Genomic DNA, 55,953 nt, shown 5'->3' with positions numbered 1-55,953 from the left:
GATGGCCTCGGCCCATGCCTTTATCACCTTGAACAAACTGGCCTGGGACACTGAACTGTTCGGCCCGTTGCTGCTGACCGAAGACATTCTCAGCGAGCCGCTGGTGTATCGCGATTTCGAACTGCATGTCCCGCAAACACCGGGCCTGGGCCTGAGCCTGGATGAAGAGCGCCTGGCGTTTTTCCGTCGCGACAAAACATCCACTTCCGTTCATCAAGCCTGAGGAGAGATCATGCTATTCCACGTAAAAATGACCGTGAATCTACCGGTCGACATGAACCCCGAAGCCGCCACCAAGCTGAAGGCTGACGAGAAAGCCCTGGCCCAGCGCCTGCAAGAGCAGGGCAAGTGGCGCCACCTGTGGCGCATCGCCGGGCACTATGCCAACTACAGCGTTTTCGATGTCGACAGCGTCCAGGAACTGCATGACCTGCTGATGCAACTGCCGCTGTTTCCCTACATGGCGATCGAGATCGACGCGATGTGCCGGCATCCGTCTTCCATCCGCGCGGATGACCGCTGAACCCAGCCTGTTCAGTTCGCTACGCTAATAATTACAAGATGAGGAACCACCATGAACGTCAAGATTTCCCACACTGCCAGCGCACAAAAGTTTCTCGAAGACGCCAGCGGTCTGCTCAATGATGCCGGCAACCCGCGCGTCAAAGCTTTGATCTACCGCATTCTGCGTGATTCGGTGAACATCATCGAAGACCTGGCCGTGACCCCGGAAGAATTCTGGAAAGCCGTCAACTACCTCAACGTGCTGGGCGCGCGTCAGGAAGCCGGATTGCTGGTGGCCGGGTTGGGTCTGGAGCATTACCTCGACTTGCTGATGGACGCTGAAGACGAGCAGTCCGGCAAATCCGGCGGCACGCCACGTACCATCGAAGGCCCGCTGTACGTAGCCGGCGCACCGCTGTCCGAAGGCGAAGCACGACTCGATGATGGGCTCGATCCGGGTGTGACGCTGTTCATGCAAGGGCGCGTGTTCAACACTGCCGGCGAACCGCTGGCCGGCGCCGTGGTCGACGTCTGGCACGCCAACACCGGCGGCACTTACTCGTACTTCGATGCCACGCAGTCGGAGTTCAACCTGCGTCGCCGCATCGTCACCGATGCCGAAGGTCGCTACCGTTTCCGCAGCATCGTGCCGTCGGGTTACGGCTGCCCGCCGGACGGTCCGACCCAGCAATTGCTCGATCAACTGGGGCGTCACGGCCAGCGTCCGGCGCACGTGCACTTCTTTATCTCGGCACCGGATCATCGTCACCTGACCACCCAGATCAACCTCGACGGCGATCAGTACCTGCACGACGATTTCGCCTACGCCACCCGCGACGAATTGATCGCCCACATCAGCTTCAGCGACGACCAACAACGCGCCGCGGCGCACGGTGTGAGCGGGCGGTTTGCCGAAATTGAATTTGATTTCACGCTGCAGTCAACTGCCCAGCCCGAAGAGCAACAACGCCACGAGCGGGTTCGCGCACTCGAGGACTGATAGCGCGATCAACCCTGTGGGAGCGAGCCTGCTCGCGAAAGCGGAGTGTCAGTCAACGTTGAAGTTGAAGCTGACGCCGCCTTCGCGAGCAGACTCGCTCCCACAGGGGTTTTCAGTCAATGTTCTAGACTTGACCTGACACCGCCAATAACAACAACGAGAGTGACCCGATGATGCACGCGCAACTGTTGAGTCAGCGCAGCAGAGTATTCGACCATGCCGACCCTTACGCGGTATCGGGTTACGTCAATCAGCATGTCGGCAACCATTGCATCCTGATGCCCAATGTCGGCCGGCCGCTGGCCAGCCTCGATCACCGCAAATTCGCCAGCCTGGACCTGTGCCGCATCAGCTACGGCGCCAGTGTGCGGGTGACCTCCGGCGCACTCGACAGCATCTATCACCTGCAAGTGCTGCTGCGGGGCAACTGCCTGTCGCGTGGGCGGGGTCAGGAACATTACTTCGCGCCCGGTGAGTTGCTGCTGATCAACCCCGATGAACCGGTCGACCTGACCTATTCCGACGATTGCGAAAAATTCATCCTCAAGGTGCCTACCCGGTTGTTCGAGTCGGTGTGCGATGAACAGCGCTGGCGGTATCCGGGGCAGGGCGTGCGGTTCCTGGAGAACCGTTATCAGCTCGATGAACTGGAGGGGTTTGTCAGTTTGCTCGCGATGATTTGCCAGGAAGCCGAGGCCACCGAGCAGATCCCGCGTGTGCAGGAGCACTACGCGCAGATCATCGTCAGCAAGATGCTCAGCCTGATGAAAACCAACGTGATCCGTGGCAGCCTGGGTTCGCCTGCTTTCGAGGTGATTACCGATTACATCGCACGCAACCTCAAGCACGATATCGACAGTGAAGAACTGGCACGCCAGGCGCGGATGAGCCTGCGTTCGCTGTACGGGTTGTTCGAGCGCAACGCGGGAACGTCGCCACAACACTACATCCGGCAGAAGAAACTCGAACGCATCAACCAGTGCCTCAGCGACCCGACGTGCAACGTGCGCAACGTCACGGAAGTGGCCATGGATTACGGCTTCCTGCACCTTGGACGGTTCTCCGACAACTACCGCAAACAGTTCGGCGAACTGCCCTCCGACACCCTCAAGCGCCGGCACTGAGCGCGGGCGATTCCTCCTGTGGCGAGGGAGCAAGCTCCCTCGCCACAAAGTCGTCGTCGCATTTTCGGTTGCAGTAAACGGATACACATCTGCACCCAGCGGATAGTTCGCCCCGTCCCCCCGTCCTAGCATGGCCCTGCCTGAATAAAAACAATGGAGGCGGCGGCCATGTCCCTGCGACCCGAATACCTTCACTCCCTGCTTGAAGATGACAAGGAAACCGGCATCTACCGCTGCAAGCGCGAGATGTTCACCGATCCACGGTTGTTCGATCTGGAGATGCAACACATCTTCGAAGGCAACTGGCTGTACCTGGCCCACGAAAGCCAGATCCCCAACGTCAACGATTTCTACACCACCACCATGGGGCGCCAGTCGATCTTCATCGCGCGCAACAAGGACGGTGTGCTCAACGCCTTCATCAACGCCTGCAGCCATCGCGGCGCGACGCTGTGCCGGCACAAGACCGGCAACAAAAGCTCCTACACCTGTCCCTTCCACGGCTGGACGTTCAACAACTCCGGCAAGCTGCTCAAGGTCAAGGATCCGGCCGCGGCCGGTTACCCGGCGAGCTTCAACTGCGAAGGCTCCCATGACCTGACCAAAGTCGCGCGATTCGAGTCCTATCGCGGCTTCCTGTTCGGCAGCCTCAAGGCCGACGTGGTGCCTTTGGTTGAACACCTCGGCGAGTCGGCAAAGATCATCGACATGATCGTCGACCAGTCCGCCGATGGCCTGGAAGTGTTGCGCGGTTCTTCGAGTTATATCTACGAAGGCAACTGGAAACTCACTGCCGAAAACGGCGCCGACGGTTACCACGTCAGCTCGGTGCACTGGAACTACGCCGCCACCCAGAACCAGCGCAAGCAACGCGACGCCGGTGACAGCAACCCGACCATGAGTGCCGGCACCTGGGCCAAGCAGGGCGGTGGTTTTTACTCCTTCGACAAGGGCCACATGCTGCTCTGGACGCGCTGGTCCAATCCCGAAGATCGCCCGTTGTATGAACGTCGCGACGAGTTGGCCCGGGATTTCGGCAAGGCCCGCGCCGACTGGATGATCGAGAACTCGCGCAACCTGTGCCTGTACCCGAACGTGTACCTGATGGATCAGTTCAGCTCGCAAATCCGTATCGCCCGGCCGATCTCGGTCAATCGCACGGAAATCACCATTTACTGCATCGCCCCCAAAGGCGAAAGCGACCACGCCCGTTCCAGCCGGATTCGCCAGTACGAGGATTTCTTCAACGTCAGCGGCATGGCCACCCCGGATGATCTGGAAGAGTTTCGCTCGTGCCAGACCAGCTATCAGGGCAGCGTCACCACCTGGAATGACATGTCCCGGGGCGCCGAGCACTGGATCGAAGGCGCGGACGAGGCGGCCAAGGAGATCGACCTGCACCCGCTGCTCAGTGGCGTGCGCACCGAGGACGAAGGCCTGTTCGTGCTGCAACACAAATATTGGCAACAGACGATGCTCAAGGCGCTGGCCGCCGAGCAGTCCGAATTGATTGCCGTGGAGGCCGTGCAATGACCATCACCTACGATGCCGTGCGTGATTTTCTGTACCGCGAAGCACGCTACCTCGACGACAAGCAGTGGGACGACTGGCTGGAGCTGTACGCCGCCGATGCGTCTTTCTGGATGCCGTCCTGGGACGACAACGACGAATTGACCGAGGACCCGCAGCGGGAAATCTCGCTGATCTGGTACGGCAACCGCACGGGGCTGGAAGACCGCATCTTCCGCATCAAGACCGAGCGTTCCAGCGCGAGCATTCCGGACACGCGAACCTCGCACAACCTCAGCAACATCGAGCTGCTCGAACAGGCGGACGGTCTGTGCAAGGTGCGCTTCAACTGGCACACGCTGAGCTTTCGCTACAAGACCGTCGACAGCTATTTCGGCAGCAGTTTCTACACCCTGGATGTGCGCGGCGAAAACCCGCTGATCAAGGCCAAGAAAGTGATCCTGAAGAACGATTACGTTCGTCAGGTCATCGATGTCTACCACTTGTAAGGCGGCCGTCATGACCCATTCCATTGCATTTAATTTTGAAGATGGCGTTACCCGGTTCATCGATGCGAATGTCGGTGAGACTGTGGCCGATGCCGCGTATCGCCAGGGCATCAACATCCCGCTGGACTGCCGCGACGGCGCATGCGGCACCTGCAAATGCTTCGCCGAGGCCGGTCGTTATGATTTGGGCGAGGAGTACATCGAAGACGCGCTCAGCGCACAAGAAGCCGAGCAGGGTTTTGTCCTGACGTGCCAGATGCGCGCCCAGAGCGATTGCGTCGTGCGGGTGCCGGTGTCTTCTGATGTTTGCCGCACGCGGCAGGCCAGTTACGACGCCACGATCAGCGCGGTGCAGCAGTTGTCCGACAGCACCATTGCGCTGTCGATCAAGGGTGAAGCGTTGAGCTCGCTGGCGTTTTTGCCGGGGCAATATGTGAACCTCGGAGTTCCGGGTAGCGAGCAGACCCGCGCGTATTCGTTCAGCTCGTTGCAGCGCGATGGCGAGGTCAGTTTCCTGATTCGCAATGTGCCTGGCGGCTTGATGAGCAGCTTTTTGACCGGCATGGCGAAGGCGGGTGATCGCATGAATCTGGCCGGTCCGTTGGGCAGTTTCTATCTGCGCGATATTCGCCGTCCGTTGTTGCTGCTGGCCGGTGGCACGGGGCTGGCGCCGTTCACCGCGATGCTGGAAAAAATCGCCGAGCAGGGCAGCGAACATCCGCTGCATTTGATCTACGGCGTGACCAACGATTTCGACCTGGTGGAACTCGATCGCCTCGAAATCCTCGCCGCGCGCATCCCCAATTTCAGCTTCAGCGCCTGCGTGGCCAACCCCGACAGTCAACATCCGCTCAAGGGCTACGTGACCCAGCACATCGAGCCCCGGCATCTGAACGAGGGCGACGTCGACGTCTACCTGTGCGGCCCGCCGCCGATGGTCGAGGCGGTCAGCCAGTTCATTCGCGAGCAAGGCGTCCAGCCTGCGAATTTCTACTACGAGAAATTCGCCGCCAGCGCGGCCTGAGTCGGATACGCAATCCCTGTGGGAGCGAGCCTGCTCGCGAAGAGGGCGAGACATTCAACGCTGATGCCGCCTGTGAGATCGCTTTCGCGAGCAGGCTCGCTCCCACAGGTAATCGGGTGCGTACGCAAAATGTGTGCTCGGCAACGATCCAGTGTGGGAGCGAGCCTGCTCGCGAAGAGGGCGGAACATTCAACGGAGATGTTGCTTGTGAGATCGCTATCGCGAGCAGGCTCACTCCTACAGGTCAGTGTTTTTTCACGAGGTGGGTATGAACAGATTCCAGGAAAAAGTGGTGCTGATTACCGGGGCCGCGCAAGGCATCGGGCGGCGGGTGGCTGAGCGTATGGCCGCTGAGGGCGCGCGGTTGATTCTGGTGGACCGTTCCGAGCATGTGTTCGAGGTGCAGCAGCAGTTGGGTCAACGTAATCAAGTACTGGCCCTGACCGCCGACCTTGAGCAATACAGCGAATGCAGTCGCGTGATGCGTACCGCCATTGAACGCTTCGGGCGTCTCGACGTGTTGGTCAACAACGTCGGCGGCACGATCTGGACCATGCCGTTCGAGCACTATGCCGAGGAGCAGATCGAAGCTGAAGTCCGCCGCTCGCTGTTCCCGACGTTGTGGTGCTGTCATGCGGCGCTGCCGTTCATGCTGGAGCAGGGCAGTGGCGCCATCGTCAATGTCTCGTCCATCGCCACACGCAGTATCAATCGCGTGCCGTATGGCGCGGCGAAGGGCGGGGTGAACGCACTGACCGCCTGCTTGGCCTTCGAAACTGCCGGCCGCGGGGTGCGGGTCAATGCCACCGCGCCCGGTGGCACCGAAGCGCCGCCCCGGGTCATTGCGCGCAACAGTGCCGAGCAAAGTCCTGAGGAAAAAGTCTGGTATCAGCAGATCGTCGACCAGACACTCGACAGCAGTTTGATGAAGCGCTACGGCACGCTGGATGAGCAGGCAGGCGCGATACTGTTTCTGGCCAGCGACGAAGCGTCTTACATCACCGGCATGATCATGCCGGTGGGCGGCGGCGACCAGGGCTGACGCTTACAGGCGCCGCCGAAACGCCTTGACGATCTGGCGCGTGGCGTCGCTGGTACTCAGGTTGTCGACCGTCTCCAGTGGATGCCAGATGCAGTCGATGATTTCGTTTTGTGGCCGGGCCTGCTCAAGGTTCGGCACCGACGCTTCGTACACATGGTGGCGGGTGCCGCCCGATTCCAGCTCCATGAGGTACAGCAGGCTGTCGGCGCCCAGACCGGTTTCTTCTTGAAGCTCACGCAACGCAGCGCCCGCCGTGGTTTCACCGGGCTCGACTTTTCCGCCGGGCAAGCTCCAGCGACACCTGGGCTTGCGCACCAGGAGAACATGTCGGTCCAGTTCACAAATGACCGTTGCACGTACTTTCATTGGTTACCTGACAATCGCTTGTTACAAAAACGAAATAAAAATGCAACATTCGGGCCGTGACCTCTATTTCAGGGGTTAGAGCGATGCGCTCAGCGAAAAGTGCAATTGAACGCTGGATTACTGACGCGACGTCTGGTCGGCACCTGGGCAAAGGTCGGGTGTAAGGTATTGAAGTCAATCGTCGGTCCCACTACCGAGCAGGAGGTGACCATGAGTGTTCCGATGCTGAATAAAATGCACATGAACGGTTATGACGTACTGAGCGTAAACAACGGCCCCTGGCGGGTTTGCACCCAAGGTGACCGGTTGGGGTCTTTCAGCAGCAGAGAGGAAGCACTGGCCTATGCCGCATCGCTTCCTGCCTATAGAGCGAGGACGGTTCGCCCGTCCGCGCAGAAGTCAGAATGACAGTACGCTTGAAGCCCCGGTATGCCGGGGTTTTTTTTGTTGCAGAAGCGGGGGGCGGAGGATTTTAAACGTGACATTGGAGTGATAGGGTGGCCGTTTTTAATTCAAGGAAGAACCCATGTTGAAAGGGCGCTGGATGTCACTGGCCGTGGTGTCTGCAATAAGCTGGGCTTGCGCAAGCCCGGCTCAAGCTCAGGTGTTGGGCGAAATTCAAACCAACCCGCAGGTCTGCGAAGCGTTCCGTGTACTGGCCGGGTCGATCATGCAGTCTCGTCAAAATGGTGAATCGAAAGCCAGTTTGCTAGCCATAAAGTCGGGCAATCCCGACCACGACAAGTTGGGGGCAATGCTGATCAACGAAGCGTACAACCAGCCCGTACGCGATTCCCAGGAGCAGAAAAGCCAGGCGATCAATACGTTCGCCGATAAATGGCGGGATACCTGCAATACGCCTGTTTCCGGCTAGCCCGCTCAGTAGCCTCCACCACCGCTTGTACGTGAGGGTTCCCGGGCTTTCTCTTGTACATGGCTCCATTCGGCGCAGGTCATGAAGCTTTTATGGTCGACCTTGCCGTTGCCATCGAAGCTGATGTTGTACGACTGATGCTGGTCCGCCTGCGTCAATTTGTAGTCAAAACAACTGCCAGGCTGCACCGTACGGTCGGTGATCGACACCGGTTGACCGCCGATCTGCTGCACTTGATCCTTGTTCATCCCGGTCTGGACTTTGGCGACCAGGGGCTGGGTACCGTAAATGTGTTCCTCGGTGCTGCAGCCACCCACCGCCAGCACGATAGCCAGCGTGAACAGCGACTTGTTCATGACAGTGCTCCCGTTAGTGAGCTTTCGTCCGAGTGATCACCTTGGCTTTCACTTCCTCTGAATAACCCGCCAGTCTCGCTTCATCGCCTTGGAACAACTCGCACAACCTGCGCACGGCCTGTGCATCCGCCTCATTACCCGCCTGACGTAGCTGTTGCTCAATGCGCAGCAACTCGACCGCCGACCATCTCAAATCTGACGCAACGCTTTGCAGGTCACGGCGAAGTTCGTTTTCATCTTCGTTAAGCCACATGTCGACCTCCGGCAATGTCTCGATTAGAAAGAGTAGTTCCATTTAGAACGGCGGAACGTTTGTTCGTCAGATCCCTGGGGGATAGAAGGTGCTTCCGTTGGTCGGGAAGTTGAGGGCGAGTGGCCTTCGTGGATGTCGTACGAAGGTCAATCAATTTCGTCAGGGCGAGGCCACCCCCATGAGCAATACCGATGACTTCAGATTTCATGCCCATGAGTTGATTGTTGACCTGGATGCCGCCACCACAGAGATGATGAAGCTGATTTCAGCGCATCAACTGAGCGGCCCGGAGTGGGAGCGGGTCACGCAATGGCAGCATGAAGCCTATGAACGGTGGATGGCTTATCTCAACGAAAGAACTTATCCAGAGCCTCCTGGAAACAATGCTCCACATTGAGTTGTATTCAATAGATGGATGTCCGGCCGGCGAAGCGTTACATTTCGCGTTTTTACGGGATAAGGATGCATCATGCGGATGTGGATTGGGGGAGTAACGCTGGCGATGCTGGCGGGTTGTTCGTTGCCGGCGTCTGTGGTGCCGGGTGAACCCAACGTCAGTAAATACAGCAACAAACCACCCAAAGAGCTGGCTGCGTGCATTTTGCCGGCATGGCAGAAAGAGATTCCGAAAACCACTCAGGTCGGCATTTCAAACGGCTACCGGCTGAATGCGCCGAGCATCATCACGGCGGATGAAATTCTCGATATCGTCAAATACAAGGACGGCAGCCGGGTTTCGTTGTATCAGGGGCCGCCGTGGGCCAAGTCCGGCGCCATGCGCAAAGCCGTGAAGGATTGTCTGTAAAGAAGCGGGCCGGCCATTTCAACTGGGTAATTCTTCCCAGCTGACGTCGTTCAGGCCGCCAGCTTGCGCGTGACTTCGAAGTGCCTCGTCGTTTTGTTGATCGTGATCGTGTCCATATGAAAGGCCCAACCCTGAATGCAGGCAGGCGTAATACCATGCGTCCGCGTGATTCATGTGCGTGTCTGGCTGTACAAAAACGTGTCGTTGGTCATTAAAACGATAGGTGATTTGAAAATAGCGAGTGCGAGTCATCCGATTCTCCAGGTGCTACCGCTACGACATTAATGGCGTAGTGCCAGTTCCTTTGGATTTCGGACTTCTGTATGCATGAGCAAAAGGCAGATCTTTACCCCGGTCATGGGCATGCGGGTTACCGATGTTTGTCTTGCCCGGCGTTGCGCCGCTCACTGCCTGAAGGATTGCCGAGATTGATCAGACGTCTTTCTACCAGGATGTTTTCGAGCGCCTGGCGCGCGACGGGGTCCAGTTGGTGTTCTCGCTCCTTGAGCTCCAGCAGGATCGGGCTCGACCAGGCGCGATAGGTTTTTTCGACAGTGCGAACGGACGGCATTTATCTCTCCTTGATCAGGCGCCCCCCACCCATGAGCGAGGGCATTTGATTGCGTAGAGACCCTAGTTGAGGAATTCGGTTTTCGCCAACGGATTGCACTGCAATGGTGCGCCAGTTTCAGCGCATCATATTTTTTGCTCGGCGTGTTGCCGCGTCGACAGGTCAGTCAGCAGCTTTTTCGAAGTGTTTTTATGGTTTGGCAACTGGTCGCTGATGTCCCAGATTTCCAGCATTTTTGCGTATTCAAAGGCGTGGCGAGGATCCATCTGAATCCACTCCTTGAAGGCCAGCTTTTCCGCCTGAGTGCAGGTGTTTTCCTGTAGACGCATACACCAATGAGCGGCTTGGCTGAGGATTGCTTCGTCCATGTCGCAAGAACTGGGTGGATTCATTGACTGCTACCTGTTTGGCCGGATAACGCACCTTACGAGGCCGTTTGGGAAAAAAACGTCAAAAAGAAGCAGTGGGCCGCAACTCCTGCACCAGTTCAATCAGCGCGCGCAATCGCGCTGGCACGAAGCGATGGCCCGAGTAATAAAGCCTCAACCCGCCAAACGACGGACACCACGGGATCAGCACCGGCACCAGGGCGCCGCTGGCCAGTTCTTCCTGGATGAACCACTCGGAAATGAAACCGATGCCAAGGCCCGACAACACGGCCTGTTTGATGGCCAGCAACTCGTTGGAGGCGAAGCGCACCGGCAGGTCCATCTGTAGTTTCTGGCCGTCGCGCTCCAGTTCCCAATGATAGAGGCCACCATGGGCCATGCGCATGCCGATGCTCTGGTGGGTGAGCAGGTCTCGCGGGTGCTCGGGCACGCCGTGGCGCTCGAGGTACTCGGGCGTTGCCACCACGAGCATCCGGATATCACCTGACAGTGCCACGGCAATCATGTCTTGCGGCACGGACTCTGCCAGGCGAATCCCGGCGTCAAAGCCCCCCGCGACGATGTCGACCATGCTTGATTCGCTGAGGATGTCGATGCGCACTTCGGGATAGCGCTCAGCGTACTGCTTGAGCAGCGGATCCAGCAGCAGGTAAGCCGCGCCGTGTGGGGCATTGATGCGCAGTGTGCCGCTGGGTTCATCGGGGCCGACGCTGACCTCTTCATCGGCACTCTTGATCTGCGCCAACGCGGGGGCGATGCGTTCCACATAGCGTTGCCCGATGTCGGTAAGGGCAACGCTGCGCGTGGAGCGATTGAACAGGCGTACTTTCAGACGCGCTTCCAGGCCAGCCACCGCGCTGCTCACGGCGGTGGTGGACATGCCCAACTCCTGTGCAGCGCCTCGAAAACTGCAGCGGCGCGCAACGGCCAGAACCACTTCCAGTTCGGTCATTCCTGTTCTGTGCATGGATTGTCCTGAAAATGCGGATGCTTCATAAGCCAAAGCATAGCTTATCGGAACAATGAACCCCTCTTAGACTTCGCTTCACAGAGGCTCGATTCAGGCGAGTCATTTTGAGCGAGGAGTCGCCATGCACCGCATTGAACACATCTATATCAACGGCGAGTTCGTCGTTACGCACGGTCAGGAATGGTTCGACCTCCATAACCCGAGCACCGAGGAAGTCATCGGTCAGGTTCGGCTGGGCGATGCGCTGGACGCACAACGTGCCATCGCCGCCGCCAAGGCTGCGTTCCCGGCCTGGTCTCGTACCAGCCGGGAGGAGCGCATTGCGGCACTGCAACGCATGCACCGGGCCGTGGCGGCCCGGGAGGACGAGTTGCTGGAAGCGATCCTCGTGGAATATGGCGCACCTGCGGTCCGTGGGCGCTGGATGGCGACTTATCCGGCTGACGTAATTGCGCAAGCAATCGATGCACTGGAGGCGTTCGATTTCGAGGAGCAGGTCGGCGTGGCCAAGGTGATTCTGACGCCCGTGGGCGTTACCGGTCTGATCACACCCTGGAACAGCAATGCGGGCTTCATCTGCAACAAACTGGCCACCGCGCTGGCGGCAGGCTGCACCGCCGTCATCAAGCCCAGCGAGATGAGCGCGTTGCAGACGCAGGTCGTGGTCAGTGCGTTGCACGAAGCGGGGCTGCCACCGGGTGTATTCAATATCGTCAACGGACGGGGCGATGTGGTGGGCGAGGAAATCGTCCGTCATCCCGACGTTGCCAAGATCTCGTTCACGGGTTCATCCGCTGTCGGCCAACATCTGGTAAGAACCGGTGCCGACACCATGAAGCGCGTAACGCTCGAACTCGGCGGCAAGTCGCCCACCGTGGTGCTTGACGATGCGGATTTCCAGGCGGTCATGCCGTTGGTGCTGCAAGCCGGATTTCTCAACAGCGGCCAGGCTTGCATCGCGGGCACTCGCATCCTTGTGCCGCGCAGTCGGTTGGCAGAGTTCGAGCAGATTGCGAAGGAGGGCGTCTCACAGATTCAATCGGGCGATCCGCGCAATGCCAACACCGACATCGGCCCGATGGTGAGCCAGAAACAATGGGAGCGGGTGCAGCGCTATATCCGTATCGGCCAGGAAGAAGGCGCGAGGTTGCTGGCGGGTGGGGAAGGTCGGCCGGAAGGCTTGCAAGCCGGATGGTTCGTGAAGCCCACGCTCTTCACGGATGCCAATAACCGGATGCGCATCGCGCGTGAGGAAATCTTCGGCCCCGTGCTGACGATTATCCCCTACGAGGATGATGCCGATGCGATCAGCATTGCCAACGATACGGACTATGGGCTAAGCGCCCTGGTGCTGGGAAAGAGTGCCGAACGCTGTATGAACATCGCTCGTCAGATCGATTCGGGACGCGTGCTCATCAACACCCTGGCCCACGAACCGCGTGCGCCCTTTGGTGGGTTCAAGCATTCAGGCCTTGGGCGCGAAATGGGCAAGTGGGGAATGAGCGCGTTTCTGGAGCCGAAGACGTTGGTCATAGGTGGCCCGTTGAAATGACTGGTTGATGCCAAACGGCGAAGAATCCGCCAAACCCCAGAAACGACAAAGCCCTGAATAATCAGGGCTTTGTCGTACATAAGATGGCGGAGACGATGGGGTTTCTAATTCTTGGACCTGTTGAGCTTATTATATGAGGGGCTGCCATTTATTCCCTCGCGTTGTTTAGAGACTCCACTGATTCTGACGATTGAAACGCTGTATTAACCTAGCTGGTTTGTCGGACTTATTATTAATTGTCCAATGGTTGAATAATCATTTTTTGTATTTTATGAGATCTAATGCGGAAAAAAAGCTAGCAGATATCGCATATTGACAGGTAATCAAGCCCAAATTACCATCCGGCGCCATTGGTCTTTAAGGTGTTCGATTACCGGTGCTCAGAGTTTGCATCGACAGTATGGAAGCATATATTTATGTATGTTTTGTGTTTGCAGTATTGCTGAATCCGAACATGTCAGGCTGAAACTAAATGTGCGTTAAAGGCGAGCCAAAGTGAAAAAGTTATTCATCCTGCTGGCCCTGTTTGCACCCGTTATGGCGAGCGCTGGCGAACCTGATCACCTTGTCATTTGCAATGGGCTAAAGCCAGATATCACCCGTAGTCACGGCGTTTACAACTTGGAACTGGTGAATGACGGTAGTTCATATGTATCGGGTGAAGGGGCTGTGCTCTGTGTCTATGACGGCGTTATTCAGAAGTTTTTCGGTGATAACCCTGTAAGGGTTATGGCAACACTGAATGTCGCCAGCAATAAATACAACGTGCGGTTTTAATAATAGGGCCATGGCCTGCCTCCCGGTCCCAGATTGCAAGTTCAATCATTTTCCTGTGCGCCCAGGGTCAACTAACAGTAGCGGTAGCAATTCAAGGAGAAGGAGATGGCGAAGTACCTCATTGCACATGTGCGTCAGGGTGGGCAAAACATGATCATTTTCCCGCTGGACGCTTCATTCGGCGGTCAGTCAAACCATGCGCAAGAAGCACTTATGAGGACGTTTCATTTAGCGGCTGCCGGCGCAGGTCTCGCGGGGCATGTCGTCGTTATCTGGCGCTCGGAGGATCGCACTTACTTCAGAGCACCCTATGCGTGGCACTCTTTTTTCACATCACCAGACGCTTATACATTTGTGATGGGCAACCTGAACAAAGAGCTAACAATCTAGCTCTTTTCCTTCCCATGGTTGGCAAAAATCCCGGCGTTATTTCCGCACGTTCTGGTACAGCATCAACCGTGAGGTTTCATGCATGGCGCGGGTCAACTCTGACAGTCGCTTGAACTCTTCGGGGTGTTGCTCGGCGACGTTATCCAGCGGCGTCGGTGAGGCGAGGTCATGGAGACTTGGCGAGCTGCCGTCGTGTTCCATCTGTAACAAGTAATGCTGAGTCACGCCGGCAATCAGCGGGAACGTGCCTTCACGCAACACCAATGGCACCACGCGTTCGCCTTCGGGCGCGGGCTGCTGGATATCACGGCCCATGCCGCTGTTACGAAACTCAAGGCCGGCCATGCCCACCACGGTCGGCAGCAAGTCCACCAGGCCGACGGCTTCCTCGACCTTGCGCGTGCCGATCAGGGCTGGCGCGTGGATGATCATCGGTACCGCGTTGCTTTCCAGACCCAGTTGCTCATAGGCCGGTGCCAGGAAAGGGATCTGGGCGATACGGGTGTTGTGGTCGCCAAACAGCACGAAAATAGTGTTTTCGTACCAGCCGCCGGCCTTGGCAATTTCCATCAAGCGGCCGATGTTGAAGTCCAGCAAACGCACGGCGTTGTATTGTTCGACACTGCGCGAACCTGCGGCCTGGACTTGCTCCAGGGTAGGGTGCTTGACCTCGAAACCGTCGTTGCTCTTTGGAATTGTGAAGGGGCGATGGTTGCCGGCCGTTTGTATATAGGCGAAGAACGGTTTGTCCTTGGGCAGCGTTTGCAGGATCTGGTCGGTCTCCTTGAACAGGTCCAGATCCGAAATGCCCCAGACATCCACCACCGGGGATTTCCAGTCGCGCTCGTCGAACAGGCGAATGCCGTCGATACTTTGCTTGATCAAGGCATTCATATTGGCCCAACCGGAGTTGCCACCAATGGTGTAGATCTTCTCGTAGCCGGTGAAGGCATTGACCAGCGTGTTTTGGTTGGTGATCAGTGGATTACGCGTCGCGGTATCCTGGCGAGTAACGTCAGGTACCCCGCTAATGCTGGCCCAGACGGTTTTTGCGGTCCCCGTCACCGGCACATAGAAGTGCTTGAAGAACCAGCTCTGCGTGGCCAGGCGATCGATATTGGGTGTTGGATTAATCGGGTTGCCATAGGCCCCGACGGCGCTGGTGCCCAGCGACTCAAGCATCACGAACACCACGTTCGGTGGCCGCGAGCCCGGCACTTTGTAGGGTTGTGGCGATTGGTGGCGGACGAAATCAAGGGCCTGCGGGTCGGGTTGGTCGACGCCCAGGTAGTTGGCCATGACCGCGTAAAGTTCGCGCACTTTCGCTTCGTCATAACGCGACTGGCCGACCTTGAGTGTGTCGTAGAGGAAAATCACCGGGTTCAGGCCCAAGGCGGCGATCTGGTTATTGCCCGAGAAGAACGCATCACTCCAGCGCAACGGCACCGGGTTTTCAAGGTTCAAGTGTTCGACACGACCCAAAATACCCAGCAGCACCAGCACGACCATCAACGCGCTGCCCCATGTTGTGGAGAGCCGATGAATGACTTTGCGGGGGCGGTCCAGCGTGACGCGCTCCAGGCGCACCAACGCCAATGTCACGAACGCGACGGTTGCCAGCCAACCCAATGAAATCCAGATAACCGGGTAGGTTTGCCAGACCATATCCCGGGATATTTGCGCATCCTCGATGAAGCGCAACACCGTGGCGTTGATCCTCACGCCAAGGTACGCGTAATGGCCAAAATCGATGATGTAGATCAGCAGAATGGCGCTGAGGATAAGGACCAGATACACGCGGGCGATGCGGCGAACGAGGCGGCTACTGATCAGGTTCCAGCGAGGAATCCAAGCCAATAACGCCAACGGCAGCATGACCAGAATGGCCAGGCGCAAGTCGAAACGAAAGCCGATGCCCAGGGTTTCCAGGACGGCATTGTCGTCGCTCAGGGCTTTTGCGTCGAAACCGGAAAAGCCGAAAAAGAACACCACCCGCAGCAGTGCAAACAGCACAAACGCGATCGCTGTTGCGCCCAGCCAGTAATGCAAACGTCTCGATTTCAGCCAGCCCATCGATGTTTCCCTATTAAAAATTTCGTTGAATTTCAAACGGATCTGTTTCGTATTGGGCCGCGCAGCGTGATGAACCGGCGATACGTCCAGCGCGTCCCCAGCACCAGCAGCGTCAGGCAGCAATACAGTCCCAACAGCGGATCAATCAGGTAGTCCCAATAGTTGTGGGAAGGTTTGATCCCGGCGATAAAGGCCAGGGTCGCGCTGGTCAAGAGCACGACGGCCAGGTAATTGCGCAGGTAAAACAGGCCTAAGGTCAGCAGTGCAACGACAAACAACAGGGGGCGTGGGCTGAAACCCCGACGGTAAGGATCCAGATCACTCAAGCCCAGAGTGGCCGGGTATAACACCAGCGCCATTACGGCGAAGAGGATCAGTACGCCGGTTTGATCACGCTGCGCGGGTGGCAACACATTCAGTCGACGCAGACAGCCCCAGCCCATGAACACCAATGAGGTGATCGCGAGGTCATCCATGTGGCTGCGCAAGTAAGCGGCCAGCGAAATCCCGTCCAGTGGTATGAAGCTGCCGGCCAGCAATGCAAACAACAGCGCGATGCGCCAGACCCTGTTCAGGCCAAAAGACGGCATTACCAGGAAGATGATCATCGCGAAGCTGAGATGGGCTTGCCACAGGCTAATCATTTGAGACGCTCGGACAGCCAGGCATCGTTGAAGGACACGTGTTTGATGAACGTGTTGTTCCAGGTATAAACCAAGTGATACATCCCGTCGGGGCTGCGGATGAAGTACGGGTATTCGTATTCAAACTCACACCCTTCGCTTTTACAGACGCGTTTGTCGAGGTTGTCGAGGAATTGCGCCTCCAGCGGTTGGCGGAGCTTGCCACTGGAATCTCGAAACTCTTTCCCGATGATTGCCTTGTAGGCGAGGGGCGAATACGGATCGCCCTCGGGATCCGGTGATTTATCCAGATCGCGCACCAGGCGCCAGTCGTCCATTTTCGCATCGGTGAGATAAAGGCTCAGCTTGAAGCGCCCCTCTTGCAGGTCATTGAGCGCTACCAGCAATCCGTGCTCGGGCGTCGCAACGGCCGCCAACGAGGAATTGGGGTTCGATGGATCGAGCGGATAAGGTTCGCTCCAGGTTTGGCCGGCATCCTCGGTGCGGCTAGCCAGGACCCGGTGGTGCGTGTCGCCGGCATAGCGCAACAAGGCGATGCCACGCTGACCGTCCAGCGGAACGACCGCGGGTTGCAATGAGTTATTGCCGTGGCTGATGCGGTATTTATCGATCACTTCACCGTCTGCGCTCAAGTACAGGTACTCGGCAAACTTGCCCAGGAATTCGTGGTAGACCGGCAAGCCGATGGAGCCGTCGGCATGGAACACCGGTGCCGAGCGGACCAGGGTGCTGATGTTCAGAAAGGGGGAAGTGATCAATTGGCGCGGTGCCGACCAATTCATACCCAAGTCGTCTGAAACCATCACATTGACCGCGCTGCCGGCCCAGCCGCCCATGGACACGGAGACGAAGAACAGCCACAGGCGATTGTCCGGCGCCAGTGCAATGACCGGGTTGCCCAGTTTTCGAATGTATTTTCGAGTGCTTTGCTGGGTCGATTCCCGGGTCGCCATGACCTGTTCTTCACCCCACTCGCCAGTGCTCACGTTGAAACGAGCGGAGCGCACCTGCACATCGGCGGCGCCTTCGCGGGTGCCGGCGAACCAGACCGCCATCAAGCTACCGTCAGGCAGGGCTGTTACTGCCGAAGAATGCACGAAGTCCACCAGCCCGGAGGAGGCGAAACGGCTGGTATAAACGGGCTTGGCCACGTCGTCCGCCACAGGTAAAGCCGGACTTGTGCGGGCAAAGGGAGAATGCGTGGGGGCAGGGTGGGTGAGCCATGCGCCCGTAAAGAGAACAGTGAGGGCGAGGTAAACACCTAAGGCAGGAATGCTGGGGAGCTTTATGTGCATGATGAAGGCGTTGGCATCTCATGGCCCGAAAGGCGCACAAGCTAACACTCGGTAGTACAAGATCGGACTTTATGTATTTCTATTGTGTAAGCAGTTGTTTTAAGCGCGCGGCCCTGTCGGCGAACAAGGACAGTTTTATGAGTGGCTACATTCCCAATCAGGGGCTTAGACCTGATAGCTCCAATACCGATGTAGCGCGCCATTAACGCCAAGTACTGGGTCTAGATTGGGAAACGGCAAAGTCGCAATGCTCACCAGTTGCTGCGGACTCGGCGCTTCGCGACAAATGTTGCCGTTCTGCCCTGGAGGGTAAGCACCTACAACCATAAAGTCGTCACTGGAGCCTATATTGCAGTGGCCGGTGCCGGCGGGTAAGAGCAAGACGTCGCCAGCGCTAACTTCCAGCACCCGACTGTCCGGGCCGCCAAGCATCAAACGAGCAAAGCCGCTGGCAACGCCAAGCACCTCATGGCCTTCGGTATGGTAGTGGTGAAAGTCATAAACCCCATACCGCCATTGAGGCGGCCAACCATTGGCGCTGAAGGTTTGCTCGAATAAAACTGCAGGATCGCTGCCTTTAATTGCTATTGCTTTGATGTAAATGAGCACTGGCAGGCGAGCGTTGTTCGGCACCCAACCGTTGCGTTCGAGCAGGAGGGGTTGTATTGGAGAATGCACAGTTTCTGACTTGACCATTAGCGCGTCTCCGGAAGTAGCCAGGCCCAACGTCATGAAGAGCGCCGCTAGAACATAGCCGGGGGCAATGAGCCAAACCAAGCGTGGCAAATTGCATGGAATGTAAGGTTAAACGCCCTGAGACAGCTAGGGCGTAAAGCCCTAGCAAATCGCAGATGTCACTTTTTCTTTTTCGCTGGCTTGTCTGACTTCTCTGATTTCTTGGCCGTTACTGGCTTGCTATCAGCTTTTTTTGCAGATTTCTTTGGCTCGGCGTCTTTTTTCTTGCCTTTCTTTTCGGAAGGTTTCGAAAGAGCCGAGGCCGTCGCTGATTTCTTCGCCGGTGATGACTTTTTGCCTTTCAATTCCTTGCTGGCGTTAGAAGCTTCACCTTTGCTTTTTTTCTCGTCTTTAGCCACGTTGATCACCTCTCGGGTATGCCGGTATTGGCACTGCCTGCGCGATTATTCACAAGCTGATCATTAGGCGAGCGCGCCCAAAAGCGGTTCAAATTATTTTGATGTTCGCGATGTCTTTAGCGGGAAGGCTCGAGTAAATAGCATGAAGCGGCGATGCATTTGCTACAGCTTCATTTTGGGGACGCAGAGAACGGCTTGATCATGCCCCCTGCGGATGCGACGCCAGAGAAGATTTTAGAGCAGGCGGAGCGGGTAGGGCTGACGCAGATCAAGGTCGTCGACCCATCCAGCTGATAGAACGTGCAACGAGCAGCAACTCGTTTGAAGCGCATGTCGACTAGTGGCAAATCCCACCATGAGGCTTTGACCAAAATCCCCACTGGTCAGCGCGATCGTCCTGCCACCCGTTTGATCAGGTTATTCAATAAACCTGGTTGCGGTGCGTCAGCATCAGTTTCACTCTGGTTTTGTAAGCAATCTTGCCCCCGGTATCCGAAAAAACGTGGTCGATGTCTACGACTCGATATTCCTCTTCTTCGGAGGCCGTTTCTCCCCATGCAGCGTCAAGGCCTTGATGATTGAAACGGTCACCTATCGACACAGCCGGGAAGGGCGTGATTGCTTCAATGCTCCAAACGGGGGCATTCGTGAAAGACTCTTTGTAGACTTCGAAATAGTACTCAATCTGCTGAGCGCTCATAAAACCTCCTGACACTGGTTTTGCTCACGAAAAACAAGCTGTTCGTCAGTATCAGATGGTTGCCTGAATCGGATCGTTCAGTTCGAAGCCAAATATGCAGACTTTATTCCTGGATTTTTGTGTACACCAACGCGCTCGCTCGCGTAGCTACTTTTTCCAAGGAATGGGCTGAAGTATGGGAGTATGGGCTGCGACGTTTTGTCAAAAGCCAGAAACGACAAAGCCCTGAATAATCAGGGCTTTGTCATATAAAGATGGCGGAGGCGATGGGATTCGAACTCATGGACCTGTTACAGTCGACGGTTTTCAAGACCGTTGCCTTAAACCACTCGGCCACACCTCCGTTTGCGTTGCGGGCGCCATAATACCTGAATGAAACACACTGTCAAACTCTCTGCATAGCTTGTTACAGAGCGTCTGTTATGATCTTTGCGACTGAACGTTTCATACCAACAGGAGTGTCGCCATGCGCGAACAGGATTACGCAGTTAATAACAGCGTGCAGGCTGAGCAGCTAGAGGTTAGCCGCGTCCTGCGCAACACTTACGGCTTACTCGCTCTCACCCTCGCATTCAGCGGCGTGATGGCGTTTGTCGCTCAGCAGATGCGTGTCGGGTACCCGAACGTGTTCGTGGTGCTGATCGGCTTCTATGGCCTTTTCTTCCTCACCAACAAACTTCGTGATTCGGCCTGGGGCCTGGTGTCTGCTTTTGCCCTGACCGGTTTCATGGGTTTCCTGCTCGGCCCGATCCTCAACCGTTACCTGGGAATGCAGGGCGGTGCTGAAGTGGTCAGTTCGGCGTTCGCGATGACGGCGCTGGTGTTTGGTGGTCTGTCGGCCTACGTGCTGATTACCCGCAAGGACATGAGCTTCCTCGGCGGTTTCATCACTGCAGGCTTCTTCGTGCTGCTGGGTGCGACGCTGGCGAGCTTCTTCTTCCAGATCAGCGGCCTGCAACTGGCGATCAGCGCAGGTTTCGTGCTGTTTTCCTCGGTCTGCATTCTGTTCCAGACCAGCGCCATTATTCACGGCGGCGAGCGCAACTACATCATGGCGACCATCAGCCTGTATGTATCGATCTACAACCTGTTCATCAGCTTGTTGCAGCTGTTTGGCATCATGAGCCGCGATGATTGATCGAAGGCCTTGAGTAAAAAACCCGCTTAGGCGGGTTTTTTATTGTCTGAAATTCAGGATTACTCAGAGATGACGATGTTGCCGTCGGCCTGCTGGCGGTAAATGGTGTAGGGCAGCAGCAAGGTGTCGAGCGCGCCGGACATCACCACATCAATCAGCACAATGGCTGGTGCATCTGTGTGGGTTTGTGCATCCAGTCCATTTTGCAGCGGTGCATTCAAACTGCAAAAATCATAGGTCACCCCGCTGTAGATGCGCGGAATGGCGCCGCAATAGGATTTCTGATCCTTGAGACTTTTGGACGCTACTTGGTCACCGCGCACGGCCGTTTGTATCGTGCCGCAGCCCGCCAGCATCAGCGTCGCCAGTAGCATTGCCTGAGTTTTCATACCGCCAATCCTTCGCCGGAAAACCTCAATCTACGCCAGTCGGTTGCAAACATCACTCACGCCATGGGTGGCAAGCGGCGTTTGACCGGGGTCTTCTTGACGATTGCCGTGTTGGTTTCGGCGTGGGTATTGAGGCGGTCGAGCAGGGTGTCCAGTTGTTCCATGGAGCGCACGTGCAGACGCGCGATGAAGCAGTCGTCGCCCGTGACTTTGTCGCACTCGGTGAATTCGGGGATCGCCTGAATCTGCCGCTCCACTTCCTGCAACTGACCCGGCAACGGACGAATCCGCACGATGGCCTGGAGTTGATAGCCAAAGCACTTCGGGTCGATTTCCACCGTGTAGCCCTTGAGCACACCGCGTTCTTCAAGGCGACGCAGGCGCTCGGCAACACTGGGCGAGGACAGGCCGCTGAGGTGCGCCAGCGCCTTGAGCGAGCGTCGTGAGTCTTCCATCAAGGCGCTGATCAGCACTTGGTCGATGTCGTCAGTCATGGCGAAACCCCTGTAAGGCAATAAATTGAAACTGCCTTGATAAAAAAGGCAGAAACCGAGTTTAGCCTGCTTTTTGCGCTGGAGAAGCCCCCGGGTGGATTGGCATACTTTGCGCTCAAACACAGGAGTCTGAAGATGGACACATCAATACGTCGCGGCTCATTCGAGATGAGCGCCGCCATGCTGATCTCCGGGACCATCGGCTGGTTTGTGCTGGTGTCCGGGCAACCGGTGCTGGACGTGGTGTTCTGGCGCTGCTTGTTCGGGGCCGGCACCTTGCTGCTGATTTGCGCGGCGTTCGGCTTCCTCCGTCCCGGCATTCTGACCCGTACCACCTTCCTGCTGGCGGTGCTCAGCGGCATGGCGATTGTCGGCAACTGGGTGCTGTTGTTTGCGTCCTATTCGCGCGCCTCGATTGCCATTGGCACGGCGGTCTATAACGTGCAGCCGTTCATGCTGGTGGGCCTGGCCGCGTTGTTCCTCAATGAAAAGATCACCCTGCAGAAACTGTTCTGGCTGGGCATTTCCTTTCTCGGGATGCTCGCCATTGTCAGTGCCCATGGCGGGCAGGGCGAGAGCGGCAATGATTACTTGATGGGGATCGGTCTGGCGCTGGGTGCGGCCTTTCTATACGCGATTGCCGCGCTGATCATCAAGCGCCTGACCGGTACGCCGCCGCATCTGATCGCCTTGATCCAGGTCTGCACGGGGGTGCTGTTGCTCGCGCCGTTCGCGCATTTTTCGGCGCTGCCACAAGCGCCGAGTGCCTGGGCCAGCCTGGTGACGCTCGGCATTGTCCACACTGGCGTGATGTACGTGTTGTTGTACGGCGCGATTCAGAAACTGCCGACGGCACTGACCGGGGCGTTGTCGTTTATTTACCCGATTGCGGCGATTTTTGTCGACTGGTTTGCCTTCGGCCATCGCCTGGAGCCGCTGCAATGGCTTGGTGTCGCGGCGATTCTGCTGGCCGCCGCCGGTATGCAGCAGGGTTGGGGCTTCAAGACGCGCAAGTTGGCGGCACAGTAAATGTCAGATGTTCCAGCGCGGCGCAGTCTTGGCCAGTCGCTGGCGCATCTCGCCGATGTTGGCGGCGAATTGGCGGGTCAACAAACGATAGCCATCCAGCGGGCTGTAGACCGGTGTTTCAAGACTTGAGGCGGGTGGCAGGTCGACAGGCCGACTCAGCCGTTGCGAAGCGCCGGTTTTCAGCGCCCGCGCCATCCCGATCAGTTGCACGCGGATCAGCCGATGCTCTGCGGTCATTGCGGACTGAAGTTGCGCCATGGCCTTCGGATCGCTGGCATCCGGGCGAGTGTTGGCGAGGATTTCCAGGGTGCTGATACACATGCGCAAATTGCGTTGAATGGCATCCAGTTCGGTCATGGAGATTTTCACTTCCTTGGACACCGACGGCATCAGTGAACGCAATTGCACCATCACGGTGTTCAGGCGCCCCATGAGCTTGAGGTGTTCGTCATCGCTGACCGGCTGGCCATTGATGATGCGCCCGTAGATTGTCGCGCAATCGCGCAGCGCATCGGCCAGGTTGTAGCGCCAGGAAAACACCGCGTACAGCGGCAGTGCGAAGGAAAACGCCAGCGCCAGGGCGATGCCGATCAGAATGTCTACCCCGCGCCACAAGCCGTCCGTGACCGGATTGTCACCGTGCCCCGCGACAATAAACACGGTGATCGCCGCGAGCAGCGCCGTATAGCCACCCTTGCCAATGGCGTGATACGAGAAAAACCCGCACACCACCGACATGGCGAAATAGGTCAGCCAAGGCATCCCCAGCCAGGCCTGTTGCGCGACCAGCAGCAGACCGACGCCGGCCCCGATCAACGTGCCAATGGCCCGTTCGGCAGCCTTTTTGCCGATGTTGCCGTGGTGCTGCAAGCCACCAATCACCACCAGCATCGTCACCGACGCCCATTCGCCGTGCGGTAAATGGATGCCGGTAGTCAGCAGGATCGTCGCCAGCAACCCAAGCGAGACCCGCACCGCGTGGATCAGCTTGGCGTGACGATAGCGCCGGTACGGGTCCAGCAACGGACGCAGTAGCCGGCGCAGCAAGGGTGGCAGTCGATGGCTGAAGGTACTCAGGCTCGGTGTCCTCAGAAAATGTAATCGGTGGTCAGGAAGCTCGAACTGCGCCCACTGATGATCTCGCTGATGAGGTCCTTGTTGGTTTCCTGGAACTTGGTGGCGACCAACGTGCGGATCGAAAACACCCGCAACGCATCATGCACCGACAACGTGCCCTCGGCCGAGTTCTTGCGCCCGTTGAACGGGAAGGTGTCCGGGCCGCGCTGGCATTGGGCGTTGAGGTTGATGCGCCCCACCTGGTTGGCAAACGTATCCACCAGCCGGCCGACCGCCACCGGGTTGGTGCCGAAAATACTCAATTGCTGACCGAAGTCCGATTCCAGGACGTAATCGATCACCGTGTCCAGATGGCGGTACGGCACGATCGGGATGACCGGGCCGAACTGTTCTTCCTGATAGACACGCATTTGCGTGGTCACCGGGTACAGCACCGCCGGGTAGAAGAACGAGGCGCGGGCCACGCCGCCGTTGGGGTTGACCACCTTGGCGCCTTTGCTTTCGGCATCGGCCACCAGCGAATGCAGGTAATCGACCTTGCCCGACTCCGGCAGCGGCGTCAGTGCCACGCCGCTGTCCCACGGCATGCCGGGTTTGAGGCTGGCGAGTTTGGCGTTGAATTTCTCGATGAACGCTTCGACCACGTCTTCATGCACGAAGAGGATCTTCAGCGCAGTGCAGCGCTGGCCGTTGAACGACAGCGAGCCGGTCACCGCTTCGCTCACCGCATTGTCCAGATCAACCTCCGGCAAGACGATGCCGGGGTTCTTCGCATCAAGGCCCAGCGCCGCGCGCAAGCGGTGAGGTTTTGGGTGGAGTTTCTTCAGGTCGCTGGCGGCTTTGTTGGTGCCGATAAACGCGAAGATGTCGATCTTGCCGCTGGCCATTAATGCGCTGACGGTCTCGCGGCCGCTGCCGTAGATCACGTTGATGACACCAGCCGGGAAGCTGTCGCGGAACGCTTCGAGCAGCGGGCGAATCAACAGCACGCCGAGCTTGGCCGGTTTGAACACCACGGTGTTGCCCATGATCAGCGCCGGAATCAGCGTGGTGAAGGTTTCGTTCAACGGGTAGTTGTAGGGACCCATGCACAGGGCCACACCAAGCGGAACGCGGCGGATCTGGCCGAGAGTGTCCTGTTCCAGCTCGAAGCGGCTGGAGCGGCGGTCGAGTTCCTTCAAGGCATTGATGGTGTCGACGATGTAATCGCAGGTGCGGTCGAACTCTTTTTCCGAGTCCTTGAGGTTCTTGCCGATCTCCCACATCAGCAGCTTGACCACGGCCTCACGCTGTTGACGCATGCGCCCCAGAAAGGCTTCGACGTGCTGGATGCGTTCGGCCACGCGCATGGTCGGCCACAAGCCTTGACCACGGTCGTAAGCGCGGACGGCGGCGTCCAGCGCGGTCAAAGCCGTCTCGGCATCGAGCAGCGGTGTGCTGCCGAGGATCACTTGCTCGTCGCCATTGGCGCCGGTCAGGTACACCGGGCTGCGGACCTGGGCGAGCGGCCCGGACCAGGTTTTCAGTTCGCCATCGACCAGGTATTCGCGCTGCTCGGTCTGGCCGTCGAGGCGGTACTTTTCCGGGATGTCGGCGAGGCTCGGAAACAGGTTGTCGAGAATGTTGGCTGTGGTCATGTCGCTACCCCCTCTGGATTGGGTCATGCACTGATGAATCGTTTTAGCAGACCTCGGCCTCGCTTGTCATGACTCATCTCAGCGTTTTGTGCCGGTGGGTGATGGCACGCGGATTTCACGGCGCATCGGTCATGGCCTCAGAAGCCCCCCTTGTTGGCCCCCAATGCCCTCAACCCGCCCACGGCGCGTGCCTTAGTGTGGAGTTCTCCTTGATCACAACAATAAACGGTGCACCCGGCTGACCGGGCACCCCATGAGAGGAACGCCATGCGGGCACGCCGATTCAGTGAAAAGCCTAGCCTTTGTTTTGCCCTGGTGGGATTAGCGGTGTTACTCGCAGGGTGTGGCGAAGAGCCGAAAAGCCCGGCGACGCACATTGATGCGGCCACCGCCAGGCCCGCCGACACCGAGCTGGCGCAGGTCTACGACAACAGTTGCAAGCTCTGCCACGCCAATCCGGCGGCCGGGGCACCGCTGACCGGCGACAGCAAAGCCTGGGAGCCTCGGGTGATGCAGGGCGCCGACACGCTGCTCGATCACGCGATCAACGGCTACAACGGCATGCCGCCGATGGGCCAGTGCGTGCAGTGTTCAGAGGAGCAGTTCCTGGCGCTGATCAGCTTCATGTCCGGCCAGCACATCCCACAATAAGAACGACAGGGTGCGATTCATGACGATGGACTTAACACGGCGTCAGTTGTTGCAACGGGCGAGTGTCATTGGCGCCTTTACCGCGCTCGGCTCCACACCGGCGCTGGCGGAACTGCTGCGCGCGCCACGGCTGATCCCTTGGCGCAATTGGTCGGGGGGCCAGAGTTGCCTGCCGGCGGCGCGGCTGGCACCGAAGAATCTGGATGAATTGACCCAGGTTGTGCGCCAGGCCCCGGGCAAGATTCGCCCGGTGGGTTCGGCGCATTCCTTCAGCGCGCTGGTGCCCACCGACGGCACGTTGCTGTCGCTGAGCTATTTCACCGGATTACTCGATCACGACGGGAAAACCCTGCAAGCCGAGTTCGCCGCCGGCACGCCGATGTCGCGCATGGGCACATCGCTCAAGGACGTCGGCCAGGCCCTGCAAAACATGGCCGACATCGATTACCAGACCCTCGCCGGCGCGATCTCCACCTCGACCCACGGCACCGGCAAGAACTTCCAGTCCTATTCGGCCCACGTCTGCGGCCTGCAATTAGTGACCGCCACGGGCGAGGTGCTGGACTGCGACAGCACACTTCATCCTGAAGTGTTCAGCGCGGCGCGAGTGTCCCTCGGCGCGCTTGGGGTGGCGACGAAAATCCGTCTGCAAAACCGCCCGGCGTATCGCTTGAGGGAACGGCAGTGGATCGCCAAGACCGAAGAATTGCTGGAAGACCTCGACAAGAACACCCGGGAAAACCAGCACTGGGAAATGCTCGTGGTGACCCATTCCGACTACGCCCTGTCGATCGCCCTCAACGAAACCAGCGACCCGGCGACACCGCCGATTCCGGCGGATGAGGAGGGCGGCAACGAATTCGTCACCTTGATCGAGAAGATCGACAAGTACGGCAGCGACTTCCCGGACCTGCGCCGCACGATGCTCAACAGTCTGCGCCACCTCGCCAGTTTCGATGACCGGGTGGGTGACTCGTTCGACATCTATGCCAACGTGCGCACGGTGCGTTTCAACGAAATGGAATATTCAGTGCCGGCCGAGCACGGCCCGGCGTGCCTGCGCGAAATCCTCAAGCTGATTCAGGACAAAGACCTGCGTACCTGGTTTCCGATTGAATACCGCTACGTCAAAGCCGACGACATCCCCCTGAGCATGTTCGAAGGCCGCGACAGTTGCTCGATCTCGGTCCACCAGCATTATCAGATGGACCATCACAACTTCTTCGCCGCCGTCGAGCCGATTTTCTGGAAGTACAACGGCCGGCCGCACTGGGGCAAGTTGCACACACTCAACGCGAAAAACCTGCAGCCGCTGTACCCGCGCTGGCAGGAGTTCATTGAGGTGCGGCAAGCACTGGACCCCAGCGGCAAGTTCCTCAATGCGCATTTGTCATCGATTCTGGGGGTGAGCTGATGGCGGTCAATCGACGTAATTTCCTGATGGGCGCCGCCGGCGTCGGCGTGTTGATGGCGGGGGGCGGGGCGTGGTTGCGGCCGGGTGATCGAGGTGCGCCGTACAGCGATTATTTCCAGACGCTGAACCGCGAACTCAAGGAACACGGGCCGATGCGGCCGGTGATGCTGATTGATCTTGATCGACTGGATCACAACATCGATGTGGTCATGCTGTCGGTAAAGCGCGGCGGCAAGCATCTGCGCCTGGTGGAGAAATCGCTGCCGGCGCCGGGGCTGCTGGCCTACATCGCCAAGCGCGCCGGCACGCAGCGCTTGATGTCGTTTCATCAGCCGTTTCTCAATCATGATGCCGTGCAGTTTCCCGAATCCGACATCCTGTTGGGCAAGCCGCTGCCGGTGCGTTCGGCCGAGTTGTTTTATCAGTCGCATAAAGGGCCTTTTGACCCTTCGAAGCAATTGCAATGGCTGCTGGATACGCCTGAGCGACTTCAACAATACCTCGCGCTGGCGCAGGGATTGGGCACGCGATTGCGGGTGAATATCGAACTGGATGTCGGGTTGCATCGCGGCGGTGTCAGCGATGCAGCTGCGCTCGGGCCGATGCTGGCGCTGATCAGCAAAAACCCTCAGCACCTGGAGTTCGCCGGGTTCATGGGCTACGACCCGTTCGTGGGCATGGGCGTGCCGGGGATACTGGGTTCGCCCGAAGAACTGTTCGCCAAGGTGATGGTGATTTACAACCGTTGCGTCGACTTCACCCGTCAGCAATATCCCGGCCTGTGGCATGAAGGGCTGACCCTCAACACCGCTGGCAGCCCGAGTTATCGCATGCATGAGCATGAACAGCTCAGCAGTGAAGTCTCTGTGGGAACCGCGATGCTCAAGCCGACGCACTATGATTTGCCGTCGCTGGTGGACCATGTGCCGGCGGCTTACATCGCCACGCCGGTGTTGAAAAGTACCGGGGCGGTGAACATTCCGGCGCTGGATGACAAGTCCCGGTTGTTTTCGTGGTGGGACACCAATCAGCGCGAGACGTTTTTCATCTATGGCGGTAACTGGATGGCGGAGTTTGAGTCGCCATCGGGGTTGCAGAGTAACGGGGTGTATGGCCGCAGCTCGAATCAGGAAATGGTCAATGGTTCGGCGGCGGTGGGGCTGGGGGTCGAGGACCAGGTGTTTTTGCGGCCGACCCAGACGGAGTCGGTGTTGTTGCAGTTTGGGGATTTGCTGGCGGTTCGAGGGGGGAGGATTGTTGAGACCTGGCCGGTGTACTCCTGAAGGTTTCTGGTGTCTGGTATATCGCCTTCGCGAGCAGGCTCGCTCCCACAGGGGAATGCATTCCAAATGTGGGAGCGGGCTTGCTCCGGGCGGCGTTCCGACGAAGGCGTCTGTTCAGTCAAAACGCATACGGGATACTGACCTTGGCCCACAGCATTTCCCCTTCAGGCCGGTTTTCCACATCAAACTCCTTGGCCCAGCGAATCTCCGCCGTGGCGTACTGCAAAAAGGTCAGGTGCAACGCCGGACCAATCGCAAACACCTGGCCGCGCACCCCGTCGTTCACGTCCTGACCATTGAACTGCACGGTATGGCCGAACTGTTTGTCGTCGGTGGTTTGCTTGAGGTAGTAGCCGTTCAACCCGAGCATCAGGTTGTCGGTGATTTTGTAACTGGCCGAATAGTCGAAGTGGAAAATCTGCCCCGACTTGTAATCGGTGTCTTTGTTCTTCTCGTTGAAGCTGTACGTGGTCTTCATCGACACCTCGGTTTTATCCGTCGGCAGCCAGGTGAAGGAGAACAGCGGTTTGTAGGTGTAGAAGTTGTTGCTGGTGTTGGCCAGGCGATCAACGCTGTATTCGCCGGTGGGAACGGTGACTTCAATGGCGGCACCGAGGGTCAGGTTGGGGCCCATGTCCCAGAGAATGATCGGCGCGAACGTTGTGTCACCCATGCCTTCGCGGGTGTCCTGTGGCAGGCCGAACACCGAGACTTCCTGCTTGAGCCACGGCTGCGCGATGTAGCCCGCCAACCGGCCACCGAAAACCCGCAGGGGGCTGAGGTAATCCAGGCGTGGAATCACGGCCGTGGATTCGATCTCGACATTCGGCACCTTGCCGCCGAGTGAGCTGATGTTCAGCTCCGTGGCCTTGTAGTGGTTGTAGTAGAGGTTGAACGCAACCATGTTGTCCGGAAGGCTGTCGGGTGACAGCGGCAACATGAAAAAGCCGTCGGTGCCGGTGCCGATGTTGTCCACGCCAGCCTCGGTGGCCAGCGCCGAATGAGTGGCGCAGACGCCGGCCAGGCTGATGACCAGTAGGGGGAATCTCGTGCGGGTCGGGATCATGGGTGTACTCATTATTATTGTTAGCGGGCTTTCCAGCGTCCATACGAGGGCCGCCACATAGAAATAAGCTGTCTGCGCCGTGCAAGGCAGGGTATTGGCGGCCATTTAGGGGGACTTCTGCGGACAGCCTTTGAACCCTGTGCTAACTTCTTTCGACATAACCGGTAACAAAAATAAGAATGCAGTTCGCCCCGGAATGTATAGCCCCATGCAAATGAAAGTGATTGATCCCACCTTTGAACTGGCGCTGGTGTCGCCGTTTCTCCTGCAAACCCTCGCCGAAGTCGCCGAGCAAAAAGGCGTCAACCCTGACAGCCTGTGCCGAGGGCTGGGCTTCACCTTTGAAGATCTTCAGGACCCGGCGCAGCGTATTTCCTATCGGCAGGCCGTGGCGATGATTCAGCGCGCGCTTAAAGCCTTGCCCAATCAGGGCCTGGGCTTGTGGGTCGGGGCGCAGAATGTGCTCGGCACGCTGGGGTTGCTGGGGCATGTGTTGTCGCTGTGCAAGACCCTGCGTGATGCTTTCGAGCTGGGCATTCGGCATCAGCACACCTCCGGCGGGATCGTGGTGTCGAGCGTGGAGGAGGTGGGGGATCGGGTGTTCGTCGACGTCGAATGCCGCTTGCCGTTCGCCGATGTGCAACTGTTTGCGGTCGAGGAGTTTTTCGCCAGTCTGCTGGTGTATGGCCGGGCGTTGGTCGGGGCGGATTTCAAGCCGATGGCGGTGGAGTTCATGCACGCGGCGCCGGATTATCTCGGCGAATATTCGCGGGTGCTGGGGCCGGACGTACGCTTTGGATGCTTGCAGAATCGCATGGTGATCGCGGCGCATTGGCTGGATGTTCATTTGCCCAATCACCATTCCCTGGCCTTGCGTCAGGCAGTGAAACTGCTGGAGCTGGAAGCCGCGCAAGTGCACCAGAAAATGGACTTGATCCAGGCGGTGGAACGGGCGATTGCCCGGGACCTGACCGAGGGCAGCCACATCGAGAAAATTGCCGGCGACCTGAACATGAGCAGCCGCACCTTGCGCCGCCGCCTCACCGAACATGCGCTGACCTTCGAAACCCTGCTGGAACAAGTGCGCCAGGCCCGCACCATGAGCCTGCTGGCCAACCCGGACATGTCTATCGAGCGCATCACCGAAGAAGTCGGCTACAGCGACGTACGCAGCTTCCGCCGCGCCTTCAAACGCTGGACCGGCATGAGCCCGAGCGCATTCCGCAATGAAACCCCGGCCTGACCTGGTTGCTTATGGTGAGCAGGCCTTTGAAGCCACACAAAACATCATCCTCCGGTTAAACTCGGTGCTCTTTTTCAAGGAGTTCATATGAGTTATTACCAGCCGGGCATTCTCGCCACCCCTGTTCCGCCTCAAGCCCGCCATATGTTCTTCGCCCTCGAATCCGCCGAAGCCTTGCCGGTTGCGCTCGATAACTTGATGCAGCTGGTGGACGGGAAGTCGGCTGTCGTCGGTTTCGGGGAGTCGCTGGTCAAGGCGTTGCACGCCCAGATCGATGGCCTGCGTGCCTTTCCGGCACTGACCGGTGTGGGCGTCGACAACCCGTCGACGCAACACGCACTCTGGTGTTGGTTGCACGGCGTCGACCGCGGTGAATTGCTCAACCGCAGCCAGGCCATCGAAGCCGCACTGGCACCGGCCCTGCGCCTGGTGCAGATGAACGAAACCTTCCGCCACATGACCGGCCACGACCTGACCGGCTACGAAGACGGCACCGAAAACCCGCACGATGACGCTGCTGTCGCCGCCGCACTGTTGAGCGAAGGCTCGGACGGCCTGGTCGGTGGCAGCTTTGCCGCGATCCAGCAGTGGCAGCACGACCTCAAGGGCTTCCACGCGATGCCGCCCCATGAGAAGGACAACATCATGGGCCGTCGTTTGAGCGACAACGAAGAACTCGACGACGCGCCGGTCTCGGCCCACGTCAAGCGCACCGCCCAGGAAAGCTTCGCCCCCGAGGCGTTCGTGGTCCGTCGTTCGATGCCGTGGATCGAAGGTGATCGCGCCGGCCTGATGTTCCTTGCGTTCGGTTTTTCCCTCGACGCTTTCGAAGCGCAACTGCGGCGCATGAGCGGTCTGGAAGACGGCATCACCGACGGTTTGTACCGCATCAGCCGTCCGATCACCGGTGGCTACTACTGGTGCCCGCCGCTCAAGGACGGTCATCTGGACCTGCGCGCCTTGCGCATCGGCTGACCAACAGGAGTTGAACATGGGCGTTGTGCGGTGGGGCATGATCGGTTGTGGCAGCGTCGCCGAGCGCAAGAGCGGGCCAGCCTTTTACAAGGCCCCCGGTTCGGCATTGGTGGCGGTGATGGGACGGCGTCTGGAGGCGGTGACGGATTACGCCACGCGCCATGGCATCGCCCGGGTCTACACCGACGCGCAAGCCCTGATCAATGACCCAGAAGTGGACGCGGTGTACATCGCCACGCCGCCCGACAGTCACCACGCCTACAGCCTGATGGTGGCCGCCGCCGGCAAACATTGCTGCGTCGAAAAACCGATGTCGCTGAATGCCGGGCAAAGCCGCGAGATGCAACAGGTCTTTGCCGACGCCGGATTGCACCTGTTCGTTTCCTACTACCGACGCTCGCTGCCGCGCTTCCAGCAAGTGCGACAGTGGCTGGAAGCGGGGCGGATCGGCGAGGTTCGGCACCTGACCTGGACCCTCACCAAAGCCCCATCGCCCGTCGATCTGGGCGGCGCGCACAACTGGCGCACGGACCCTGGCATTGCCGGTGGCGGCTACTTCGCCGACCTTGCCAGCCACGGGTTTGACCTGTTCCAGTACCTGCTCGGCGACATCACTGAAGTCGCCGGTTTTACCGCGCGACAGGCCGGGCTGTATGCCGCCGAAGATGCGGTCAGTGCCACCTGGCGCTTTGCTTCGGGGGCGACGGGCATGGGCTGTTGGAACTTCGTGGCGGATCGCCGCGAGGATCGGGTCGAGGTGATTGGCAGCCAAGGACGAATCAGTTTTTCGGTGTTCGATGAGCACCCGCTGCAGCTTCAAGCGGATGAACAGCTCAGCCTGCACATCGACCATCACGAGCACATCCAGTGGCATCACGTGCTGGGCATGAACGCGCACATTCGCGGTCAAGCGCAGCACCCGGCGGTGGCCGGGGAGGCGATGAAAACCGACTGGGTGATGGACCAGATCCTCAAGCGCACCTGAGTTCACAGCTCCCTCGCCACAAAAGCTGTCGCAGCCTCTCAGCAATGTGTGCATCCTCACTCAGCTCTAACCTTATGCTCAAACAGTATTTCTCAATCATCACACTGTCTCTCTAAGATCACGTCATAACTCGTTATAACAAGTGATCTCCAATGACTGATAACGTTCTATCCCTCAGCCCGCTTTCCAACAGCAGTATCCCGCTGCACACCCAATTGCGCGACGTACTACGCGCCCGCATCCTCGACGGTGAATACCCGCAAGACAGCCAGATGCCTTCCGAAAGCGAACTCGGCGCGCTGTTCAAAGTCAGCCGCATCACCGTGCGCCAAGCCCTGGGCGATCTGCAGAAAGAAGGGCTGATCTTCAAGATTCACGGCAAGGGCACCTTCGTTGCCAAGCCGAAAACCTTCCAGAACGTCAGCACCCTGCAAGGCCTGGCCGAGTCCATGACCGGTCGCGGCTACGAGGTGATCAACCGCTTGCGCAGCTTCAAATTCATCGCCGCCGACAAACTCGTCGCCGAACGCTTGCAGGTTGCTGAAGGTGAAACCGTGGCCCAGATCAAACGGGTGCGGCTGATCAATCGCGAGCCGATTTCGCTGGAAATCACCTACCTGCCCAAAGCCATCGGCGAACGGCTGGAGAAGGCTGATCTGGTCACTCGCGACATCTTCCTGATCCTCGAAAACGACTGCGGCATCGCCCTCGGCCACGCCGACCTGGCCATCGACGCGGTGCTGGCTGACAGCGACCTGACCCAGGCACTCAATGTCGAACCGGGCTCGCCGATCATGCGCATCGAACGCCTGACCCACGACGCCAACGGCCAGCCGGTGGACTTCGAACACCTTTACTACCGTGGCGATGCCTTCCAGTACCGCCTGCGGATCGACCGGCAAAAAGGGGCGCAGGCATGAGCCGAAACACTATTGAGCAGGAATACGACATCGTCGTGATCGGCGGCGGCACCGCAGGACCGATGGCTGCGATCAAGGCCAAGGAGCGCAACCGCGATCTGCGCGTGTTGTTGATCGACAAGGCCAACGTCAAGCGCAGCGGCGCGATCAGCATGGGCATGGATGGCCTGAACAACGCGATCATCCCCGGCCACTCGACGCCGGAGCAGTACACCAAGGAAATCACCATCGCCAACGACGGCATCGTCAATCAGGCCGCGGTGTATGCCTACGCCACTCATAGCTTCGAAACCATCGAGCAACTGGACCGCTGGGGCGTGAAGTTCGAGAAGGACGAAACCGGCGACTACGCGGTGAAAAAGGTCCACCACATGGGCGCCTACGTGCTGCCGATGCCGGAAGGGCACGACATCAAAAAAGTCCTGTATCGCCAGTTGAAACGGGCGCGGGTGAGCATCACCAATCGGCTGGTGTGCACACGCTTGCTGACGGACGAAGAGGGCGCGGTCAACGGTGTGATGGGCTTCGATTGCCGCACCGCCGACTTCCATGTGATCAAGGCCAAAGCGGTCATCCTGTGCTGCGGCGCCGCCGGGCGCCTGGGATTGCCGTCTTCGGGTTACCTGATGGGCACCTACGAAAACCCGACCAATGCCGGCGACGGTTACGCCATGGCGTATCACGCCGGGGCCGAACTGGCGAACCTGGAATGCTTCCAGATCAACCCGTTGATCAAGGATTACAACGGCCCGGCCTGCGCCTACGTCACCGGCCCCTTGGGCGGCTACACCGCCAATAACAAGGGCGAACGCTTCATCGAGTGCGACTACTGGAGCGGCCAGATGATGTGGGAGTTCCACCAGGAACTCGAAAGCGGCAACGGCCCGGTGTTCCTCAAGCTCGATCACCTGGCCGAGGAAACCATCCAGAACATCGAAGAGATCCTGCACAGCAACGAACGCCCCAGTCGCGGACAGTTCCATGCCAATCGCGGCACCGATTACCGCACGCAGATGGTCGAGATGCACATTTCCGAGATCGGCTTTTGCAGCGGGCATTCGGCGTCGGGGGTGTGGGTCAACGAGCGGGCGGAAACCTCGGTCAAGGGCTTGTATTCGGCCGGTGACATGGCGGCGGTGCCGCACAACTACATGCTCGGCGCGTTTACTTATGGCTGGTTTGCCGGCACCAACGCGGCGGATTTCGTCGCCGGGCGCGAGTTCTCGGCGGTCGATACCAAACAGATCGAAACGGAAAAGGCCCGGGTTTACGCACCGCTGGACCGCGAACACGGCCTGCCACCTGCGCAAGTCGAGTACAAGCTGCGGCGTTTTGTGAACGACTACCTGCAACCGCCGAAAGTGACCAAGAAGATGCAAATCGGCCTGCAGCGCTTCAGCGACATCCAGCGTGATCTCGATCAGATCAAGGCCCACAACGCCCACGAACTGATGCGCGCCATGGAAGTCAGCATGATCCGCGACTGCGCCGAAATGGCCGCCCGCGCCTCACTGTTCCGCGCCGAAAGCCGCTGGGGGCTTTACCACTATCGGGTCGATCACCCGCAACGCAACGACAGCGACTGGTTCTGCCATTGCCACCTGAAGAAGGGGGACGACGGGCAGATGACCAGTTTCAAGAAAGCCGTCGAGCCTTACATCATCCCGCTCGATGCCGAAGAAATGCAGGCCTACGACCGGTTGCGGGTCGGTGCCTTTGCCGCCTGAGCATCACTAACAGAGAGACTGCCCGATGGCTTATCAACCCCAGGAAATCTTCTTCCGCTCCAACGCGCCGGTCACGGTCGACGAGGATCTTTGCATCGCCCATAAAGGCTGCACCGTATGCGTCGACGTCTGCCCGATGGACCTGCTGGCGATCAACCCGGCCACGCAAAAAGCCTACATGGCGTTCGACGAATGCTGGTACTGCATGCCCTGTGAAAAGGACTGCCCGACCGGGGCGGTGAAAGTAGAAATCCCTTACCTGTTGCGCTGACTCACAGGACGCCTTCGCGAGCAGGCTCGCTCCCACAGGGAAATGCATTCCAACAGGGAAATGAAATCTAAATGTGGGAGCGAGCCTGCTCGCGAAGAGGCCAGCCCAGACAACACAAAAGCCATCCGGCAACACCGGACGCAAGCTTCAAACCACCCCTCGTTTCCCACCACGCCCTGATCGTGGCGGAGACGAACATCCAATAAACGATTCGAGGGGATACACCCATGTTGCGTGCAGCATTCGCCGGTCTGGTACTGGCCTCATTCACCCTGTCGGCCTCCGCCGAAACCATCCGCATTGCCATCGGCACCCAGGACACCACCATCAATTGCGCTGCCGGCGGATTGCTGATTCGTGAACTCGGCCTGCTCGACAAATACCTGCCCCACGACGGCCAATACAAAGACGCCAAATATGACGTGGAGTGGAAAAACTTCACCAGCGGCGCACCGCTGACCAACGAAATGGTCGCCGGCAAACTCGACTTTGGCGCCATGGCCGATTTCCCCGGCGCGTTCAACGGCGTGGCGTTCGAAACCGCCGGCAAGCACAGCCTGTTCATCAGCGTGCTCTCGGGCAGCATCAAGGGCAGCGGCAACGGCATTGTGGTACCGAGTGCTTCGGGTGTGCAGTCGTTGTCGGAGTTGAAGGGCAAGACCATTTCCGTACCGTTCGCCTCGACCGCCCATGGCATGTTGCTGCGCGCCGTGGCGGCCCAGGGTTGGGACCCGCTCAAAGACGTCAACATCATCGCCCAGCCGCCAGAAGTCGCAGGCTCGGCGTTGCAGGCCGGGAAAATCGACGCGCACGCCGACTTCGTGCCGTTCGCCGAACTGTTCCCGAGCCGTGGTTTCGCGCGCAAGATTTACGACGGCGCCCAGGCCGGCGCGCCGACCTTCCACGGGGCATTGGTGGATCAGGCGTACGCGAAGAAGTACCCGGAAATCGTCGTCGCTTATCTTCGAGCGAGCATCGAGGCCAATCAGTTGCTCGCGGCTGAGCCGGAGAAGTACAGCGAGTTGATCGCCAAAGTCACCGGGGTCGATGCCGAGGTCAATTACCTGTTCCACGGTCCGCTGGGCGTGCAGACCCGCGACCTGAGCTGGAAACCTGAATACCGTCAGGCGGTCGGCACCGCCATCGATACGCTCAAGCTGTTGAAGAAGGCGGATCGTGGTCTCGATCTCAATACCTTTATCGACGATCAGTACATCCGCGCCGCGTTCAAGGCATCGAATCTGGACTACACGGCGCAACTGGCCAACTACGGGCAAACGCCGTTGAAAGCGGTGGATGCGTCGAGTGGCCAGGCCATCACCGACTTCAGCCATGTCGCGGAAATCTGGGTGCGCGGCGAACCGAAAGTTCGCCAGTACGCCTCGGCACAAGCAGCGTTCACCGCGTTGGCCGGTTTGAAGTCGGAAGGCAAAAACATCCGCGCGGTGTACGCCCAGGCCAGCGACAGCGGGATCAAGCTGCTAGCGGATCAGGCGTGGTTTGCCAGTGATGCAAAAGGACAGCTCAGCGCGTTCCTGCTCAAAGGCCAGGCCCAACAATTCGCCACGGCCCAGGGCGGAAAAGTCTTCGACTTCAGCGAAGCCACCACCCAGGCCGTCGCTATCCGCTAACCCCAAACACACCGCGTTTCCCCTGTGGGAGCGAGCCTGCTCGCGAATGCGATCTGACATTCAACACAGTTGTCGACTGACCCACCGCTTTCGCGAGCAGGCTCGCTCCCACAGGATTTTGAGTTGAGAGGATAATTGTGTACCGATCCTACGCACGCTGGGTTCCAAGGGCCGCTTCACTGCTGCTCTGCCTGCTGTTCTGGCAACTCGCCGCCAGTGCTCACTGGAACCTCGGCCTGGTCACCTTCGCCAACGTCCCGACGCCAGTGGCCGTCATCCACGCCGCATTGGGCCTCGGCGATTCCGGCAAACTTGCCCAGCACCTGAGCAGCAGCCTCAGCCGGGTCTTCGCCGGTTACCTCGCCGCGCTGTTCATTGGCATCGCCCTCGGTCTGGCCATCGGCCGTTCAAAATGGGCCGAAGACTTGCTGTTGCCGCCCTTGGAAGTCCTGCGTCCAATTCCCGCCGTGGCCTGGATTCCCTTGGCGATCCTGATGTTCCCGTCCTCGGAATTGTCGATGGTCTTCATCACCTTCACCGGCGCGTTGTTCCCGATCCTGCTGAACACCGTGCACGGTGTCGAAGGCGTCGACCCACGGCTGATCGCCTCGGCCAAGAGCCTCGGGGCAGGCCGCCGGGCGATTCTGCTGGAGGTGATCCTGCCGGGCGCCGCGCCGAGCATCATCACTGGCCTTGCCATCGGCATGGGCACTTCGTGGTTCTGCCTGGTGACGGCGGAGATGATCTCCGGCCAGTACGGCATCGGCTATTACACCTGGGAGTCCTACACCATCCAGAACTACGCCGACATCGTGGTCGGCATGTTGCTGATCGGTGTGCTCGGGATGGGCAGCAGCCTGCTGATCAAACGTCTCGGCGGGCTGTTCACGCCGTGGCACCGACCACGAGGAAAAGCCTGATGAGCGTGATGCAAACCCCGGAAGGGCGGATCGATATTCGCCACTTGTCCATCGTCCTCGGCGAAGGCCCGCAAGCCTTCGAAGCTGTGCAAGGTCTGGATTGTCAGATTGAAGCGGGGCAGTTCGTGTGCATTCTCGGGCCATCCGGTTGCGGTAAATCGACCTTGCTCGGTGCGCTGGCGGGGCACCTGCAACCGCGCTCCGGCAGCCTGAAAGTCGATGGTGCGAATGTCTCGGGGCCGTCGCCGCAGCGCGGCATGGTGTTCCAGCATCACACGCTGTTTCCGTGGCGAACCGTGCGCGACAACGTTGCCTTTGGCCTGAAGATGCGCGGCATCGGCAAGGCTGAACGCCACAAAGCCGCCGATGAAATCCTTGCCCTGGTCGGCCTCGAAGGTTTTGCCGAGCGTTGGCCGGACCAGCTCTCCGGCGGCATGCAACAACGGGTGGAAATCGCCCGGGTGCTGATCAACCGTCCACGCCTGTTGCTGATGGACGAACCCTTCGGCGCCCTCGACGCGCTGACCCGGTTGAACATGCAGGAACTGTTGCTGGACATCTGGACACGGATTCGCACCACCGTGGTGTTTGTCACCCATGACATCGACGAAGCGTTGTTCCTCGCGGATCGCCTGCTGGTGATGAGTTCGCGCCCCGGCCGGATCATCGAAGACCTGCGTCTCGACTTCCCGAGGCCACGCACCACCGAGCTGGTGACGAGCCATGAGTTTTCCCGCCTGAAGCGCCATTGCCTCGAATTACTGCGTCACGAAGACGGTCGGCAGCTACCGCGCCTGAACCCTCTCGGACTGCCCCCTGAAAACAAACTGCCGCGATTTGCCCTATGACCTCTCTATTTGATGTAACCGACAACGACGACATTCTTGCCCTGCAACCACGCCTGATCGATGACGATCCCGGCGTGCGCCGCATCGCGCTGATTGAACTGGCCGACCTTGAGGAGCCGGACGGCTTGCTGTGGCTGGTCAATCGACTGGCCGAAGACCCCACCGAAGAAGTCCGCGCCGAAGCTGCCCGCTTGCTCGAAGCCTGGGAGGACGAACCCGTGGTCGAAGCGCTGTGCCAGGCGCTGACCGATCCCTCGTCGGCCGTGCAATCGGCTGCCGCACAAAGTCTCAGTTTGCTCAAAAGCGAAGCCGCGGGGCGAGTGATTCTGCCGTGGACCGGGCATGTCGAAGCCAGCGTGCGCATTGCCGCGTTCAGGGCGTTGCGTGAGTTGCGTTACCCCGATGCCGCTGCTGCCGCTTTAGCCGCGTTGACGGATGCCGACGCCAGCGTCCGTCGCGAGGCGGTGGGCGTACTCGGCTGGCTCAAACAGCTCGATGCGTTGCCGGCGTTGGCGAGATTGGCCAGCGCCGATCCCGACACGGAAGTCCGCCGTGCCGCCACTGGCGCCCTCGGTCTGGCCTCCGATGCTCACGTGCTGCCGGCGCTGCGCCAGGCCCTGCAAGATGACGCCTGGCAAGTGCGCGAAGAAGCCGCGACCACGTTGGGCAAAGTCGGCCACAGTGATGCCGGCAGCGCACTGATCGAAGCCTTGAGCGACGATTACTGGCAAGTGCGCCTGCGCGCTACCCGCAGCCTCGGTCGCTTGCGTTACGTGCCGGCCCTCAACGCGTTGATCGAAACCCTCGGCCACCGCATCAGCAACCTGCGCAAGGAAGCTGCGCTGGCCCTCGGCGAATTGAACGACAAAGGCGCGATTGCCCCCTTGCAGGCCGCGCAAGACGACGGCGACCCGGAAGTGCGCAAAGCCGTACGCATTGCCTTGAGTCAGCTGCAATGAACCCGGTGGCCGTGGGTAATTCCCAGGGTAAACAGCAGCTGCGATTGAACTGGCCGGATGGGCGTGAGCAGCGGCTGGATCATGCTGAACTGCGGCGTCAGTGCCCGTGCTCGCAATGCCGGGCGTTTCGCCTGCAAGGGCTGACGGTGAAGGTTGACCCGCGCATCCGCGTGGTGGAGTTGAATTCCCAGGGTTATGGCCTGCAACTGATCTTCAGCGACGGCCACGAACGCGGCATCTACCCGTGGCCCTACCTGGCACAGCTCACTTCTGAATCTACACATATCTAATGTAGGAGCGAGCCTGCTCGCGAAAGCGGCGGGTCAGTCGACATCGATGTTGAAAGTCAGCCCGCCATCGCGAGCAAGCTCGCTCCCACAGGGGCTCGGTGTGGTTCAGAGAGATTTCTGACACCCCGAAAATCAATGTGGGAGTGAGCTTGCTCGCGATAGCGGTGGTTCAGTCGACATCGATGTTGAATGTCAGCCCGCCATCGCGAGCAGGCTCACTCCCACAGGATCGGTGTGGTTCAGAGAGATTTCTGACACCCCGAAAATCAATGTGGGAGCGAGCTTGCTCGCGATAGCGGTGGTTCAGTCGACATCGATGTTGAAAGTCAGTCCGCCATCGCGAGCAGGCTCGCTCCCACAGGATCGGTGTGGTTCAGAGAGATTGCTGACACCCCGAAAATCAATGTGGGAGCGAGCCTGCTCGCGAAAGCGGCGGGTCAGTCGACATCGATGTTGAATGTCAGTCCGCTATCGCGAGCAGGCTCACTCCTACAGGGGGATGTGGGTGAGTCAGAAGGACTTGCTGACGCTCGCCACCACGGTGGCGCTGCACAGGTCGTCGTAGCCCCAGTTGCTGGTGCATTGGCTTTTCGACAGGTCGGTGTCGATGTAACTCAGGCCCAGCATCACGCCGGCCAGTTCGTGGGTCAGTTTGACTTCCCATTCGCGGTACGACTCTTCGCCATGACCGGAGCTTGTGAACATGCGCGGGTCCTTGAAGTCCATGTTGCCGTAGCGCAGTTTCAGGCCGGTGTCATAAGGCAATTGGGTTTCGTACCCGACATAGCTGTACAGCGAGTTCTGCTTGCTGTCGATGCCCGGCGCATCGTCGGAGTAATAGGCGCCGAACTTCACCCCGTAGACGCTGAGAATGCCGTAGACCTCACTCTGGTTGAACTCGCTATCTTTCGGGTACGTGTACCTGAGGTAACCGATGTCCAGATTGACCGCGTCGGTGGCTTCCCAGAACCAACCGGCGTAGTAATCGAGTTCCTGTCGGGTGTTCAAGCCGCCACCGAAATCGACGTTCGAGGTCCAGGCACCCACGTACAAACCCGAGCTGTGGTTCAGGGTGGCACTGGCCTGCACGGCGGGGTCATTGAGTGTCTGCGAAATGCCACGGGTGCGGTAATCGCTCGCCAGGGTCAGGTCCACCAGTACGGAGAAGTCGTCATTCAAGACGATGGCCTGGCTGCTCAACGGCAGCAGACTCAAGGAACCAAGGGCGAACAGGGTGAAAGCTTTCATGAATGCAGTCCCGATATTGTGATTGTTATGGGCAGTTTTTTGTGGCAAGGCTGCGCCGACCCCCGGCGTTGAACGCGGGGACGGGCAGCGGGTTACAGCGGGTTTTTATTAGAGGGTCGGTGCGTAGACTTCGCGCCCGGCGAACCAGGTTTGCAGCACTTGGGTGTCGCTCAGGGCCTTGTTGTCGACGGTGAAGACGTCGCGGTCCAGCACGATGAAGTCAGCTTGCTTGCCTGGGGTCAGCGAACCGATCTGCTTTTCCAGCCCAATGGTGCGCGCGGCGTTCAGGGTGTAGGCGTAGAACATCGTTTCGCGATCCACGGCTTCCTTGATGTTCAGCACGCCCAGCGGGCCGACGCGGGTGATGGCCTGGGCCATGGCGTTCCATGGATTGGGCGACGACACCGGCCAGTCACTGGCGCCCGCGATGGTCGCGCCTTGCTTGAGCAGCGAATGCGCCGGGTATTGATAGCGGAAGGCGAGGGCGCTGACGTAAGGCTTGATCATGTCCGTGGTGTAGTCGTCAGCCGAGGCCCACAGCAGTTGCATCGAGGCGATGACGTTTAGCGGTTTGAACCGCGCAAACTCTTTCGGGTTGACGATTTGCAGGTGGGTGATCGAGTGCGTCACGCCGCTCTGGCGATCCTTGCGCGCCTGTTCGATGCCGTTCAGCGACTCCCGCACCGCGCGATCGCCGATGGCATGGATATGCACCAGCCAGCCGCGCTGGTCGATGGCGCTGACCAGTTCGCCGAAATGCTTCGGATCGATCAGCAATTCGCCCTGTTTGTGCGAGTTGTTGTAAGGGTCGATCATCGCCGCGCTCTGGGCCGGGAATTCGATCACGCCGTCAGCGAAGATCTTGACGCCGGGCAGGGTCAGGTTGGGGATGCCCTGGAACTGCTGGCGAACCTTGTCCAGCGTATCGAGATCGGCCGGTACGCTTTTCGGGTTGGCCACCAGCAAGGCGGCTACGTGGACGCTCATGCCGCCGGTTTCGGCCAGGGCCTTATAGGCCGGCAGCACGCCGACGGTTTTTTCCGTGGGCTTGAGCGCAAACAGTGGTTCCCCGGGTGCGGCGTTGGCGGCGGGGTCCATCCATGCCGTGATACCGAAGCTGTTGTTGTAGCGCACGGCCGATTGGGCGGCCTTGAGCATGTCGGCGGTGCTCGGCACGGGTATTTTCGAGGACACCCGGTCCCAACCGGCGTCCACCAGGAAACCATTGGGGGTGCCGTCGGCGCGTTTGCCGATGGTGTCCGCTTCGGCGGCGGGCAAGGTCTTGAGCAACGCGGCATCAATACCGGCGCGCTTGAGCATGAAGTCGTTGGCCCAGGCCGTGTGGTGGTCGCTGCCGGTGAACACCACGGGCACGTTGGCCCATTCACCGTGGTTGAATTTCTTGCCCAGTGCTTCGGCCTTGGCCCAATACACCGAACTCATGCCGGCGATGGTCAACACATCGCCGTGTTTGGCCTTGCCGTCGTCACGCCAGCCGCGCAGGCGTTTTTCCAATTCGTCGAGCTCGACCACCTCGTCTTCCATGTTGGCCGAGACCATTTCCAGGCCGCCGAAAATCGCGTGGGAATGGGTGTCGATCAGGCCCGGCATCAAGGTTTTGCCGCCGAGGTCGACCACTTTAGTGTCGGGCGTGATCAAGGCTTTGATCTGCGCATCGCTGCCCACTTGCAGCACCTTGCCATCCTGTACCGCCAGCGCCTGTGCCTTCGGTTGGGCACGGTCGGCGGTGAAAATCTTGCCATTGATCAGCACCAGATCGGTGCCTGCCATGGCTTCCATCGAGGCAAAACTCACTGCGGCCATCAATAGATTCGGGATGAATCTTTTCATTGAATGTTTCCTTGTTATTGCGTCTGATGGCCAGATTAGTGGCTGCTGGTGCGCAGCAGAACGCCTTCCTCACGAAAAACGTTTTTGCCGGAATGGAAAAAGTATGGACAAGTTGGGTGCGTTGAAAATGTTCGTGGTCACGGCGCAACTGGGCAGCTTCAGCCGCGCCGCCGAGCAACTGGGCAAGACCCCGTCGGCCCTGACCAAAGCGGTCAACCACCTGGAAGCCGAGCTGGGTGCGCGCTTGTTCGAGCGCAGCACCCGACGGATTCTGCTGACCGAATCCGGGCGGCTCTATCTGGAAACCGCGCGCCAGGTGTTGCAGCGGCTGGAGGAGGCCGGTGAGGAAATTGAACAGCTGCAGCATGGCCTGCGTGGCAATCTGAAAATCACCGCGCCACTGGCTTATGGGCAGGCGTTTCTCGATCAGGTGTGTGGCGGTTTTCTCGAGCAATACCCGCAGATCAATCTGCAGGTGGACCTGTGCGATGAATTCGTCAACCTGCTGGAAAGCGGTTACGACCTGGCCCTGCGCGAAGGCCATGATGATTTGCCGGGGTTGATCGCCCGCGTGGTCGGCAGTAATCGCCTGGCGCTGTGCGGCAGCCCGGCCTATCTGGCGCGCAAGACTTTGCCGGTAACGCCGCAGACCCTCGATGACCACGAATGGCTGCTGTATCGCCATCCGCTGCTCAGCCGAGAATTCTGGTGGGTCGAGCGCGACGGGCAACGCCTGAGCCTGCCGCAGCCGCCCAATCCGCGGTTGCGCAGCGACAATTACGACCTGTTGCTGGCCAACGCATTGGCCGGGCGCGGCTTGTTGCACACCCCGTTGTGGAGCGCCGCGCCGTACATCGCCGATGGCCGGTTGGTGCAGCTGATGGCCGACTACGACATCGACCCGGACAGCTTTGGCCCGCACATTCTGGCGGTGTACCCGAGCCATCGACGGGCGACGGCGAAGGTGTTGGCGTTTATTGATTACATCGCAGGGTTTCTGGCGTCCCGTGGTTTGAGCTGATTGACGGTCCTTGCCAGGAAAAAGCCAAAAGAGTACAAATGTACTCCATGACGACTTTAACTCCCCGCCGTACCGCCATCCTGACCTTTATCCGCGACCGAATCGCGGAGCACGGCCAGTCTCCGAGCCTCGCTGAAATCAGCGAGGCCTTTGGTTTTGCCTCCCGCAGCGTGGCGCGCAAGCACGTGATGGCGCTGACCGAAGCCGGTTTCATCGAGGTCAACCCGCATCAGGCCCGTGGCATTCGTCTGCTCGGGCAACCGGCGCGTCCCGAGTTGCTGGACATCCCGGTACTCGGCCGGGTCGCGGCGGGTGCGCCGATCGGCGCCGATGCCGAAGTGCACAGCCGTTTGCTGCTGGACCCGTCGATCTTCTCGCGGGTGCCGGATTACATGCTGCGGGTTCAGGGCGACTCGATGATCGGGGACGGCATTCTCGACGGCGACCTGGTGGGCGTGCGGCGCAACCCGGAAGCGGTCAATGGCCAGATCGTGGTGGCGCGGCTGGACGGCGAAGTCACCATCAAGCGTTTCGAGCGGGCCGGTGACACGGTTCGCCTGTTGCCGCGCAACCCGGCGTATCAGCCAATCATCGTGCAGCCCGGGCAGGACCTCGCCATCGAAGGGGTGTTCTGCGGCCTGGTGAGGCAAGGGTGATGGGCGCCGTCGTTGCGCTGGATACGCTGTTCAATGGCGGCCAGGTCTGGAAGGGCCGGCCTGCGCCACCGGCCGTCAGCCCACAACCCACCGGGCATGCCGCGCTGGATGCGGCATTGCCCATCGGGGGCTGGCCGGAAGCGGCGCTGACCGAAATCCTCCTGGCCGGGCAGGGCGTCGGCGAGTTGCAACTGGTGTGGCCGGCACTGGCGCGGTTGTCGGCGGCGGGCGAGCGCATCGTGCTGGTGGCGCCGCCTTACGTGCCGTACCCCCAGGCGTGGCAGAACGCCGGGGTCGATCTGCGCCAATTGTCGATCATCCAGGCCAGCGAGCGCGATGCCTTGTGGGCCGCGGAACAATGCCTGCGCTCGGGCAGTTGCGGCGCCGTGCTGTGCTGGCCGCACAAGGTCGATGACCGGGCGTTGCGCCGCTTGCAGGTGGCGGCGGAAACCGGCTCGACCCTGGCGTTCGCCTACCGCTCGATCCATGAAGCCGTCAACCCTTCGCCCGCCGCGCTGCGCATTGCCATCGATGCCAGACCTGCGCAATTGCGTGTGCTCAAGTGCCGGGGCGGGCTCGCGCGTTCGGCGCCGATTGCCTTCCCCGTGGGGCATTGAGGTTGCCATGCGCTGGGTCTGTATTCTTTTCCCGCAATTGGCGCTGGACGCGGTGCTGCGTCAGCGCCCCGATCCCGATGAGCCGCTGGCGCTGCTGACCGGCCCGGCGCAGCGCCGGGTGTTGCAAGCGGTCAACGCATCGGCGCGCGCACTGGGCTTGCGTCCGGGGCAGTCGATGACCGCCGCGCAGGCCTTGAGCAAAGGCTTTGCCACGGCCGAATACGACGCCGCCGAGATCGAACACTGGCAGCAGTTTCTGGCCGCCTGGGCCTATCGCTTCAGCTCTCAGGTCAGCGTGCATTACCCGCGTGCCGTGGTGTTTGAAATCGAGTCCAGCCTGGGCTTGTTCGGGCCGTGGCCAACCTTCGAGGCACGGTTGCGCGCTGAACTCGGCGAGCTGGGCTTTCGCCATCGGATCGTCGCGGCGCCCAACCCGGTGGCCGCGCGGGTGCTGGCCAACGTGTATGACGGGCTGGTGGTGCCGGACAACGATGCCTTGCAGCACCATCTCGGGCAATTGCCCGTCGACCGCATCGCGTTGGAGCCCGTGGTGGCCACGGCGTTATCGCGCATGGGTTTGCGCACCTTGAGTCAGGTGCAGGCGCTGCCACGACAGAGCCTGGCCCGACGTTTCGAAGCCCAGGTGCTCAAGCACCTGGACGCGTTGACGGGGGCGCGCCGACTGGCCCTGGCGTTCTACCTGCCACCAGACCGTTTCGACGTGCGCATCGAACTCAATTTCGACGTGCAGTCGCATCAGGCGTTGCTGTTTCCGTTGCGCCGGTTGACTGGCGACCTGTCGGCCTTTCTCTGCGGTCGGGACAGCGGCGTGCAACGTTTCGACCTGCACCTGGAACACGCCGGCCTGCCGGATTCGGTGATCAAGGTCGGCTTGCTCAGCGCCGAGCGCGATCCGGCCATGCTCTTCGAACTGGCCCGGGGACGACTGGAACAGGTCCAGGTCGAAGCCCCGGTGCGCGGTTTTCGGCTGCGTGCCGAAGACTTGCCGAGCTTCGTCCCGCAGTATCAGGAGCTGTTCGACGATCGCCCGCAGCAATCCTTGCCGTGGGAGCAACTGCGCGAACGCTTGCGCGCGCGGCTCGGCGATGAGGCGGTGCACGGCTTGCGCTTCCAGGCCGATCACCGGCCGGAGTGCGCGTGGCAGGCGCGGGTCGACAGTCAACTGTGCGCGGGGTTGCCGGGTGTGCAGCGCCCAGGTTGGTTGCTGACGGAACCGCAGGCGATCCACGAAAGCTCGACGCGCATCCTCATGGGCCCGGAGCGCATCGAGACAGGCTGGTGGGACGGCGCCGACGTGCGCCGCGATTACTACCTGGTCGAAACCCGCTCCGGCCAGCAGGGTTGGGCGTATCGTGCGGTGGGTGAGGGCGGGCCGTTGTGGCTGCAAGGCTGGTTCGCATGAGCATCGACTACGCCGAGTTGCACTGCCTGTCGAACTTCAGCTTCCAGCGTGGCGCCTCCAGCGCCCTCGAACTCTTTCAACGGGCAAAAAAGCACGGCTATCAGGCGCTGGCGATCACCGATGAATGCACCTTGGCCGGCATCGTCCGCGCCTGGCAAGCGGCCAAATCGGTGGAGCTGCCACTGATCATCGGCAGCGAAATTCGCATCGAGAACGGCCCGAAACTGGTGCTGCTGGTGGAGAACCTTGAGGGCTACCAGACCCTGTGCCGGCTGATTACCCGGGCGCGGCGCCGCACGCAAAAAGGCCAGTATCAGGTGCTGCGTGAAGACTTCAGCGAACCGACGCCGGGGTTGTTGGTGTTGTGGGTGCCGGACGCTGTCGATGACTTCGAACAGGGCCACTGGCTGCAACAGACCTTCGCCGAACGCCTGTGGTTGAGCGTCCAGTTGCATTGCGGCCAGGACGATACCCGGCGCCTGGAGGCGCTGCTGACCCTGGCCCGGGAACTGCGAATTCCCGCGGTGGCCAGCGGCGATGTGCACATGCACACCCGTGGCCGGCGCGCCTTGCAGGACACCATGACCGCGATCCGTCATCACCTGCCGGTGGCCGAAGCCGGGCTGCGCCTTCACCCCAATGGCGAGCGGCATGTGCGCAGCCTGGAGGTTTTGCAAACCATCTACCCACAAGCCTTGCTCGCTGAAACGCTGGCCATTGCCCGGCGCTGCACCTTCGACCTTGGGCAGCTGCGTTATCAGTACCCACGGGAGTTGGTGCCGCAAGGCCAGACAGCCACGTCCTGGCTACGTCATTTGACGGATGAGGGCATTGCATGGCGCTGGCCAAAAGGCCCGAAAACGGCGGTGCTGAGGCAGATCGACAAGGAACTGCAGCTGATCGCCGAACTGGGCTACGAGAGCTATTTCCTGACGGTGCACGACATTGTGCGGTTTGCCCGTGGCCAGCATATTCTGTGTCAGGGCCGGGGGTCGGCGGCCAACTCGGCGGTGTGTTTTGCCTTGGGCATCACGGAAATCGACCCGGACCGCACCACGTTGCTGTTCGAGCGTTTTCTCTCCAAGGAGCGCAACGAGCCGCCGGACATCGACGTCGATTTCGAACATGAGCGCCGCGAAGAAGTCTTGCAGTACGTGTTCCAGCGTTATGGCCGCACGCGCGCGGCGTTGACGGCGGTGGTCAGCACGTATCACGCGGCGGGCGCGGTGCGTGACGTGGCCAAGGCGTTGGGTTTGCCGCCGGACCAGATCAATGCGCTGGCCGATTGCTGCGGCCACTGGAGTGATACCGCGCCGCCCGTGGAACGCCTGCTGGAAGGCGGCTTCGACCCCGAAAGCCCGGTATTGCGCCGGGTCTTGAGCCTGACCCAACAGTTGATCGGCTTCCCTCGACACTTGTCGCAGCACCCCGGTGGTTTCGTGATTTCCGAGCAGCCGCTGGACAGCCTGGTGCCGGTGGAAAACGCCGCCATGGCCGAGCGCACGATCATTCAGTGGGACAAGGACGACCTCGATGCGGTCGGTCTGCTCAAAGTCGATATTCTGGCCTTGGGCATGCTCAGCGCGATCCGCCGCTGTTTTGATCTGCTGCGTCGTCACCGCAACCTTGACCTGAGCCTGGCGACGATCCCGCCCGAAGATTCGGCCACCTACGACATGATTGGCCATGCCGACACCATCGGCGTGTTCCAGATCGAGTCCCGGGCACAGATGTCGATGCTGCCCAGGCTCAAGCCGCGCAAGTTCTATGACCTGGTGATCGAGGTGGCCATCGTCCGTCCGGGCCCGATTCAGGGGGGGATGGTCCATCCGTACCTGCGCCGTCGAAACAAGGAAGAGCCGGAAACCTATCCCTCGCCGGAACTTGAAGCGGTGCTCAAGCGCACCTTGGGCGTGCCGCTGTTCCAGGAACAGGTCATGCAGATCGCCATCGTCGCCGCCGACTACAGCCCCGGCGAGGCCGACCAGTTGCGGCGCTCCATGGCGGCCTGGAAGCGCCATGGCGGGCTGGAGCCGCACAAGGATCGATTGGCCGCAGGGATGAAGAAAAACGGCTACACGGCCGAGTTCGCCGCGCAGATCTTCGAGCAGATCAAAGGCTTCGGCAGCTACGGTTTCCCCGAGTCCCACGCCGCCAGTTTCGCCTTGCTGACGTACGCCAGTTGCTGGCTGAAATGCCACGAGCCGGCGGCTTTTGCCTGTGCGCTGATCAACAGCTGGCCGATGGGTTTCTACAGCCCGGACCAGATTCTCCAGGACGCGCGCCGGCATCATTTGCAGATCCGCCCGGTGGATGTGCGCGCCAGTGACTGGGATTGCAGCCTCGAACCGGTCACCGTCGGGCAACCGGCGATCCGCATGGGGTTGCGGATGATCAAGGGCTTTCGCGAAGACGATGCCCGGCGCATCGAAGCGGCGCGCGCGCGGGGGGTGTTTGTCGACATCGCCGACCTCGGCGAGCGTGCGCGACTGGATGCCCGCGCCCAGGAACAACTGGCTGATGCCGGTGCGTTGCGGGGCCTGGCCGGTGACCGGCATCGGGCGCGCTGGGAGGTGGCGGGGGTACAAAAGCAACTCGGTTTGTTTGCCGGCCTGCCGCGTCAGGAAGAGGACGTCGTGTCGTTGCCCAAACCCAGCGTCGGCGAAGACCTGCAAGCCGATTACGCCAGCGTCGGCACCACCCTCGGCCCACATCCGCTGGCGTTGTTGCGTGGTGAACTGAAAGCCCGGCGCTGCCGCAGTTCGCAAGAACTGATGACGGTCGAACACGGGCGACCGGTCAGTGTCGCGGGGCTGGTGACGGGGCGGCAACGGCCGGGCACCGCCAGTGGCGTGACCTTCGTGACCCTGGAAGACGAGTTCGGCAACGTCAACGTGGTGGTCTGGCGCGACCTGGCCGAGCGGCAACGCCAGGTGCTGGTCGGCTCGCAATTGCTCAAGGTCGATGGTCGCTGGGAAAAGGTAGGCGAGGTTCGCCACCTGATTGCCGGGCGCCTGAGCGACCTGAGCTCATTGCTCGACGGCATCAGCGTGCGCAGCCGGGATTTCCGTTGAATGCGAAATGTGTGGCTCCCACAGATCCCCCTGTGGGAGCGAGCCTGCTCGCGAAGAGGCCCTGTCATCTGACATTGATGTCGACTGGAGGACCGCTTTCGCGAGCAGGCTCGCTCCCACCTTTTGGGTGATGGCTAGCGTTTGACACTCGCCACAAAAGCCCGGATGGTTTGAATCAGCTAACCTCTATGAAACCATTTGACCTCGGCGATGCTCGAAACAAACGGGCTGCGTCGTCTTCACACCGTCGCGATCCCTTGAGCCAGTTCATCTACAGGGACTAAGAGCCAGTCAATGCAGTTTTTAGACGAAAGCCACGGGTGTGCCGGCTGGAACGGCGAAATGGCCGGGCGTATACGTGCGTTCGACTGGGGCCAGACCGAACTGGGCAGCCTCGACACCTGGCCCGCGAGCCTGTGCAGCACGGTGCAATTGATGCTGGCCTCGCCACTGCCGATGGTGATGCTCTGGGGCCACGCCGGGTACATGATCTACAACGATGCCTACTCCGAATTCGCCGGTGGCCGCCATCCTTACCTATTGGGCTCGCCGGTGGAACTGGGCTGGCCGGAAGTCGCCGAATTCAATCGCAATGTGGTCGACACCTGCCTGGCGGGCGGCACCTTGTCCTACCGCAATAAAGAGCTGGTGTTGCTGCGCGACGGCATCCCCGAAGACGTCTGGCTCGACCTCTATTACAGCCCGGTCGCCAATGACGAAGGCAAGCCCGCCGGCGTCATGGCGATGGTGGTCGAGACCACCGAACACGTGATTTCCGAACGCCGCCGCCAGGCTGCCGAAGACGCCTACCGCGCCGACAATGAACGGGTGCGCCTGGCACTCAATGCCGGCGCCTTGCTCGGCTCGTTCGTCTGGGACATCAAGGCCAACCGGCTCTCCGGTGACGAGCGTTTCGCCCGCACCTTCTCCTATCCCGCCAATCAGGACCTGGCCGATTTGCCGACAGATGTCGCCGAAGCCAAGATCCACCCCGACGACCTCAGTTGGGTGCAGGAGCAGGTCAATCAGTCGGTCGAAACCGGCGAGTCTTTCAATGCCGAATACCGCGTTTTGCGCCCGGACGGCACTTACCTGTGGGTGCAGGCGAGCGGTTGCTGCGAGTTCAATGAACAGGGCGAGCCGTTCCGCTTTCCCGGCGTATTGATTGACATCCATGAACGCAAGTCCGCCGAAGAATCCTTGCTCAGGTTCACCCGCAATCTGGAACAGCGCGTCGCCGATGAAGTGGAAGCGCGGCTGGCCGCTGAAGAACAATTGCGCCAATCGCAGAAGCTCGAAGCCATTGGCGGCCTCACCGGTGGCGTGGCCCACGACTTCAATAACCTGTTGCAAGTGATCGCCGGCAACCTGCATTTGCTGGCGCGGCATGAGCCGGACAACGCCAACGTGCAGCGCCGGGTCAAAGCCTCGATTGCCGCGGTTGAGCGTGGCGCCAAATTGTCTTCGCAATTGCTCGCGTTTGCCCGCCGCCAGCCACTGTCGCCAGCGGTGTGCAATCCGCGGCAGGTGTTCGACGGCCTGGCGGAATTGTTGCAACGAGCGCTGGGCGAAACCCTGCAGATCAAGGTGCGTGCGCCGGCAGAACCCTGGCACATCTTCGTCGATCGCAATCAGCTGGAAAACGCCATTCTCAACCTGGCGATCAATGCCCGTGATGCGATGAAAGGCGAGGGGACCATCGGCCTGAGTGCCGAACACATCGCCCTCGACCAGAAGTTTTGCGCAGGCAAGGGCATCGTGGCCGGCGACTACGTGTGTGTCGCGGTGGCTGACACCGGTATCGGCATGCCGCCACAGGTGCTCGCGCAAGCCTTCGAACCGTTTTTCACCACCAAGGCCGACGGCCAGGGCACGGGGCTGGGGTTGAGCATGGTGTTCGGTTTCGTCAAACAGAGCGGCGGGCACATCGAGATTTCCAGTACCGAGGGGCAGGGCACTCGGGTGAAGTTGTACTTTCCGCGTAGCCTGCGAGCAGCGCCCAGTGAAATCACGCAGCATGATCCGCAGCAGCGCGGTGGTCATGAATCGATTTTGGTGGTCGAAGACAACGATGCGGTCCGCGCTTCGGCGGTGGAGTTGCTGCGCGAAGAAGGCTATCAGGTGCTGACGGCGGCCAACGGCGACCAGGCGATGCAGATGCTGCTGGAGGGCGCGGCGGTGGAGCTGATTTTCACCGACGTGGTCATGCCCGGCCTGATCAAGAGTGCGGACCTGGCCGCATGGGCCAAAGTGCAGAATCCGCCGGTGGCGGTGTTGTTCACCTCGGGGCATACCCGTGACATTATCTCGCGCAACCACCAACTCAGCCCTGACACGCATTTGCTGAGCAAGCCTTACGGGCCTGAGTCACTGACCCGCATGGTGCGTACGGTGCTCAATGGTTGACACACCACGCTCCCACAAGGGGATGTGTGTTTTCAGTTATTTCATTAAGGGCTTCCGATGACATCCAGGCGCACCTCCAACCCTCCCTCCGGCATGGTCAGGGTGCGCGGCGCCCGGGAACACAACCTCAAGAACATCGACGTCGACATTCCCCGCGATGCGCTGGTGGTGTTTACCGGTGTCTCCGGTTCGGGCAAGTCTTCGTTGGCGTTCTCGACCCTCTACGCCGAAGCACAGCGCCGCTATTTCGAATCCGTGGCGCCTTATGCGCGGCGGCTGATCGACCAGGTCGGCGTACCGGATGTCGATTCCATCGAAGGCCTGCCGCCGGCCGTGGCCTTGCAACAACAGCGGGGCACGCCGAGCACGCGGTCTTCGGTGGGCAGTGTGACGACGCTGTCGAGCCTGATCCGCATGCTCTACTCGCGGGCCGGCAGTTATCCGCCGGGACAGGCGATGCTGTACGCCGAAGACTTCTCGCCCAACACCCCACAGGGCGCATGCCCTGAGTGTCATGGGCTGGGCCGGGTTTATGACGTCACCGAAGCACTGATGGTCCCCGACCCGAGCCTGACCATCCGCCAACGCGCGGTCGCTTCCTGGCCCACGGCCTGGCAAGGGCAGAACCTGCGCGACATCCTCGTGACCATGGGCTACGACGTCGATGTCCCGTGGCGTGAGCTGCCGAAAAAACAGCGCGACTGGATCCTCTTCACCGAAGAAACACCGACGGTGCCTGTGTATGCCGGGTTTACCCCGGAAGAAACCCGCGTCGCGCTCAAGCGCAAAATGGAACCGAGTTATCAGGGCACGTTCACTGGCGCCCGCCGCTACATCCTGCACACCTTCACCCACTCGCAAAGTGCGCTGATGAAGAAGCGCGTTTCGCAATTCATGCTCGGCAGCCCGTGCCCACTGTGTGACGGCAAACGGCTCAAGCGCGAGGCGTTGTCGGTGACGTTCGCGGGGTACGACATCGGCGAGTTATCGCAGATGCCGTTGCTGCAAGTGGCCGCGGTGCTGAAACCGGTGGCGGCGCACAGTTACCTGGAACAGGCCGATGAGGCGGGCGAGGTGTTGACCCACCGGCAAACCCGCGAGGCCCGGGAAGCGCGGGTTGCCCACGGTGCCAGCGGGCATGCCAATGCGCCGGACGTGCGTCACACGCCGAATCTGTCGGTAGAGAAACGCCTGGCCGCGCAACGCATCGCCCAGGATCTGCTGGAACGGGTCAGCACCCTGACGGACCTGGGCCTCGGTTACCTGGCACTGGAACGCAGCACACCGACGCTGTCCTCCGGCGAGTTGCAGCGCCTGCGGCTGGCGACGCAATTGGGTTCGCAATTGTTCGGTGTGATCTACGTGCTGGATGAGCCTTCGGCCGGCCTGCACCCAGCAGATGGCGAGGCGTTGTTTGAAGCGCTGCAACGCCTGAAGGCCGCTGGCAATACGCTGTTTGTGGTTGAGCATGATCTGGAAACCATGCGCCGCGCCGACTGGTTGATCGATGTCGGCCCGGCGGCGGGCGAGAACGGTGGCCAGATCCTCTACAGCGGCCCACCGCCAGGGTTGGCCGCAGTGACGAACTCACAGACCCGCGCCTACCTGTTTGCCGAACAGGTCGCCGAAACCCGTGCCAGCCGCAAGGCTACGGATTGGCTAAGACTGGAGGGCATCACCCGCAACAACCTGAACAACCTCAGCGTCGAGTTTCCGCTGGGCTGTTTTACCGCCGTGACGGGCGTGTCCGGTTCCGGTAAGTCGAGCCTGGTCAGTCAGGCTTTGCTGGAACTGGTTGGCGCGCATTTAGGACGGTCTGCCAGCGAAAACGAAGCTGAGGCGTTGAGCCTTGAGGACGATGCGCCGCAGGTAAGTGGGGGCCAGGTCACGGCGGGGCTGGAGTCGATCAAGCGTTTGGTGCAAGTCGACCAGAAACCCATCGGCCGCACACCGCGTTCCAATCTGGCGACCTACACCGGGCTGTTCGACAACGTGCGCAAGTTGTACGCCGCCACGCCGCAGGCGCAGGCCGAAGGCTACGACGCCGGGCAGTTTTCCTTTAACGTCGCCAAGGGCCGCTGCGCGACCTGTGAAGGTGAAGGCTTCGTCAGCGTCGAATTGTTGTTCATGCCCAGCGTCTATGCGCCATGCCCGACGTGTCACGGCGCCCGCTACAACCCCGAGACACTGGCGATCACCTGGCAAGGATTGAACATCGCGCAGGTGTTGCAGCTGACGGTGGATGAAGCGGTCGAGGTGTTCGCCGAGCAGCCGGGAATTCGTCGTTCACTGGAGGTGTTGCGGGATATCGGGTTGGGTTATTTGCGCCTGGGGCAGCCGGCGACGGAGTTGTCGGGTGGTGAAGCGCAGCGGATCAAATTGGCGACGGAGCTGCAACGCAATCAGCGTGGGGCGACGTTGTATGTGCTTGATGAGCCCACGACCGGTTTGCATCCACGAGATGTGGATCGGTTGCTGGAGCAGTTGAATACGCTGGTGGTGGCGGGGCACACGGTGATCGTGGTCGAGCATGAAATGCGCGTGGTGGCGCAGAGTGACTGGGTGATCGACATCGGACCGGGGGCGGGGGATCAGGGCGGGAAAATCGTCGTGGCCGGTGCGCCGCAGACCGTGGCTAAAAGCAAGAAGAGCCGGACTGCGCAGTTTTTGGCGCGTGTGCTTGGCAGGGGTTGATGGGGTGATCTTGCTGGCCTCATCGCGAGCAGGCTCGCTCCCACATTGGAATGTGGTTGGCTGTGGGGGATGAGCTGGGCAGGGGTTGATGGGTTGTTTTTGCTGGCCTCATCGCGAGCAGGCTCGCTCCCACATTGGAATGTGGTTGGCTGTGGGGGATGAGCCTGGCAGGGCTTGATGGGTTGTTTTTGCTGG

General features: G+C 60.0%; 58 protein-coding genes and 1 tRNA gene (1 of these 59 only partly in view). 38 read left to right on the top strand and 21 right to left on the bottom strand.

Features of this window, described 5'->3' with window-relative positions:
• From AC07N8_RS25975 to AC07N8_RS25940, 8 genes are all read left to right on the top strand, one after another.
• Window positions 1-223, top strand: the final stretch of a protein-coding gene (locus tag AC07N8_RS25975) for a muconate cycloisomerase family protein (protein WP_493146462.1). Its footprint begins 926 nt before the window's first position; the window shows 223 of its 1,149 coding nt (coding positions 927-1,149); the start codon falls outside the window, past its left edge; the stop codon is at window positions 221-223.
• Window positions 224-232: 9 nt separating this feature from the next.
• On the top strand, window positions 233-523 hold the full coding sequence (gene catC / locus AC07N8_RS25970; protein ID WP_483843613.1) for a muconolactone Delta-isomerase: 291 nt from the start codon (window positions 233-235) through the stop codon (window positions 521-523).
• Window positions 524-574: 51 nt separating this feature from the next.
• A complete protein-coding gene (gene catA, locus AC07N8_RS25965) occupies window positions 575-1,504 on the top strand; it encodes a catechol 1,2-dioxygenase (RefSeq protein ID WP_493146460.1) in 930 nt (309 codons plus the stop codon).
• Between the two features lie 170 nt (window positions 1,505-1,674).
• Window positions 1,675-2,628, top strand: a complete 954-nt coding sequence (locus tag AC07N8_RS25960) for an AraC family transcriptional regulator (protein WP_493146458.1) — start codon at window positions 1,675-1,677, stop codon at window positions 2,626-2,628.
• Window positions 2,629-2,796: 168 nt separating this feature from the next.
• The gene (gene benA / locus AC07N8_RS25955) at window positions 2,797-4,161 is read left to right on the top strand and encodes a benzoate 1,2-dioxygenase large subunit (RefSeq protein ID WP_194940209.1); all 1,365 of its coding nucleotides are present in this window, start codon (window positions 2,797-2,799) and stop codon (window positions 4,159-4,161) included.
• Window positions 4,158-4,646, top strand: coding sequence for a benzoate 1,2-dioxygenase small subunit (gene benB / locus AC07N8_RS25950; RefSeq protein WP_027923626.1), 489 nt, complete (start codon window positions 4,158-4,160; stop codon window positions 4,644-4,646). The genes benA and benB overlap by 4 nt, the downstream gene beginning before the upstream one ends.
• Before the next feature lie 10 nt (window positions 4,647-4,656).
• Complete coding sequence (gene benC, locus AC07N8_RS25945; protein WP_483843617.1) at window positions 4,657-5,670, top strand: benzoate 1,2-dioxygenase electron transfer component BenC; 1,014 nt, start codon at window positions 4,657-4,659, stop codon at window positions 5,668-5,670.
• A gap of 268 nt (window positions 5,671-5,938) precedes the next feature.
• On the top strand, window positions 5,939-6,712 hold the full coding sequence (locus AC07N8_RS25940) for a 1,6-dihydroxycyclohexa-2,4-diene-1-carboxylate dehydrogenase (RefSeq protein ID WP_493146455.1): 774 nt from the start codon (window positions 5,939-5,941) through the stop codon (window positions 6,710-6,712).
• 3 nt (window positions 6,713-6,715) lie between these two features.
• Here the strand turns inward: AC07N8_RS25940 and AC07N8_RS25935 are convergent, their stop codons facing one another.
• Window positions 6,716-7,078: an NUDIX hydrolase gene (locus AC07N8_RS25935; RefSeq protein ID WP_483843619.1), complete on the bottom strand. Its 363-nt coding sequence runs from the start codon at window positions 7,076-7,078 to the stop codon at window positions 6,716-6,718.
• Between the two features lie 210 nt (window positions 7,079-7,288).
• On the opposite strand from AC07N8_RS25935, the gene AC07N8_RS25930 reads away from it, so the two are divergent.
• Together AC07N8_RS25930 and AC07N8_RS25925 are read left to right on the top strand one after the other, a co-directional pair.
• Window positions 7,289-7,486, top strand: coding sequence for an SPOR domain-containing protein (locus tag AC07N8_RS25930; protein ID WP_140670212.1), 198 nt, complete (start codon window positions 7,289-7,291; stop codon window positions 7,484-7,486).
• 118 nt (window positions 7,487-7,604) lie between these two features.
• A complete protein-coding gene (locus AC07N8_RS25925) occupies window positions 7,605-7,952 on the top strand; it encodes a hypothetical protein (RefSeq protein WP_483843620.1) in 348 nt (115 codons plus the stop codon).
• A 5-nt stretch (window positions 7,953-7,957) separates the two neighbouring features.
• Here AC07N8_RS25925 and osmE read toward each other — a convergent pair whose 3' ends face one another.
• The gene (osmE, locus tag AC07N8_RS25920; RefSeq protein ID WP_483843621.1) at window positions 7,958-8,308 is read right to left on the bottom strand and encodes an osmotically-inducible lipoprotein OsmE; all 351 of its coding nucleotides are present in this window, start codon (window positions 8,306-8,308) and stop codon (window positions 7,958-7,960) included.
• A gap of 13 nt (window positions 8,309-8,321) precedes the next feature.
• Window positions 8,322-8,561, bottom strand: a complete 240-nt coding sequence (locus tag AC07N8_RS25915; RefSeq protein WP_483843622.1) for a hypothetical protein — start codon at window positions 8,559-8,561, stop codon at window positions 8,322-8,324.
• A gap of 178 nt (window positions 8,562-8,739) precedes the next feature.
• Here AC07N8_RS25915 and AC07N8_RS25910 point away from each other — a divergent pair, with 178 nt between their 5' ends.
• Both AC07N8_RS25910 and AC07N8_RS25905 read left to right on the top strand, forming a co-directional pair.
• The gene (locus AC07N8_RS25910; RefSeq protein ID WP_483843623.1) at window positions 8,740-8,958 is read left to right on the top strand and encodes a hypothetical protein; all 219 of its coding nucleotides are present in this window, start codon (window positions 8,740-8,742) and stop codon (window positions 8,956-8,958) included.
• Between the two features lie 72 nt (window positions 8,959-9,030).
• Window positions 9,031-9,366, top strand: a complete 336-nt coding sequence (locus tag AC07N8_RS25905) for a hypothetical protein (protein WP_123431916.1) — start codon at window positions 9,031-9,033, stop codon at window positions 9,364-9,366.
• Between the two features lie 18 nt (window positions 9,367-9,384).
• Here the strand turns inward: AC07N8_RS25905 and AC07N8_RS25900 are convergent, their stop codons facing one another.
• From AC07N8_RS25900 to AC07N8_RS25885, 4 genes are all read right to left on the bottom strand, one after another.
• Window positions 9,385-9,618, bottom strand: coding sequence for a DUF6555 family protein (locus tag AC07N8_RS25900; RefSeq protein ID WP_483843624.1), 234 nt, complete (start codon window positions 9,616-9,618; stop codon window positions 9,385-9,387).
• 118 nt (window positions 9,619-9,736) lie between these two features.
• Window positions 9,737-9,937, bottom strand: a complete 201-nt coding sequence (locus AC07N8_RS25895) for a hypothetical protein (RefSeq protein ID WP_483843625.1) — start codon at window positions 9,935-9,937, stop codon at window positions 9,737-9,739.
• Window positions 9,938-10,062: 125 nt separating this feature from the next.
• The gene (locus AC07N8_RS25890; RefSeq protein ID WP_493146491.1) at window positions 10,063-10,305 is read right to left on the bottom strand and encodes a FecR/PupR family sigma factor regulator; all 243 of its coding nucleotides are present in this window, start codon (window positions 10,303-10,305) and stop codon (window positions 10,063-10,065) included.
• Between the two features lie 82 nt (window positions 10,306-10,387).
• Window positions 10,388-11,293, bottom strand: coding sequence for a LysR family transcriptional regulator (locus tag AC07N8_RS25885; protein ID WP_493146450.1), 906 nt, complete (start codon window positions 11,291-11,293; stop codon window positions 10,388-10,390).
• Window positions 11,294-11,417: 124 nt separating this feature from the next.
• On the opposite strand from AC07N8_RS25885, the gene AC07N8_RS25880 reads away from it, so the two are divergent.
• The 3 genes from AC07N8_RS25880 (at window position 11,418) to AC07N8_RS25870 (ending at window position 14,015) form a co-directional block, all read left to right on the top strand.
• Window positions 11,418-12,848 (top strand): aldehyde dehydrogenase family protein, encoded by a 1,431-nt coding sequence (locus AC07N8_RS25880; RefSeq protein WP_493146448.1) that lies wholly within the window; start codon window positions 11,418-11,420, stop codon window positions 12,846-12,848.
• A 495-nt stretch (window positions 12,849-13,343) separates the two neighbouring features.
• Window positions 13,344-13,625 (top strand): hypothetical protein, encoded by a 282-nt coding sequence (locus tag AC07N8_RS25875; protein WP_493146446.1) that lies wholly within the window; start codon window positions 13,344-13,346, stop codon window positions 13,623-13,625.
• 105 nt (window positions 13,626-13,730) lie between these two features.
• The gene (locus AC07N8_RS25870; RefSeq protein ID WP_493146444.1) at window positions 13,731-14,015 is read left to right on the top strand and encodes a hypothetical protein; all 285 of its coding nucleotides are present in this window, start codon (window positions 13,731-13,733) and stop codon (window positions 14,013-14,015) included.
• 36 nt (window positions 14,016-14,051) lie between these two features.
• On the opposite strand, the gene AC07N8_RS25865 is transcribed toward AC07N8_RS25870, so the two are convergent.
• The 7 genes from AC07N8_RS25865 to AC07N8_RS25835 form a co-directional block, all read right to left on the bottom strand.
• Complete coding sequence (locus AC07N8_RS25865; RefSeq protein WP_493146442.1) at window positions 14,052-16,088, bottom strand: LTA synthase family protein; 2,037 nt, start codon at window positions 16,086-16,088, stop codon at window positions 14,052-14,054.
• Window positions 16,089-16,120: 32 nt separating this feature from the next.
• Entirely contained in the window at window positions 16,121-16,732 is a 612-nt protein-coding gene (locus tag AC07N8_RS25860; RefSeq protein WP_493146440.1) for a hypothetical protein, read from the bottom strand.
• On the bottom strand, window positions 16,729-18,027 hold the full coding sequence (locus AC07N8_RS25855) for a sialidase family protein (RefSeq protein ID WP_493146438.1): 1,299 nt from the start codon (window positions 18,025-18,027) through the stop codon (window positions 16,729-16,731). Before AC07N8_RS25855 ends, AC07N8_RS25860 begins: the two co-directional genes overlap by 4 nt.
• Before the next feature lie 165 nt (window positions 18,028-18,192).
• The gene (locus AC07N8_RS25850; protein ID WP_483843638.1) at window positions 18,193-18,723 is read right to left on the bottom strand and encodes a cupin; all 531 of its coding nucleotides are present in this window, start codon (window positions 18,721-18,723) and stop codon (window positions 18,193-18,195) included.
• 158 nt (window positions 18,724-18,881) lie between these two features.
• Window positions 18,882-19,130: a hypothetical protein gene (locus AC07N8_RS25845; RefSeq protein ID WP_483843639.1), complete on the bottom strand. Its 249-nt coding sequence runs from the start codon at window positions 19,128-19,130 to the stop codon at window positions 18,882-18,884.
• Window positions 19,131-19,542: 412 nt separating this feature from the next.
• Window positions 19,543-19,821, bottom strand: coding sequence for a hypothetical protein (locus tag AC07N8_RS25840; RefSeq protein ID WP_493146436.1), 279 nt, complete (start codon window positions 19,819-19,821; stop codon window positions 19,543-19,545).
• 255 nt (window positions 19,822-20,076) lie between these two features.
• Window positions 20,077-20,164, bottom strand: a tRNA-Ser gene (locus tag AC07N8_RS25835).
• A 123-nt stretch (window positions 20,165-20,287) separates the two neighbouring features.
• Between AC07N8_RS25835 and AC07N8_RS25830 the strand changes: the two genes are divergently transcribed.
• Entirely contained in the window at window positions 20,288-20,959 is a 672-nt protein-coding gene (locus AC07N8_RS25830) for a Bax inhibitor-1/YccA family protein (RefSeq protein WP_027923729.1), read from the top strand.
• A 59-nt stretch (window positions 20,960-21,018) separates the two neighbouring features.
• On the opposite strand, the gene AC07N8_RS25825 is transcribed toward AC07N8_RS25830, so the two are convergent.
• Window positions 21,019-21,348: a YceK/YidQ family lipoprotein gene (locus AC07N8_RS25825; RefSeq protein WP_493146434.1), complete on the bottom strand. Its 330-nt coding sequence runs from the start codon at window positions 21,346-21,348 to the stop codon at window positions 21,019-21,021.
• 56 nt (window positions 21,349-21,404) lie between these two features.
• Window positions 21,405-21,842: an Lrp/AsnC family transcriptional regulator gene (locus AC07N8_RS25820; RefSeq protein WP_059182827.1), complete on the bottom strand. Its 438-nt coding sequence runs from the start codon at window positions 21,840-21,842 to the stop codon at window positions 21,405-21,407.
• Window positions 21,843-21,977: 135 nt separating this feature from the next.
• On the opposite strand from AC07N8_RS25820, the gene AC07N8_RS25815 reads away from it, so the two are divergent.
• On the top strand, window positions 21,978-22,871 hold the full coding sequence (locus tag AC07N8_RS25815) for a DMT family transporter (RefSeq protein WP_493146431.1): 894 nt from the start codon (window positions 21,978-21,980) through the stop codon (window positions 22,869-22,871).
• A gap of 3 nt (window positions 22,872-22,874) precedes the next feature.
• Here the strand turns inward: AC07N8_RS25815 and AC07N8_RS25810 are convergent, their stop codons facing one another.
• Entirely contained in the window at window positions 22,875-23,894 is a 1,020-nt protein-coding gene (locus tag AC07N8_RS25810) for an FUSC family protein (RefSeq protein WP_493146489.1), read from the bottom strand.
• Between the two features lie 65 nt (window positions 23,895-23,959).
• Entirely contained in the window at window positions 23,960-25,585 is a 1,626-nt protein-coding gene (locus AC07N8_RS25805) for an NADP-dependent glyceraldehyde-3-phosphate dehydrogenase (protein WP_493146430.1), read from the bottom strand.
• A gap of 267 nt (window positions 25,586-25,852) precedes the next feature.
• Here AC07N8_RS25805 and AC07N8_RS25800 point away from each other — a divergent pair, with 267 nt between their 5' ends.
• The 3 genes from AC07N8_RS25800 (at window position 25,853) to AC07N8_RS25790 (ending at window position 28,933) form a co-directional block, all read left to right on the top strand.
• Window positions 25,853-26,236, top strand: coding sequence for a c-type cytochrome (locus AC07N8_RS25800; RefSeq protein WP_483843644.1), 384 nt, complete (start codon window positions 25,853-25,855; stop codon window positions 26,234-26,236).
• A 19-nt stretch (window positions 26,237-26,255) separates the two neighbouring features.
• Window positions 26,256-27,650, top strand: a complete 1,395-nt coding sequence (locus AC07N8_RS25795) for a D-arabinono-1,4-lactone oxidase (protein ID WP_493146427.1) — start codon at window positions 26,256-26,258, stop codon at window positions 27,648-27,650.
• Window positions 27,651-27,724: 74 nt separating this feature from the next.
• Window positions 27,725-28,933, top strand: coding sequence for a DSD1 family PLP-dependent enzyme (locus AC07N8_RS25790; protein ID WP_493146487.1), 1,209 nt, complete (start codon window positions 27,725-27,727; stop codon window positions 28,931-28,933).
• Between the two features lie 118 nt (window positions 28,934-29,051).
• On the opposite strand, the gene AC07N8_RS25785 is transcribed toward AC07N8_RS25790, so the two are convergent.
• Window positions 29,052-29,999: a SphA family protein gene (locus AC07N8_RS25785; RefSeq protein WP_483843646.1), complete on the bottom strand. Its 948-nt coding sequence runs from the start codon at window positions 29,997-29,999 to the stop codon at window positions 29,052-29,054.
• A 208-nt stretch (window positions 30,000-30,207) separates the two neighbouring features.
• Between AC07N8_RS25785 and AC07N8_RS25780 the strand changes: the two genes are divergently transcribed.
• From AC07N8_RS25780 to AC07N8_RS25730, 11 genes are all read left to right on the top strand, one after another.
• Window positions 30,208-31,242 carry an AraC family transcriptional regulator gene (locus AC07N8_RS25780; protein ID WP_483843647.1) on the top strand — a complete coding sequence of 345 codons (1,035 nt, stop codon included), beginning with the start codon at window positions 30,208-30,210 and terminating at the stop codon, window positions 31,240-31,242.
• Between the two features lie 87 nt (window positions 31,243-31,329).
• Window positions 31,330-32,217, top strand: coding sequence for a Dyp-type peroxidase (locus AC07N8_RS25775; RefSeq protein ID WP_493146422.1), 888 nt, complete (start codon window positions 31,330-31,332; stop codon window positions 32,215-32,217).
• A 16-nt stretch (window positions 32,218-32,233) separates the two neighbouring features.
• Window positions 32,234-33,202, top strand: a complete 969-nt coding sequence (locus tag AC07N8_RS25770; protein WP_493146417.1) for a Gfo/Idh/MocA family protein — start codon at window positions 32,234-32,236, stop codon at window positions 33,200-33,202.
• Window positions 33,203-33,354: 152 nt separating this feature from the next.
• The gene (locus tag AC07N8_RS25765) at window positions 33,355-34,122 is read left to right on the top strand and encodes a GntR family transcriptional regulator (RefSeq protein WP_493146415.1); all 768 of its coding nucleotides are present in this window, start codon (window positions 33,355-33,357) and stop codon (window positions 34,120-34,122) included.
• The gene (locus AC07N8_RS25760; RefSeq protein WP_493146413.1) at window positions 34,119-35,849 is read left to right on the top strand and encodes a fumarate reductase/succinate dehydrogenase flavoprotein subunit; all 1,731 of its coding nucleotides are present in this window, start codon (window positions 34,119-34,121) and stop codon (window positions 35,847-35,849) included. Before AC07N8_RS25765 ends, AC07N8_RS25760 begins: the two co-directional genes overlap by 4 nt.
• Before the next feature lie 25 nt (window positions 35,850-35,874).
• Window positions 35,875-36,120, top strand: coding sequence for a 4Fe-4S dicluster domain-containing protein (locus AC07N8_RS25755; protein ID WP_007946457.1), 246 nt, complete (start codon window positions 35,875-35,877; stop codon window positions 36,118-36,120).
• A 227-nt stretch (window positions 36,121-36,347) separates the two neighbouring features.
• Entirely contained in the window at window positions 36,348-37,751 is a 1,404-nt protein-coding gene (locus AC07N8_RS25750; RefSeq protein ID WP_483843652.1) for an ABC transporter substrate-binding protein, read from the top strand.
• A 137-nt stretch (window positions 37,752-37,888) separates the two neighbouring features.
• A complete protein-coding gene (locus AC07N8_RS25745) occupies window positions 37,889-38,671 on the top strand; it encodes an ABC transporter permease (RefSeq protein ID WP_493146410.1) in 783 nt (260 codons plus the stop codon).
• Window positions 38,671-39,519 carry an ABC transporter ATP-binding protein gene (locus AC07N8_RS25740; protein ID WP_493146406.1) on the top strand — a complete coding sequence of 283 codons (849 nt, stop codon included), beginning with the start codon at window positions 38,671-38,673 and terminating at the stop codon, window positions 39,517-39,519. The genes AC07N8_RS25745 and AC07N8_RS25740 overlap by 1 nt, the downstream gene beginning before the upstream one ends.
• Window positions 39,516-40,478 carry a HEAT repeat domain-containing protein gene (locus AC07N8_RS25735; RefSeq protein WP_493146402.1) on the top strand — a complete coding sequence of 321 codons (963 nt, stop codon included), beginning with the start codon at window positions 39,516-39,518 and terminating at the stop codon, window positions 40,476-40,478. Before AC07N8_RS25740 ends, AC07N8_RS25735 begins: the two co-directional genes overlap by 4 nt.
• Window positions 40,475-40,768 carry a DUF971 domain-containing protein gene (locus AC07N8_RS25730; protein ID WP_483843656.1) on the top strand — a complete coding sequence of 98 codons (294 nt, stop codon included), beginning with the start codon at window positions 40,475-40,477 and terminating at the stop codon, window positions 40,766-40,768. Before AC07N8_RS25735 ends, AC07N8_RS25730 begins: the two co-directional genes overlap by 4 nt.
• 510 nt (window positions 40,769-41,278) lie before the next feature.
• Here AC07N8_RS25730 and AC07N8_RS25725 read toward each other — a convergent pair.
• Window positions 41,279-42,016 carry a TorF family putative porin gene (locus AC07N8_RS25725; protein WP_483843657.1) on the bottom strand — a complete coding sequence of 246 codons (738 nt, stop codon included), beginning with the start codon at window positions 42,014-42,016 and terminating at the stop codon, window positions 41,279-41,281.
• A gap of 108 nt (window positions 42,017-42,124) precedes the next feature.
• A complete protein-coding gene (locus tag AC07N8_RS25720) occupies window positions 42,125-43,867 on the bottom strand; it encodes an amidohydrolase (protein WP_493146398.1) in 1,743 nt (580 codons plus the stop codon).
• Window positions 43,868-43,970: 103 nt separating this feature from the next.
• On the opposite strand from AC07N8_RS25720, the gene AC07N8_RS25715 reads away from it, so the two are divergent.
• The 7 genes from AC07N8_RS25715 to AC07N8_RS25685 all read left to right on the top strand — a co-directional run bounded on the left by AC07N8_RS25715 (window position 43,971) and on the right by AC07N8_RS25685 (window position 55,758).
• Window positions 43,971-44,888, top strand: coding sequence for a LysR family transcriptional regulator (locus AC07N8_RS25715; protein WP_483843659.1), 918 nt, complete (start codon window positions 43,971-43,973; stop codon window positions 44,886-44,888).
• A 38-nt stretch (window positions 44,889-44,926) separates the two neighbouring features.
• Complete coding sequence (lexA, locus tag AC07N8_RS25710; RefSeq protein WP_493146395.1) at window positions 44,927-45,544, top strand: transcriptional repressor LexA; 618 nt, start codon at window positions 44,927-44,929, stop codon at window positions 45,542-45,544.
• On the top strand, window positions 45,544-46,161 hold the full coding sequence (imuA, locus tag AC07N8_RS25705) for a translesion DNA synthesis-associated protein ImuA (RefSeq protein WP_483843660.1): 618 nt from the start codon (window positions 45,544-45,546) through the stop codon (window positions 46,159-46,161). The genes lexA and imuA overlap by 1 nt, the downstream gene beginning before the upstream one ends.
• 7 nt (window positions 46,162-46,168) lie before the next feature.
• Window positions 46,169-47,584 carry a Y-family DNA polymerase gene (locus AC07N8_RS25700; RefSeq protein WP_493146389.1) on the top strand — a complete coding sequence of 472 codons (1,416 nt, stop codon included), beginning with the start codon at window positions 46,169-46,171 and terminating at the stop codon, window positions 47,582-47,584.
• Window positions 47,560-50,658 carry an error-prone DNA polymerase gene (locus tag AC07N8_RS25695; RefSeq protein WP_493146387.1) on the top strand — a complete coding sequence of 1,033 codons (3,099 nt, stop codon included), beginning with the start codon at window positions 47,560-47,562 and terminating at the stop codon, window positions 50,656-50,658. Before AC07N8_RS25700 ends, AC07N8_RS25695 begins: the two co-directional genes overlap by 25 nt.
• A gap of 294 nt (window positions 50,659-50,952) precedes the next feature.
• Window positions 50,953-53,064 carry a hybrid sensor histidine kinase/response regulator gene (locus tag AC07N8_RS25690; RefSeq protein ID WP_493146384.1) on the top strand — a complete coding sequence of 704 codons (2,112 nt, stop codon included), beginning with the start codon at window positions 50,953-50,955 and terminating at the stop codon, window positions 53,062-53,064.
• Window positions 53,065-53,121: 57 nt separating this feature from the next.
• Complete coding sequence (locus tag AC07N8_RS25685; RefSeq protein ID WP_493146382.1) at window positions 53,122-55,758, top strand: excinuclease ABC subunit UvrA; 2,637 nt, start codon at window positions 53,122-53,124, stop codon at window positions 55,756-55,758.
• The last annotated feature ends 195 nt before the right edge of the window (window positions 55,759-55,953 follow it).

The sequence above is a fragment of the Pseudomonas sp. GW821-FHT10C09 genome (genome assembly GCF_059415465.1).
This window is presented reverse-complemented; position numbering and strand designations above follow the sequence as displayed.

Coding starts and splice junctions, on each gene's coding strand:
- catC (WP_483843613.1), top strand. CDS start 233: ATGCTATTCCACGTAAAAATGACCGTGAATCTACCGGTCGACATGAAC.
- catA (WP_493146460.1), top strand. CDS start 575: ATGAACGTCAAGATTTCCCACACTGCCAGCGCACAAAAGTTTCTCGAA.
- AC07N8_RS25960 (WP_493146458.1), top strand. CDS start 1,675: ATGATGCACGCGCAACTGTTGAGTCAGCGCAGCAGAGTATTCGACCAT.
- benA (WP_194940209.1), top strand. CDS start 2,797: ATGTCCCTGCGACCCGAATACCTTCACTCCCTGCTTGAAGATGACAAG.
- benB (WP_027923626.1), top strand. CDS start 4,158: ATGACCATCACCTACGATGCCGTGCGTGATTTTCTGTACCGCGAAGCA.
- benC (WP_483843617.1), top strand. CDS start 4,657: ATGACCCATTCCATTGCATTTAATTTTGAAGATGGCGTTACCCGGTTC.
- AC07N8_RS25940 (WP_493146455.1), top strand. CDS start 5,939: ATGAACAGATTCCAGGAAAAAGTGGTGCTGATTACCGGGGCCGCGCAA.
- AC07N8_RS25935 (WP_483843619.1), bottom strand. CDS start 7,078: ATGAAAGTACGTGCAACGGTCATTTGTGAACTGGACCGACATGTTCTC.
- AC07N8_RS25930 (WP_140670212.1), top strand. CDS start 7,289: ATGAGTGTTCCGATGCTGAATAAAATGCACATGAACGGTTATGACGTA.
- AC07N8_RS25925 (WP_483843620.1), top strand. CDS start 7,605: ATGTTGAAAGGGCGCTGGATGTCACTGGCCGTGGTGTCTGCAATAAGC.
- osmE (WP_483843621.1), bottom strand. CDS start 8,308: ATGAACAAGTCGCTGTTCACGCTGGCTATCGTGCTGGCGGTGGGTGGC.
- AC07N8_RS25915 (WP_483843622.1), bottom strand. CDS start 8,561: ATGTGGCTTAACGAAGATGAAAACGAACTTCGCCGTGACCTGCAAAGC.
- AC07N8_RS25910 (WP_483843623.1), top strand. CDS start 8,740: ATGAGCAATACCGATGACTTCAGATTTCATGCCCATGAGTTGATTGTT.
- AC07N8_RS25905 (WP_123431916.1), top strand. CDS start 9,031: ATGCGGATGTGGATTGGGGGAGTAACGCTGGCGATGCTGGCGGGTTGT.
- AC07N8_RS25900 (WP_483843624.1), bottom strand. CDS start 9,618: ATGACTCGCACTCGCTATTTTCAAATCACCTATCGTTTTAATGACCAA.
- AC07N8_RS25895 (WP_483843625.1), bottom strand. CDS start 9,937: ATGCCGTCCGTTCGCACTGTCGAAAAAACCTATCGCGCCTGGTCGAGC.
- AC07N8_RS25890 (WP_493146491.1), bottom strand. CDS start 10,305: ATGGACGAAGCAATCCTCAGCCAAGCCGCTCATTGGTGTATGCGTCTA.
- AC07N8_RS25885 (WP_493146450.1), bottom strand. CDS start 11,293: ATGCACAGAACAGGAATGACCGAACTGGAAGTGGTTCTGGCCGTTGCG.
- AC07N8_RS25880 (WP_493146448.1), top strand. CDS start 11,418: ATGCACCGCATTGAACACATCTATATCAACGGCGAGTTCGTCGTTACG.
- AC07N8_RS25870 (WP_493146444.1), top strand. CDS start 13,731: ATGGCGAAGTACCTCATTGCACATGTGCGTCAGGGTGGGCAAAACATG.
- AC07N8_RS25865 (WP_493146442.1), bottom strand. CDS start 16,088: ATGGGCTGGCTGAAATCGAGACGTTTGCATTACTGGCTGGGCGCAACA.
- AC07N8_RS25860 (WP_493146440.1), bottom strand. CDS start 16,732: ATGATTAGCCTGTGGCAAGCCCATCTCAGCTTCGCGATGATCATCTTC.
- AC07N8_RS25855 (WP_493146438.1), bottom strand. CDS start 18,027: ATGCACATAAAGCTCCCCAGCATTCCTGCCTTAGGTGTTTACCTCGCC.
- AC07N8_RS25850 (WP_483843638.1), bottom strand. CDS start 18,723: ATGGTCAAGTCAGAAACTGTGCATTCTCCAATACAACCCCTCCTGCTC.
- AC07N8_RS25840 (WP_493146436.1), bottom strand. CDS start 19,821: ATGAGCGCTCAGCAGATTGAGTACTATTTCGAAGTCTACAAAGAGTCT.
- AC07N8_RS25830 (WP_027923729.1), top strand. CDS start 20,288: ATGCGCGAACAGGATTACGCAGTTAATAACAGCGTGCAGGCTGAGCAG.
- AC07N8_RS25825 (WP_493146434.1), bottom strand. CDS start 21,348: ATGAAAACTCAGGCAATGCTACTGGCGACGCTGATGCTGGCGGGCTGC.
- AC07N8_RS25820 (WP_059182827.1), bottom strand. CDS start 21,842: ATGACTGACGACATCGACCAAGTGCTGATCAGCGCCTTGATGGAAGAC.
- AC07N8_RS25815 (WP_493146431.1), top strand. CDS start 21,978: ATGGACACATCAATACGTCGCGGCTCATTCGAGATGAGCGCCGCCATG.
- AC07N8_RS25805 (WP_493146430.1), bottom strand. CDS start 25,585: ATGACCACAGCCAACATTCTCGACAACCTGTTTCCGAGCCTCGCCGAC.
- AC07N8_RS25800 (WP_483843644.1), top strand. CDS start 25,853: ATGCGGGCACGCCGATTCAGTGAAAAGCCTAGCCTTTGTTTTGCCCTG.
- AC07N8_RS25795 (WP_493146427.1), top strand. CDS start 26,256: ATGACGATGGACTTAACACGGCGTCAGTTGTTGCAACGGGCGAGTGTC.
- AC07N8_RS25785 (WP_483843646.1), bottom strand. CDS start 29,999: ATGATCCCGACCCGCACGAGATTCCCCCTACTGGTCATCAGCCTGGCC.
- AC07N8_RS25780 (WP_483843647.1), top strand. CDS start 30,208: ATGCAAATGAAAGTGATTGATCCCACCTTTGAACTGGCGCTGGTGTCG.
- AC07N8_RS25775 (WP_493146422.1), top strand. CDS start 31,330: ATGAGTTATTACCAGCCGGGCATTCTCGCCACCCCTGTTCCGCCTCAA.
- AC07N8_RS25770 (WP_493146417.1), top strand. CDS start 32,234: ATGGGCGTTGTGCGGTGGGGCATGATCGGTTGTGGCAGCGTCGCCGAG.
- AC07N8_RS25765 (WP_493146415.1), top strand. CDS start 33,355: ATGACTGATAACGTTCTATCCCTCAGCCCGCTTTCCAACAGCAGTATC.
- AC07N8_RS25760 (WP_493146413.1), top strand. CDS start 34,119: ATGAGCCGAAACACTATTGAGCAGGAATACGACATCGTCGTGATCGGC.
- AC07N8_RS25755 (WP_007946457.1), top strand. CDS start 35,875: ATGGCTTATCAACCCCAGGAAATCTTCTTCCGCTCCAACGCGCCGGTC.
- AC07N8_RS25750 (WP_483843652.1), top strand. CDS start 36,348: ATGTTGCGTGCAGCATTCGCCGGTCTGGTACTGGCCTCATTCACCCTG.
- AC07N8_RS25740 (WP_493146406.1), top strand. CDS start 38,671: ATGAGCGTGATGCAAACCCCGGAAGGGCGGATCGATATTCGCCACTTG.
- AC07N8_RS25735 (WP_493146402.1), top strand. CDS start 39,516: ATGACCTCTCTATTTGATGTAACCGACAACGACGACATTCTTGCCCTG.
- AC07N8_RS25730 (WP_483843656.1), top strand. CDS start 40,475: ATGAACCCGGTGGCCGTGGGTAATTCCCAGGGTAAACAGCAGCTGCGA.
- AC07N8_RS25725 (WP_483843657.1), bottom strand. CDS start 42,016: ATGAAAGCTTTCACCCTGTTCGCCCTTGGTTCCTTGAGTCTGCTGCCG.
- AC07N8_RS25720 (WP_493146398.1), bottom strand. CDS start 43,867: ATGAAAAGATTCATCCCGAATCTATTGATGGCCGCAGTGAGTTTTGCC.
- AC07N8_RS25715 (WP_483843659.1), top strand. CDS start 43,971: ATGGACAAGTTGGGTGCGTTGAAAATGTTCGTGGTCACGGCGCAACTG.
- lexA (WP_493146395.1), top strand. CDS start 44,927: ATGTACTCCATGACGACTTTAACTCCCCGCCGTACCGCCATCCTGACC.
- imuA (WP_483843660.1), top strand. CDS start 45,544: ATGGGCGCCGTCGTTGCGCTGGATACGCTGTTCAATGGCGGCCAGGTC.
- AC07N8_RS25700 (WP_493146389.1), top strand. CDS start 46,169: ATGCGCTGGGTCTGTATTCTTTTCCCGCAATTGGCGCTGGACGCGGTG.
- AC07N8_RS25690 (WP_493146384.1), top strand. CDS start 50,953: ATGCAGTTTTTAGACGAAAGCCACGGGTGTGCCGGCTGGAACGGCGAA.
- AC07N8_RS25685 (WP_493146382.1), top strand. CDS start 53,122: ATGACATCCAGGCGCACCTCCAACCCTCCCTCCGGCATGGTCAGGGTG.